The 57671-nt window shown below is 38.6% G+C and carries 54 protein-coding genes and 6 pseudogenes (2 of these 60 cut by a window edge); 46 read left to right on the forward strand and 14 right to left on the reverse strand.

Features of this window, described 5'->3' with window-relative positions; translation table 11 throughout:
* The 7 genes from HMPREF1654_RS04910 to pheT all read left to right on the forward strand — a co-directional run.
* Nucleotides 1–62 carry the end of a DegV family protein gene (locus HMPREF1654_RS04910; RefSeq protein WP_003076459.1) on the forward strand. The gene continues 787 nt to the left of window position 1, outside the view, so the window shows 62 of its 849 coding nt (coding positions 788–849); the start codon falls outside the window, past its left edge; it ends in the stop codon at nucleotides 60–62.
* 10 nt (nucleotides 63–72) lie between these two features.
* A complete protein-coding gene (gene dapB, locus HMPREF1654_RS04915) occupies nucleotides 73–840 on the forward strand; it encodes a 4-hydroxy-tetrahydrodipicolinate reductase (protein ID WP_003076624.1) in 768 nt (255 codons plus the stop codon).
* Nucleotides 837–2036 (forward strand): CCA tRNA nucleotidyltransferase, encoded by a 1200-nt coding sequence (locus tag HMPREF1654_RS04920; RefSeq protein ID WP_014829737.1) that lies wholly within the window; start codon nucleotides 837–839, stop codon nucleotides 2034–2036. Before dapB ends, HMPREF1654_RS04920 begins: the two co-directional genes overlap by 4 nt.
* Nucleotides 2033–3898 carry an ABC-F family ATP-binding cassette domain-containing protein gene (locus tag HMPREF1654_RS04925; protein ID WP_003076503.1) on the forward strand — a complete coding sequence of 622 codons (1866 nt, stop codon included), beginning with the start codon at nucleotides 2033–2035 and terminating at the stop codon, nucleotides 3896–3898. The genes HMPREF1654_RS04920 and HMPREF1654_RS04925 overlap by 4 nt, the downstream gene beginning before the upstream one ends.
* 305 nt (nucleotides 3899–4203) lie before the next feature.
* Nucleotides 4204–5250: a phenylalanine--tRNA ligase subunit alpha gene (pheS, locus tag HMPREF1654_RS04930; protein WP_003076552.1), complete on the forward strand. Its 1047-nt coding sequence runs from the start codon at nucleotides 4204–4206 to the stop codon at nucleotides 5248–5250.
* A gap of 4 nt (nucleotides 5251–5254) precedes the next feature.
* Complete coding sequence (locus tag HMPREF1654_RS04935; RefSeq protein ID WP_003076746.1) at nucleotides 5255–5782, forward strand: GNAT family N-acetyltransferase; 528 nt, start codon at nucleotides 5255–5257, stop codon at nucleotides 5780–5782.
* Nucleotides 5783–5918: 136 nt separating this feature from the next.
* On the forward strand, nucleotides 5919–8324 hold the full coding sequence (pheT, locus tag HMPREF1654_RS04940) for a phenylalanine--tRNA ligase subunit beta (protein WP_003077015.1): 2406 nt from the start codon (nucleotides 5919–5921) through the stop codon (nucleotides 8322–8324).
* A gap of 512 nt (nucleotides 8325–8836) precedes the next feature.
* Here pheT and HMPREF1654_RS04945 read toward each other — a convergent pair.
* From HMPREF1654_RS04945 to HMPREF1654_RS09785, 3 genes are all read right to left on the reverse strand, one after another.
* Nucleotides 8837–9373, reverse strand: a complete 537-nt coding sequence (locus HMPREF1654_RS04945; protein ID WP_003076349.1) for a biotin transporter BioY — start codon at nucleotides 9371–9373, stop codon at nucleotides 8837–8839.
* A gap of 439 nt (nucleotides 9374–9812) precedes the next feature.
* Nucleotides 9813–11162 carry a glutathione-disulfide reductase gene (gene gorA, locus HMPREF1654_RS04950; RefSeq protein WP_003076452.1) on the reverse strand — a complete coding sequence of 450 codons (1350 nt, stop codon included), beginning with the start codon at nucleotides 11160–11162 and terminating at the stop codon, nucleotides 9813–9815.
* A gap of 588 nt (nucleotides 11163–11750) precedes the next feature.
* Nucleotides 11751–11921, reverse strand: a complete 171-nt coding sequence (locus tag HMPREF1654_RS09785) for a DUF3042 family protein (protein ID WP_003024081.1) — start codon at nucleotides 11919–11921, stop codon at nucleotides 11751–11753.
* A 77-nt stretch (nucleotides 11922–11998) separates the two neighbouring features.
* On the opposite strand from HMPREF1654_RS09785, the gene miaA reads away from it, so the two are divergent.
* From miaA to recJ, 9 genes and pseudogenes are all read left to right on the forward strand, one after another.
* Nucleotides 11999–12883, forward strand: a complete 885-nt coding sequence (gene miaA, locus HMPREF1654_RS04960) for a tRNA (adenosine(37)-N6)-dimethylallyltransferase MiaA (RefSeq protein WP_003076663.1) — start codon at nucleotides 11999–12001, stop codon at nucleotides 12881–12883.
* Nucleotides 12876–14114: a GTPase HflX gene (gene hflX / locus HMPREF1654_RS04965; RefSeq protein ID WP_003076929.1), complete on the forward strand. Its 1239-nt coding sequence runs from the start codon at nucleotides 12876–12878 to the stop codon at nucleotides 14112–14114. Before miaA ends, hflX begins: the two co-directional genes overlap by 8 nt.
* Nucleotides 14107–14736 carry a hypothetical protein gene (locus tag HMPREF1654_RS04970; protein WP_003076627.1) on the forward strand — a complete coding sequence of 210 codons (630 nt, stop codon included), beginning with the start codon at nucleotides 14107–14109 and terminating at the stop codon, nucleotides 14734–14736. Before hflX ends, HMPREF1654_RS04970 begins: the two co-directional genes overlap by 8 nt.
* Before the next feature lie 10 nt (nucleotides 14737–14746).
* Nucleotides 14747–15676, forward strand: coding sequence for a ribonuclease Z (gene rnz, locus HMPREF1654_RS04975; protein WP_003076343.1), 930 nt, complete (start codon nucleotides 14747–14749; stop codon nucleotides 15674–15676).
* A gap of 45 nt (nucleotides 15677–15721) precedes the next feature.
* Nucleotides 15722–16330 carry a histidine phosphatase family protein gene (locus HMPREF1654_RS04980; RefSeq protein ID WP_003077038.1) on the forward strand — a complete coding sequence of 203 codons (609 nt, stop codon included), beginning with the start codon at nucleotides 15722–15724 and terminating at the stop codon, nucleotides 16328–16330.
* A gap of 9 nt (nucleotides 16331–16339) precedes the next feature.
* Nucleotides 16340–17095, forward strand: coding sequence for an SDR family NAD(P)-dependent oxidoreductase (locus HMPREF1654_RS04985; RefSeq protein ID WP_003076807.1), 756 nt, complete (start codon nucleotides 16340–16342; stop codon nucleotides 17093–17095).
* A gap of 9 nt (nucleotides 17096–17104) precedes the next feature.
* Nucleotides 17105–17839: pseudogene (locus HMPREF1654_RS09790) on the forward strand (methyltransferase domain-containing protein).
* Nucleotides 17823–18230, forward strand: coding sequence for a GNAT family N-acetyltransferase (locus HMPREF1654_RS05000; protein WP_003076533.1), 408 nt, complete (start codon nucleotides 17823–17825; stop codon nucleotides 18228–18230). Before HMPREF1654_RS09790 ends, HMPREF1654_RS05000 begins: the two are co-directional and overlap by 17 nt.
* A 98-nt stretch (nucleotides 18231–18328) precedes the next feature.
* On the forward strand, nucleotides 18329–20563 hold the full coding sequence (gene recJ, locus HMPREF1654_RS05005) for a single-stranded-DNA-specific exonuclease RecJ (protein WP_003076244.1): 2235 nt from the start codon (nucleotides 18329–18331) through the stop codon (nucleotides 20561–20563).
* Between the two features lie 136 nt (nucleotides 20564–20699).
* On the opposite strand, the pseudogene HMPREF1654_RS10120 reads toward recJ, so the two are convergent.
* Both HMPREF1654_RS10120 and HMPREF1654_RS10125 read right to left on the reverse strand, forming a co-directional pair.
* A pseudogene (locus tag HMPREF1654_RS10120) lies at nucleotides 20700–21022 on the reverse strand (ATP-binding cassette domain-containing protein); the annotation flags it as partial.
* Nucleotides 21023–21034: 12 nt separating this feature from the next.
* Nucleotides 21035–21270: pseudogene (locus HMPREF1654_RS10125) on the reverse strand (GntR family transcriptional regulator); the annotation flags it as partial.
* Nucleotides 21271–21401: 131 nt separating this feature from the next.
* On the opposite strand from HMPREF1654_RS10125, the gene HMPREF1654_RS05020 reads away from it, so the two are divergent.
* From HMPREF1654_RS05020 to HMPREF1654_RS10360, 5 genes are all read left to right on the forward strand, one after another.
* Nucleotides 21402–24503 carry a DNA polymerase III subunit alpha gene (locus HMPREF1654_RS05020; protein ID WP_003076844.1) on the forward strand — a complete coding sequence of 1034 codons (3102 nt, stop codon included), beginning with the start codon at nucleotides 21402–21404 and terminating at the stop codon, nucleotides 24501–24503.
* 82 nt (nucleotides 24504–24585) lie between these two features.
* Nucleotides 24586–25596 carry a 6-phosphofructokinase gene (pfkA, locus tag HMPREF1654_RS05025; protein WP_003032502.1) on the forward strand — a complete coding sequence of 337 codons (1011 nt, stop codon included), beginning with the start codon at nucleotides 24586–24588 and terminating at the stop codon, nucleotides 25594–25596.
* A 58-nt stretch (nucleotides 25597–25654) separates the two neighbouring features.
* Nucleotides 25655–27157: a pyruvate kinase gene (gene pyk, locus HMPREF1654_RS05030; RefSeq protein ID WP_003077019.1), complete on the forward strand. Its 1503-nt coding sequence runs from the start codon at nucleotides 25655–25657 to the stop codon at nucleotides 27155–27157.
* A gap of 162 nt (nucleotides 27158–27319) precedes the next feature.
* Entirely contained in the window at nucleotides 27320–27877 is a 558-nt protein-coding gene (lepB, locus tag HMPREF1654_RS05035) for a signal peptidase I (RefSeq protein WP_003076358.1), read from the forward strand.
* A gap of 244 nt (nucleotides 27878–28121) precedes the next feature.
* Nucleotides 28122–28253, forward strand: a complete 132-nt coding sequence (locus HMPREF1654_RS10360) for a hypothetical protein (protein WP_003076670.1) — start codon at nucleotides 28122–28124, stop codon at nucleotides 28251–28253.
* 292 nt (nucleotides 28254–28545) lie between these two features.
* On the opposite strand, the gene HMPREF1654_RS05045 is transcribed toward HMPREF1654_RS10360, so the two are convergent.
* A complete protein-coding gene (locus tag HMPREF1654_RS05045) occupies nucleotides 28546–29745 on the reverse strand; it encodes a cation diffusion facilitator family transporter (RefSeq protein ID WP_003076904.1) in 1200 nt (399 codons plus the stop codon).
* 149 nt (nucleotides 29746–29894) lie between these two features.
* Here HMPREF1654_RS05045 and pcrA point away from each other — a divergent pair, with 149 nt between their 5' ends.
* Together pcrA and HMPREF1654_RS05055 are read left to right on the forward strand one after the other, a co-directional pair.
* Nucleotides 29895–32177: a DNA helicase PcrA gene (gene pcrA, locus HMPREF1654_RS05050; RefSeq protein ID WP_003076948.1), complete on the forward strand. Its 2283-nt coding sequence runs from the start codon at nucleotides 29895–29897 to the stop codon at nucleotides 32175–32177.
* Between the two features lie 25 nt (nucleotides 32178–32202).
* Complete coding sequence (locus HMPREF1654_RS05055; protein WP_003076530.1) at nucleotides 32203–32604, forward strand: NUDIX hydrolase; 402 nt, start codon at nucleotides 32203–32205, stop codon at nucleotides 32602–32604.
* A 183-nt stretch (nucleotides 32605–32787) separates the two neighbouring features.
* On the opposite strand, the pseudogene HMPREF1654_RS10365 reads toward HMPREF1654_RS05055, so the two are convergent.
* Together HMPREF1654_RS10365 and HMPREF1654_RS10370 are read right to left on the reverse strand one after the other, a co-directional pair.
* Nucleotides 32788–32961: pseudogene (locus HMPREF1654_RS10365) on the reverse strand (ISL3 family transposase); the annotation flags it as partial.
* Between the two features lie 141 nt (nucleotides 32962–33102).
* Nucleotides 33103–33247: pseudogene (locus HMPREF1654_RS10370) on the reverse strand (ISL3 family transposase); the annotation flags it as partial.
* A gap of 221 nt (nucleotides 33248–33468) precedes the next feature.
* On the opposite strand from HMPREF1654_RS10370, the gene HMPREF1654_RS05060 reads away from it, so the two are divergent.
* From HMPREF1654_RS05060 to radC, 22 genes are all read left to right on the forward strand, one after another.
* Nucleotides 33469–34080, forward strand: a complete 612-nt coding sequence (locus HMPREF1654_RS05060) for a TetR/AcrR family transcriptional regulator (protein WP_003076500.1) — start codon at nucleotides 33469–33471, stop codon at nucleotides 34078–34080.
* 18 nt (nucleotides 34081–34098) lie between these two features.
* Nucleotides 34099–35865, forward strand: a complete 1767-nt coding sequence (locus HMPREF1654_RS05065; RefSeq protein ID WP_003076711.1) for an ABC transporter ATP-binding protein — start codon at nucleotides 34099–34101, stop codon at nucleotides 35863–35865.
* Nucleotides 35858–37603 (forward strand): ABC transporter ATP-binding protein, encoded by a 1746-nt coding sequence (locus tag HMPREF1654_RS05070; protein WP_003076983.1) that lies wholly within the window; start codon nucleotides 35858–35860, stop codon nucleotides 37601–37603. The genes HMPREF1654_RS05065 and HMPREF1654_RS05070 overlap by 8 nt, the downstream gene beginning before the upstream one ends.
* 109 nt (nucleotides 37604–37712) lie before the next feature.
* The gene (locus HMPREF1654_RS05075; protein ID WP_003076468.1) at nucleotides 37713–38201 is read left to right on the forward strand and encodes a GbsR/MarR family transcriptional regulator; all 489 of its coding nucleotides are present in this window, start codon (nucleotides 37713–37715) and stop codon (nucleotides 38199–38201) included.
* A gap of 5 nt (nucleotides 38202–38206) precedes the next feature.
* Entirely contained in the window at nucleotides 38207–39220 is a 1014-nt protein-coding gene (locus HMPREF1654_RS05080; protein ID WP_003076585.1) for an alpha/beta fold hydrolase, read from the forward strand.
* 190 nt (nucleotides 39221–39410) lie between these two features.
* On the forward strand, nucleotides 39411–40679 hold the full coding sequence (locus HMPREF1654_RS05085) for a DUF2130 domain-containing protein (protein WP_003076793.1): 1269 nt from the start codon (nucleotides 39411–39413) through the stop codon (nucleotides 40677–40679).
* Nucleotides 40680–40684: 5 nt separating this feature from the next.
* Nucleotides 40685–41071, forward strand: a complete 387-nt coding sequence (locus HMPREF1654_RS05090) for a hypothetical protein (protein WP_003076898.1) — start codon at nucleotides 40685–40687, stop codon at nucleotides 41069–41071.
* Nucleotides 41068–41220 (forward strand): hypothetical protein, encoded by a 153-nt coding sequence (locus HMPREF1654_RS10025; protein WP_003076345.1) that lies wholly within the window; start codon nucleotides 41068–41070, stop codon nucleotides 41218–41220. The genes HMPREF1654_RS05090 and HMPREF1654_RS10025 overlap by 4 nt, the downstream gene beginning before the upstream one ends.
* Nucleotides 41221–41222: 2 nt before the next feature.
* The gene (locus HMPREF1654_RS05095; protein ID WP_003076337.1) at nucleotides 41223–42029 is read left to right on the forward strand and encodes an alpha/beta fold hydrolase; all 807 of its coding nucleotides are present in this window, start codon (nucleotides 41223–41225) and stop codon (nucleotides 42027–42029) included.
* Between the two features lie 3 nt (nucleotides 42030–42032).
* Complete coding sequence (truB, locus tag HMPREF1654_RS05100) at nucleotides 42033–42911, forward strand: tRNA pseudouridine(55) synthase TruB (RefSeq protein WP_003076764.1); 879 nt, start codon at nucleotides 42033–42035, stop codon at nucleotides 42909–42911.
* Between the two features lie 25 nt (nucleotides 42912–42936).
* On the forward strand, nucleotides 42937–43869 hold the full coding sequence (locus HMPREF1654_RS05105; protein ID WP_003076713.1) for a bifunctional riboflavin kinase/FAD synthetase: 933 nt from the start codon (nucleotides 42937–42939) through the stop codon (nucleotides 43867–43869).
* Between the two features lie 120 nt (nucleotides 43870–43989).
* The gene (locus HMPREF1654_RS05110; protein ID WP_003072266.1) at nucleotides 43990–44391 is read left to right on the forward strand and encodes a Spx/MgsR family RNA polymerase-binding regulatory protein; all 402 of its coding nucleotides are present in this window, start codon (nucleotides 43990–43992) and stop codon (nucleotides 44389–44391) included.
* A gap of 1 nt (nucleotide 44392) precedes the next feature.
* Nucleotides 44393–44677 (forward strand): UPF0223 family protein, encoded by a 285-nt coding sequence (locus HMPREF1654_RS05115; protein ID WP_016670394.1) that lies wholly within the window; start codon nucleotides 44393–44395, stop codon nucleotides 44675–44677.
* Nucleotides 44661–45425: an inositol monophosphatase family protein gene (locus tag HMPREF1654_RS05120; protein WP_003076801.1), complete on the forward strand. Its 765-nt coding sequence runs from the start codon at nucleotides 44661–44663 to the stop codon at nucleotides 45423–45425. Before HMPREF1654_RS05115 ends, HMPREF1654_RS05120 begins: the two co-directional genes overlap by 17 nt.
* A 9-nt stretch (nucleotides 45426–45434) precedes the next feature.
* Nucleotides 45435–46739: an RsmF rRNA methyltransferase first C-terminal domain-containing protein gene (locus tag HMPREF1654_RS05125; RefSeq protein WP_003076634.1), complete on the forward strand. Its 1305-nt coding sequence runs from the start codon at nucleotides 45435–45437 to the stop codon at nucleotides 46737–46739.
* Between the two features lie 106 nt (nucleotides 46740–46845).
* Nucleotides 46846–47712 (forward strand): phosphate ABC transporter substrate-binding protein PstS family protein, encoded by an 867-nt coding sequence (locus tag HMPREF1654_RS05130; RefSeq protein WP_003076360.1) that lies wholly within the window; start codon nucleotides 46846–46848, stop codon nucleotides 47710–47712.
* A 20-nt stretch (nucleotides 47713–47732) separates the two neighbouring features.
* Nucleotides 47733–48644: a phosphate ABC transporter permease subunit PstC gene (gene pstC, locus HMPREF1654_RS05135; RefSeq protein WP_003076298.1), complete on the forward strand. Its 912-nt coding sequence runs from the start codon at nucleotides 47733–47735 to the stop codon at nucleotides 48642–48644.
* Nucleotides 48634–49518, forward strand: coding sequence for a phosphate ABC transporter permease PstA (gene pstA, locus HMPREF1654_RS05140; RefSeq protein WP_003076526.1), 885 nt, complete (start codon nucleotides 48634–48636; stop codon nucleotides 49516–49518). Before pstC ends, pstA begins: the two co-directional genes overlap by 11 nt.
* 11 nt (nucleotides 49519–49529) lie before the next feature.
* Entirely contained in the window at nucleotides 49530–50333 is an 804-nt protein-coding gene (pstB, locus tag HMPREF1654_RS05145; protein WP_003069507.1) for a phosphate ABC transporter ATP-binding protein PstB, read from the forward strand.
* A 39-nt stretch (nucleotides 50334–50372) separates the two neighbouring features.
* Nucleotides 50373–51131, forward strand: a complete 759-nt coding sequence (gene pstB / locus HMPREF1654_RS05150; protein WP_003076735.1) for a phosphate ABC transporter ATP-binding protein PstB — start codon at nucleotides 50373–50375, stop codon at nucleotides 51129–51131.
* Between the two features lie 80 nt (nucleotides 51132–51211).
* Nucleotides 51212–51865, forward strand: coding sequence for a phosphate signaling complex protein PhoU (gene phoU, locus HMPREF1654_RS05155; protein ID WP_003076541.1), 654 nt, complete (start codon nucleotides 51212–51214; stop codon nucleotides 51863–51865).
* An 85-nt stretch (nucleotides 51866–51950) separates the two neighbouring features.
* Nucleotides 51951–52631 (forward strand): RadC family protein, encoded by a 681-nt coding sequence (radC, locus tag HMPREF1654_RS05160; RefSeq protein ID WP_003072284.1) that lies wholly within the window; start codon nucleotides 51951–51953, stop codon nucleotides 52629–52631.
* Here radC and HMPREF1654_RS10330 read toward each other — a convergent pair.
* The 6 genes and pseudogenes from HMPREF1654_RS10330 to HMPREF1654_RS05190 form a co-directional block, all read right to left on the reverse strand.
* Nucleotides 52628–53264, reverse strand: a pseudogene (locus tag HMPREF1654_RS10330) (gamma-glutamyl-gamma-aminobutyrate hydrolase family protein). The gene radC and the pseudogene HMPREF1654_RS10330 sit on opposite strands and share 4 nt — an antisense overlap.
* A 17-nt stretch (nucleotides 53265–53281) precedes the next feature.
* Nucleotides 53282–53926 (reverse strand): redox-sensing transcriptional repressor Rex, encoded by a 645-nt coding sequence (locus HMPREF1654_RS05170; protein ID WP_003076985.1) that lies wholly within the window; start codon nucleotides 53924–53926, stop codon nucleotides 53282–53284.
* A 180-nt stretch (nucleotides 53927–54106) separates the two neighbouring features.
* Complete coding sequence (locus HMPREF1654_RS05175) at nucleotides 54107–54454, reverse strand: DUF1831 domain-containing protein (protein ID WP_003072290.1); 348 nt, start codon at nucleotides 54452–54454, stop codon at nucleotides 54107–54109.
* A gap of 4 nt (nucleotides 54455–54458) precedes the next feature.
* Nucleotides 54459–55574, reverse strand: coding sequence for a cysteine desulfurase family protein (locus HMPREF1654_RS05180; protein WP_003076970.1), 1116 nt, complete (start codon nucleotides 55572–55574; stop codon nucleotides 54459–54461).
* A gap of 9 nt (nucleotides 55575–55583) precedes the next feature.
* Entirely contained in the window at nucleotides 55584–56543 is a 960-nt protein-coding gene (locus HMPREF1654_RS05185; RefSeq protein WP_100207837.1) for a ribose-phosphate diphosphokinase, read from the reverse strand.
* An 83-nt stretch (nucleotides 56544–56626) separates the two neighbouring features.
* On the reverse strand, nucleotides 56627–57187 hold the full coding sequence (locus HMPREF1654_RS05190; RefSeq protein ID WP_014829726.1) for a CYTH domain-containing protein: 561 nt from the start codon (nucleotides 57185–57187) through the stop codon (nucleotides 56627–56629).
* Nucleotides 57188–57282: 95 nt separating this feature from the next.
* On the opposite strand from HMPREF1654_RS05190, the gene yjbM reads away from it, so the two are divergent.
* A protein-coding gene (gene yjbM, locus HMPREF1654_RS05195) for a GTP diphosphokinase (RefSeq protein ID WP_003076848.1) crosses the window boundary here: on the forward strand, nucleotides 57283–57671 show its 5' portion. It continues 283 nt past the right edge of the window; only the first 389 of its 672 coding nucleotides appear in the window; its start codon is at nucleotides 57283–57285; its stop codon lies beyond the right edge, outside the window.

Genomic DNA, 57671 nt, shown 5'->3' on the forward strand with positions numbered 1-57671 from the left:
GTGTGATTGGAACTCACTTGGGATCTGGAAGTATTGCTTTGGCTTACATTCCGATTGTTTAAGGAGAATTCCATGAGTATAAAAGTCATTATTGCTGGTTTCAAAGGAAAAATGGGACAAGCGGCTTATAAAATGGTGACAGAAGATAACGCACTAGAGGTCGTCGGTCTTCTGGATCTACTCACTTCGCAAAAAGAAGTGGCTGGTGTTCCTGTTTTTAATCAGAAGGAAGATTTGATTGGCTTGGAAGCAGATGTATGGGTTGATTTCACAACTCCTAAAGTGGCGTATGAGCATACTCGTTTTGCATTAGAACATGGCTTTGCTCCTGTGGTCGGAACGACTGGATTCACATCTGATGAAATTGAAGAGTTAATTGAACTGTCACGGAAAAGAGAACTAGGAGGCTTGATAGCGCCTAATTTTGCTGTGGGGGCGGTTCTCTTAATGCAATTTGCAGCTCAAGCAGCAAAATACTTTCCAAATGTGGAAATTATTGAATTACACCATGATCAGAAAAAGGATGCGCCGAGCGGTACTGCGATTAAAACAGCTGAACTGATCAGCAAAGTTCGCCCACAAAAACCTCAGGGGGCAGTGGATGAAAAAGAAGTATTGCTAGGAGCGCGTGGTGCAGAATTGGATGGTATGCGCATTCATTCAGTTCGCCTACCAGGTTTGGTAGCTCATCAAGGAGTTATCTTTGGTGGTCAAGGTGAGGGACTGACACTTCGCCATGATTCATATGATCGTCAATCTTTTATGACGGGGGTGAATTTAGGTATTAAGGAAGTGGTCAATAAAAAAGAACTTGTCTACGGATTGGAATATTTGTTATGAGATTAGAGAATATGCCTTCTGAATTTCAGGAGGCTTTACCAGTATTAAAGAAAATTAAAAATGCCGGTTTTGATGCGTATTTTGTTGGCGGATCGGTCCGCGATGCTTTATTGGAACGACCCATTCATGATGTGGATATAGCGAGTTCTAGTTATCCAGAAGAAACAAAACATATTTTTGAACGAACGATTGATGTCGGTATTGAACATGGGACAGTTTTGGTATTAGAAGATAATCATGAGTACGAAGTGACGACTTTTCGGACAGAGGATCTCTATGTGGATTATCGCAGACCTAGCCATGTTACTTTTGTTCGTTCTCTTAAAGAAGATCTAAAGCGACGGGATTTTACAATCAATGCGTTAGCTTTGGATGAAGCTGGGAATGTGATTGATTTATTTGAAGGATTAGATGATCTGAAACATCAGATTTTACGTGCTGTAGGAATACCTTCGGAACGATTTAATGAAGACGCCTTGCGTATCATGCGAGGCTTTCGTTTTCAGGCATCCTTAGGCTTTACGTTAGATGCAGACACATTTGATGCCATGAAAGGCTGTGTTCCACTATTGGAAAAAATTTCTGTAGAGCGAACTTTCATTGAATTTGACAAATTACTGACATCATTTTATTGGCGTAAGGGATTGAAAAGTCTGATTGCCAGTGGAGCAATGGACTATTTGCCTGATATGCGCAATCATCAATCGCAATTGGAGACCTTATTTAATTTTCAAGTAGATTTTCAATTTACGAGTTCAGAGCAAGCTTGGGCTGCTCTTTTAATGGCTCTTCAAATAAAAAATATCAAAAGATTCCTCAAGCATTGGAAGACCTCAAATGAATTTCAAAAGCGCGTAGAGCAAATTGTTATGATTTTTAATCTTCGTCAAACGCATTTTTTGGATAAAGAAGAATGTTACCGCTTTGAATTGGACTTGATAATACAAGCTGAGGAAATCAGACAAGCACAGGGCTTAGCGATTGATTTTGAAAGAATTTATTCTACTTATGATTCTTTAACAATTCATGATAAACATGAGATTGTCGTCAATGGTGGCCTGTTAATCAAAGAGTTTGGTTTTAAGCCTGGACCTGCTTTAGGCCAACTCTTGACTGAGATTGAGATGGCTATTGTGAATGGCGTTTTGGATAATCGTCTTGAGGCTATTTTAGCTTTTGTAGAGGAGAGAAAATGAATGACTTTATTGTTGAAAAGTTAACTAAGACAGTAGGGGATAAGACAGTTTTTAAAAATATTTCTTTTATTATTCATGACTTGGATCGTATTGGATTGATTGGGGTTAATGGTACTGGAAAAACGACTCTTTTAAACGTTCTGTCCGAGAAATCTGGTTTTGATGGAGATATTAACCCTTTTTCTGCTCATTCAGACTATAAAATCGGTTACTTAACACAAGATCCGCACTTTGATGACGATAGGTCAGTGCTTGATACAGTCTTGTCTAGTACTCTGCGAGAAATTCAGCTTATTCGTGAATATGAGCTACTACTATCTAACTATGATGAAAATAATCAGTCTCGTTTAGAGAAAGTAATGGCTGAAATGGATGCTCTCCAAGCTTGGGAAATCGAAAGTCAAGTCAAGACTGTTTTATCTAAGTTGGGGTTGGACGAGTTATCTGCTAAGGTTGGCGATTTGTCAGGAGGTTTGCGACGTCGCGTTCAATTGGCGCAAGTCTTGTTAGGAGATGATGACTTATTGCTCCTTGATGAACCAACCAACCATTTGGATATTGATAGTATTGAATGGTTGACGAATTTTTTGAAGAATTCCAAAAAGACAGTTCTTTTTATTACCCATGATCGTTATTTTTTAGATTCTGTTTCAACTCGAATTTTTGAGTTAGACAGTGGTAGTTTAGTTGAATATCAAGGAAATTATCAGGATTATGTCCGTTTGAAGGCAGAACAAGACGAGCGTGATGCTGCTCTTTTACATAAAAAGCAGCAACTGTATAAGCAAGAGTTGTCATGGATGCGCCGTCAGCCACAGGCCAGAGCAACCAAGCAGCAAGCACGAATCAATCGTTTCCATGACCTTAAGAAAGATTTAGCGGGTCAGGCAACTGACAGTAGTTTGGAAATGAATTTCGAAACCAGTCGTATTGGTAAGAAAGTGATTGAATTTAAAGATGTTGACTTTGCTTATGGTGACAAGAAAATTCTTTCTCATTTTAACTTATTGATTCAAAATAAAGATCGGCTTGGGATTGTGGGTGATAACGGTGTTGGAAAATCGACCTTGCTCAATTTGATTGCTAGAAAATTAGTACCTCAGTCTGGTGAACTTGTCATTGGCGAGACAGTTCGTGTGGCTTATTTTTCACAGCAAATTGAAGGATTAGATGGATCTAAACGCGTTATCAATTTCTTGCAAGAAGTGGCTGAGGAGGTTAAAATAGGCAATGGAACAACATCAATTGCGGAACTATTGGAGCAATTCCTCTTTCCGCGCTCTACTCATGGTACTTTGATTGAAAAGCTTTCTGGTGGAGAGAAAAAGCGTCTTTATCTACTGAAACTTCTCTTGGAAAAACCGAATGTCTTGCTTCTTGATGAGCCAACCAATGATTTAGACATTGCAACTCTGACGGTATTGGAGAATTTTCTGCAAGGTTTTGCTGGACCAGTCATTACAGTCAGCCACGATCGCTATTTCCTTGATAAAGTAGCAGATAAGATTTTAGCTTTTGAAGTGGGAACTATCAGAGAGTACTTCGGGAATTACACGGATTATTTAGATGAAAAAGCTTTTCTGGCTGAGAGTTCGGCCATTTCTAAAAAGACTGGAAAGGAAAAGACAGTGAAGGTGCGTGAGGAGAAGAAGCGCATGAGCTATTTTGAAAAGCAGGAGTGGGATACCATTGAGGGGGATATTGAGGTACTGGAAAAGCGGATTTCTGAGATTGAATCCACTATGCAGGAGAATGGAGCCGACTTTGTCCGCCTATCTGAACTTCAGAAAGAATTGGATGAGCAGAACGAAAAATTACTGGAAAAATATGAACGCTATGAATACTTGAGTACATTAGTATAGAGTTAACAACTACATATATGTATTACGAGCATCTTTACATTTTTAAACAAGGTCTATTTACAAATCCTATAAAATTTGGTATAATGCCAATTAATTAAATAAGAATCCGCAAGACTAGTAGCTTAGGGGAAGTTTGACAGGGAGAAGAACCAGAGACTGAGAGTTCTTTAGATGAAAACTAGGTAAATTCACTTGCAAAGGGATTTAGAATTAAGGTCTGGAAAACCAGATGAAAACGGATGGTACCGCGTGTCAACGCTCCGCTTATGGAGTCTGACAAGCGGTTTTTTATATTTGGAGGAATTATGTCAACCATTGAAGAACAATTAAATAAGCTTAGAGAAGAAACTCTGGCGTCGCTGAAAAAAATTTCAACTGAAAATGAAAAAGAAATGCAGAATCTGCGTGTTTCTGTCCTTGGAAAGAAAGGCTCTTTAACAGAAATTTTAAAAGGTATGAAAGATGTCTCTGCTGATATGCGTCCGATTATCGGGAAACATGTCAATGAAGCACGAGATGTGTTGACTGCTGCTTTTGAAGAATCTGCAAAATTATTGGAAGAACAAAAAGTTGCCAATCAGTTGGTTAGGGAGTCAATAGATGTAACGCTTCCGGGCCGGAAAATTCTTGCTGGGAATCGTCATGTTCTTAGCCAGACAAGTGAAGAAATTGAAGATATTTTTATTGGGATGGGTTATCAAGTTGTAGATGGTTTTGAAGTCGAAACAGACTATTACAACTTTGAGCGGATGAATTTACCCAAAGACCACCCAGCGCGTGATATGCAGGATACTTTCTATATTACAGAAGAAATTTTACTGCGGACTCACACTAGTCCGGTTCAAGCTCGAGCGATGGATGCACATGATTTTTCTAAAGGACCTTTGAAAATGATTTCGCCAGGGCGTGTGTTCCGACGAGATACGGATGATGCAACGCATTCTCATCAATTTCATCAAATTGAAGGTTTAGTTGTCGGAAAAAATATTTCTATGGCAGACCTTCAAGGGACATTGGAGCTCATTGTGCAAAAGATGTTTGGGGAAGACCGTAGCATTCGTTTGCGTCCGTCTTATTTTCCATTTACAGAGCCGTCTGTTGAAGTGGATGTTTCCTGCTTCAAATGCGGTGGTCAAGGGTGCAATGTTTGCAAAAAGACTGGTTGGATTGAAATTATGGGAGCCGGGATGGTGCACCCTCGTGTTCTTGAAATGAGTGGCATTGATCCGGATGTTTATTCTGGTTTTGCCTTTGGCCTTGGGCAAGAACGTGTGGCTATGTTGCGCTACGGAATCAATGACATTCGCGGATTTTATCAAGGAGATGTTCGGTTCTCAGAACAATTTAAATAAATGTATGTTAATAAAAGTAAAAGAAGAACAGGCTGAAGTTCTAAGAACACTAGAAGTGCAGACTTATTTAGAAACCTTTGGCCCTTATATCAAGACAGAAGACATGCAAGATTATTTTGCGCATGAGCTCTCACTTGAGCGGATTCAGAAGGATTTGGCACTGGTAGAGTCAGAGACTTATTTTGCATTAGATGAAACAGAGAAGATTGTTGGTTTTATCAAATTTAACTGGGGGCAGGAACAGACTGAGCCAGTAGAGGCAGACTATTCAATGAGGAATGCTTTTGAGGTGCATCGTATCTATGTTTTGAAACCGTATCAAGGACAAGGTTTTGGCAAGGAAATGTTTGAATTTGCCCTGCAGGAAGCCATGAAACGAAAATGTTCATGGGTGTGGCTAGGCGTTTGGGAAAAGAATTTTAAGGCCCAAAACTTTTACTTTAAATATGGTTTTGAGCGTTTTAGTGAGCATGAATATGTGACAGGTGAAACGGTTGACATTGATTGGCTCATACGGAAAAAATTAAAATAATCGAGAAAACGTTGAGTACTGCTTTCGTGTTCTCAATAGCTCTGCGAATTAAAAGAAAGGAAATAAATATGAGGTGGAATGTTTGAGAAAAAGCAAAAAATTCTCAAAGATTTTGATGTACTCATATAGATGAATTATGCTAGTAAGTTATAAATGGTTAAAAGAACTGGTTGATGTAGATGTGCTAAGTGAAGAATTAGCTGAAAAAATGTCAACAACAGGAATAGAAGTAGAAGGGGTTAGTTCACCTGCTGAGGGATTGTCAAATATTGTCGTTGGTGAAGTGGTCAGTTGTGAAGATGTGCCTGAGACACACTTGCATGTATGTCAAGTGAATGTGGGTGAAGAAGTGCTTCGCCAAATTGTTTGCGGCGCTCCGAATGTACGAGCAGGGATCAAGGTTATAGTGGCGCTTCCCGGAGCTCGTATTGCGGATAATTACAAGATTAAAAAAGGAAAAATCCGCGGTTTAGAATCTCTTGGAATGATTTGTTCTCTTGAAGAATTAGGTATCTCTGACTCGATTGTTCCAAAAGAATTTTCTGAAGGGATTCAAATTTTGCCAGAAGAAGCTGTCCCAGGGGATTTGGTTTTCCCTTATCTTGACTTGGATGATGAAATTATTGAACTTTCTATCACACCGAACCGTGCGGATGCTCTTTCAATGCGTGGGGTAGCATATGAGGTGGCAGCGATTTATGACAAACCAGTTCATTTTCAAGATTTTCCTTTACTAGAGACAGGTAGGCAAGCAGCAGAACAACTATCTGTTGCCATTGAAACAGAAAAGGCGCCTTTTTATGCAGTGCGTATTTTAGAGAATGTTACCATTACTCCAAGTCCGCAGTGGCTTCAAAATCTACTTATGAATGAGGGAATTCGTCCAATCAATAATGTAGTAGATGTGACAAATTATATGTTGCTATATTTTGGTCAACCAATGCATGCCTTTGATTTAGATACTTTCGAAGATAATCAAATTGTCGTACGTGAAGCGCGTGCAGGTGAAAAGTTAGTAACTCTTGATGATGAAGAGCGTGATTTAGAAACGAGTGATCTTGTTATTACCGTAGCAGATAAGCCTGTAGCATTGGCTGGTATTATGGGTGGAAGTGAAACGGAAATCTCCCCTAAATCAAGGCGTGTAGTGCTTGAGGCAGCAGTTTTTGATGGAACTTCCATTCGTCAGACGAGTGGGCGTCTCAATCTTCGCTCAGAATCATCCTCTCGTTTTGAAAAAGGAATTAATCTAGCAACAGTAACGGAAGCCCTCGATGCGGCAGCTAGCATGATTGCAGATCTTGCAAGAGCAAATGTACAAGCTGGCATCGTTTCAGCAGGTCAAGTAGACACATCGGATGTTGAAGTTGCTTCAACATTGGTAGACGTCAACCGTGTGCTTGGAACAGAATTGACTTATACTGATATTGAAGATGTTTTTCGCCGTCTTGGTTTTGGTCTTACTGGTAATGCAGAGAAATTCACAGTGAGTGTGCCACCTCGTCGTTGGGATATTCATATTGAAGCTGACCTTTATGAAGAAATTGCACGTATTTATGGTTATGATAGATTGCCGGCAACATTGCCTAAAGATGATGGAACTGCTGGCGAATTAACAGAAACCCAAAAACTTCGTCGCAAAGTTCGTACTATTGCAGAAGGTGCTGGTCTGACGGAAGTCATCAGCTACGCCCTAACCACTCCTGAAAAAGCTATGCAATTTAGTATGAAGCCAAGTAACTTAACAGAATTGATGTGGCCAATGACAGTAGAACGCAGTGTTCTTCGGCAAAATATGGTAGCTGGTATTTTGGATACTGTTGCTTATAATATTGCACGGAAAAATAAAGATTTAGCACTGTACGAAATCGGAAAAATCTTCGAGCAAGCTGGAAATCCAAAAGCAGAATTGCCAACTGAAATCAATAGCTTTGCCTTTGCTTTGACAGGTTTGGTAGTTGAAAAAGATTTTCAAACTTCTGCTGTACCAGTTGATTTCTTTTATGCAAAAGGAGTTCTGGAAGTACTGTTTGACCGCCTAGGACTGAAAGTAGAATACACAGTGACGCAAGCATTAGCCAGCATGCATCCGGGACGTACAGCAGCCATTTTGCTGGACGGACAAGTCATTGGCTTTGTTGGTCAAGTTCATCCAGTAACTGCTAAGGATTATAATATCCCAGAAACGTATGTAGCAGAAATCAACCTAACAGCTATTGAAAAAGCGATTCAACCAGCAAAACCATTTGTAGAAGTTACTAAATTCCCAGCTGTAACACGTGATATTGCTTTGCTCCTTAAAGCAGAAATCAGCCACAAAGAGGTGGTTGCAGCTATTGAAGCTGCTCGTGTGAAGCGTTTGACAGATATTAAATTATTTGATGTTTTCTCAGGCGAAAAACTTGGGCTTGGTATGAAGTCCATGGCCTACACTTTGACTTTCCAAAATCCAGAGGATACTTTGGAAGATGAAGAAGTGGCTCGCTACATGGAAAAAATCCAAAAATCCCTTGAAGAAACGATTGGTGCAGAAATGCGGTAATACTAGAACTAGGAGTGAGACAGAACTAAAAATTTTAGTTCTTAGTCTCACCCCTATTTTTATCTTGTAAATCTTTCTTCTTTTTTGACCACGAGCATTTTCAGTGATACGAAGGTCTTCAATGAAAAGTGTTTTGATCAGCATCAACACAAGATTTGTGGCTCTTTCATGATACAAAAAGTGTCCTAAGATTTTACCTTTTATTTTCATAAACAAAGATAAGTGGATGGTCCTGAGACATCCATATTTTGAATTATTCATCATTGAATTTATGACCAGACTGTTTGGTCGGACTTTATGGTGAACAAGCAAGACTTACTCTAAAAGATGATTTAGTATTGAAATATCGCTTTGGACTGATTTTCTGCTGGAGCGTATTGAGCCTCCTGTTATAATTATTGAGGATTTTTATATGAAACAGTAGATGATGGTTAGTCATTTGTGTTAAGAAAACAAGATACAAAAAGAATCCGCAATATGCGAATTCTCATAATGGGAGCAGAATAGTCTCATCAATTTTTAAAATAAGGATGATTTTTTAAATTTTTAAAAATAGGAATAGTAACAAGACAAATTACGATAAGTTTTATGAGATCTGGTAGGATAAAAGGAATAATTCCAACAGTGATAGCTTTATCCAAACTAAATCTTGCTAATAACATTAAACCAAGTACTCCGCCGATAAAAACCAAAGCATCTCCAAGTATATTTGCTAAGAATATCGTCAAAAAGCTGCTATTTTTTGATGTTAGACTGGCAGTTACCAGAGCATAAAACAAATAAAACCAGAGATAACCTGCATTTGGGCCGACAAGTGCTTGTAATCCGCCGCTTCCGCCTGCAAAAACAGGGAGTCCAATAGCACCTAAAAGAAGATAAAGTGTAACTGCTAATAGAGCTTCTTTTCGATGAAAAATGGTGGCTACTAAGCCAACTGCCATATTTTGCAGAGCAAAAGGAACTGGACCGATAGGAATTGTAATTTGAGCAAGGACGGCTATTAAAGCTGCACCAACAGCTGGTAAAATAACAGTAAATGATTTTTTCATTATTGTAACCCTTTGTTTTATAATATGGTAACTATTATAAAGTAAATATAAAAAATGTCAAGTAATAAATAAAAAGGTGAAAGCATAAACTGAATTCACCTTTTGTCGAAGGAGTTATTTTTTGCGGTATATTACTTTTCCTCTATTTTTGCTGCGAAAGTATAGTATCAAAAATGCAATTAGTCCAAAGATATTTAAAAAGATAAGTAAGGTAGTTACAAGAACTATTTTTACTTTTTGCATAGGAAAACCTCCTAAAATAGGTTTGATATGATCAGAACAAAGATTTACATCTTTATCGCCTAAAAAATCAAAGGAAAAGGGAGCCTTACAAAATGTGGAGTTAGCGGATAAACTAAAGTCTATCTGCAATTCTGGCTATTGAAATAAGATTGGAAAAATTCTAAGAGCAAGACATTTATGGGAATTATTTCCACTCTCAGCGCATGGTAACAAATTCTTCTGATCCAGTAGGATGGATGGCAACGGTCGCATCAAAATCTGCTTTGGTCGCTCCCATTTTAATAGCAACTGCAAACCCTTGAATCATTTCATCAACACCGTAGCCAATTCCGTGAAGCCCAATGACTTTCTCTTCTGTTCCTGTTGTAATCAGTTTGAACTTAGCTTGTTGTCTGTGTTGGGTGACAGCTGAATACATGGAAGTAAAACCAGAGGTATAAATATGGAGATTTTCTGCTCCATATTGTTGGATTGCCTGTTCTTCAGTCAAGCCAACGGTTCCAATCGCTGGATGAGAGAAGACAACAGTTGGAATGATAGAGTAATCCATTTTAGCTTCAGTTTTTCCATTAAATAAGCGCTCTGCTAAGGTACGCCCCGCCTTGATAGCAACAGGGGTTAATTCTTTTTCTCCTGTAACATCTCCTAGAGCATAAATACCTTGTGTTGCTGTATTTTGAAATTCATCAACTGAGATAAAACCACGAGGATTTAAAGTGAGGCCGGTCGCTTCTAAATTTAATCCTTTGGTGTTGGCAGTCCGCCCTGTTGCCCAGATGATATGCTGAGCGATATGACTCGTTCCGTCCTCAAAAGTAATGCGAATCAAACCATTTTCATATCTTTCAAGTTTTTCTGGTATTTTGTGGATATGTAGAGTAGGACCTGATTTTTTCATTTCTTCTACAAGCCCCTCAACGATATATGAATCAAAATTGCGGAGAGGACGATCCCGACGAACAAAAAGATCTGTTTTTACGCCTAAAGCATGCAGAAGTCCAGCTAGTTCAACTGCGATATAGCCTGCACCAAGAATGGCAACGGATTGCGGGAGTTCTTCCCATGCAAAGACATCGTCAGAAGTTTCACCTAATTCTGCTCCAGGGATTGCTGGAATATGAGGGTGGGCACCAGTTGCGATAACAATATGTTTAGCTTGAATGATCTCGCCATTTACTTCAACTGTATTGCGGTCTATGAATTTGGCACGACCTTTAATCACCTCAACTCCATTCCGAGTGAAACTATTATGGTAAGAATGGCGTGCACGGTCAATATATGCTTCGCGATTCTTTCGAAGTGTCCTAAAATCAAATTGCTGATTATCTGAAGTAAATCCATAATCTGGTCCATAGTCTTGAATAGCTTCGGCAATTTGTGCACCATACCACATGATTTTTTTTGGAACGCAACCGACGTTGACACAGGTGCCTCCTAATTTCTTTTCTTCAATAACGGCAGCTTTTGCCCCATGTTCTCCAGCACGGTTCATGGTTGCTATTCCTCCGCTACCGCCACCAATGGCAATGATATCAAATGTTCTCATACGAGTCTCCTTTTTATCTGTAGTATGAAATTATTGTAACGTTTTTAGAAAATGATTGCAAAAATCTGCTACAAAACGTGATAGAAAACTTGCTTATTCCATTGTATCACATGGTTAATACAGACGAAGTAATGAAAAAGGGAGACAAATGTTAAAAGAGTCAGATATTTCTTGGAACGACTATCTTGTTTTAAAATTATATGTTATAACAAAAAGAAGAAATCGTTTTCATTAGGAGGAAAAAGAGCTGAAAAGATTGAAGAAGTAGTTGTTTAGCCTGATTGGTGTGACTTCAATCTGCTTTTTGAAATGCCTGCTGGGATAACGCCTCTTGTTGCTGGCATTGGGGTTATGAATAGTATGGTAGAGCGGGTTTGTGAAATTGGTTTTCGAAAAGCATTTGGAGCAACTCGTGGAAATATTTGGATGCAATTTGTCATAGAATAGATAGTATTGACAGCAATTGAATTCTTGTTTTATAGATAAAAAGCTGTCTTTTATAGTATGGAAAAGGAAGGAAAAAACTCCAACAGCTACTCATCTTTTAGTGAGTTACTCGTTGGAGTTTTTATAATATTATAAGCTAGTTTAGTGTGACACACGTTTACGAGCCGCTTTTTTACGATTTTCTTCAATAAAAGCTGCTTTCTTTTCTTCAGGTTCGATTACTTTTTTCTTAAATGTATAAACTGCACCTGCAACAGCAGCAACAGTACCAGCAACCCCAGTAACAACCCCTTTAACAAATCCTTTAGCCATTAGATTTCTCCTTTTTTGAACTTTATTTATGTTATAATATATAGTAACGAAAAATTAAATTTTTTTCAAGGGAAAAGATGAAAACAAAGGTAATTGTGATTATAGGCCCTACAGCAGTAGGAAAGACATCTCTTAGTATAGAAATTGCAAAACGTTTTAATGGTGAGATTATTAGCGGTGATAGTCAGCAAGTCTATAAAAAACTGGATATAGGAACGGCTAAAATCACTCCAGAAGAGCAAGAGGGGATTCCTCATTATTTGATAGATGTGCGAGAAGTGAGTGAAGCTTATTCAGCTTTTGATTTTGTAAAGGAGGCAGAAACTGCTATTAAAACGATTGTAGCAAAAGGAAAAATCCCTATCATTGTGGGAGGAACAGGGCTTTATATTCAAAGTCTACTGGAAGGCTATCATTTGGGTGGTTCAGCTTCTCATGAGGATATTTTAGCCTATCGATCAGAGTTAGATAGTTTAACGGATGAGGAATTGTTTAGCAAAATAGCAAAGCTAGGATTGACTATTCCCCAGATGAACCGTAGGAGAGCTATACGAACATTAGAAATTGCTCATTTGGGGAAGGACCTTGAAAACAAACAGTCTGATTATGATGCCCTGCTAATTTGTCTAGATGATGCCCGAGAAGTTCTCTATGAGCGTATTAATCAGCGGGTGGATCTAATGCTGAAGGCTGGGCTTTTAGAAGAGGCAAAGTGGCTTTATGATTATTATCCGCATGTTCAAGCTAGTAAGGGAATTGGCTACAAGGAACTTTTCCCTTACTTTGCTGGGGAGCTGACCTTGGAGGAAGCTACAGATAAAATAAAGCAACATACTCGTCGCTTTGCCAAACGCCAGCTAACTTGGTTTCGCAACCGCATGAATGCAGCCTTTTATCAGGTTTCAAAACCGAAGGACAAAGAGCGGATGATGCAGGATATAAAGGAATTTATGAATGATTGAAACAGAAAAACAGCAGGAACGAGTCATCCTCATCGGAGTAGAATTGCAGGGAATAGATAATTTCTCCCTGTCTATGGAAGAATTGGCCAGTCTAGCCAGAACTGCTGGTGCTCAAGTGGTGTCCTCTTACATTCAGAAACGAGAAAAGTATGATAGCAAGACTTTTATTGGTGCTGGAAAATTAGAAGAAATAAAACACATGGTAGAGGTAGATGAGATCTCCACCGTAATTGTCAACAATCGTTTGACACCTCGTCAGAATATCAATTTGGAAGAGATTCTAGGGGTCAAGGTTATTGATCGTATGCAGTTAATTTTGGATATTTTTGCTATGCGAGCTAGGAGTCATGAAGGGAAGCTTCAAGTGCATTTGGCTCAGCTAAAGTACTTATTGCCGCGACTGGTTGGACAGGGTATTATGCTTAGCCGTCAGGCTGGGGGAATTGGTTCTCGTGGCCCCGGTGAAAGTCAGTTAGAACTCAATCGTCGTAGTGTTCGTAATCAGATTCATGATATTGAGCGACAACTCAAAATTGTAGAAAAAAATCGAGCAACTGTGCGGGAAAAACGTTTGGATTCTAGTGTTTTTAAAATCGGTCTGATTGGTTATACTAATGCTGGAAAGTCCACGATTATGAATGCCTTGACGAACAAGAATCAATATGAGGCAGACGAACTTTTTGCCACTTTAGATGCGACAACTAAAGGTGCTAATCTGACGGGGAGGCTGAATGTAACATTGACGGATACGGTCGGTTTTATTCAGGATTTGCCGACTGAGTTAATATCTAGCTTCAAATCGACCTTAGAAGAGAGCAAAAATGTGGATCTTTTGGTTCATGTGATTGATGCCAGTGATCCGAATCACGAGGAACATGAAAAAACGGTCTTGGCAATTATGAAAGACTTGGATATGCTAGATATTCCTCGCTTGACTCTTTATAATAAAGCTGACAAAGCAGGAAATTTTCTTCCAACTTTAACTCCCTATGTCTTGATTTCGGCAAAGATGGAAAATAGCAGAGCAGTCTTACAAGAAGCTCTGTTGGATAAGATGCGAGAATTATTTGTTCCTTTTTGTATCAAGGTTGGCTCTAGCAAGGCCTATAAGTTGTATGAATTGGAAAGTCTAGCAATTATCGATAAGAGAGAGTATGTGGAAGAAAGTGAAGTGATTTCTGGCTATATAGCAGAAAAAAATAAATGGAGACTAGAAGAATTTTATGACTGATTATATCAATTTAGCGCTTAAATACGGTGGCTTTACGAGTTTAGATCGTATTTATCTAGAAAAAGTTTTGGATAAGCTGTCCAATTCGCAAAAGTTGACTTTTATCACACCGCCACCTAGTGTAATCAATGCGTATTTTTCTGAACTCTACCAAAAAAAGAGTCCAGAGGCAGCAACGGATTATTTTTTAGAATTGAGTAAGGAATTATTGCTTTTTAACAGCTCTCCTAATTTTGAGGAGGAAAAGCCTTTTATCCGACTGAATCTTTCAGGTAAATCTTATGGTTTTTGTTTTGAAAACGAAGATGGAATTGGATTAATTTTTCCAGAAATTCCAGAGGTGATTGAGCCGGATTTACTCTTTGACATTGCTCAACTTTTCCCTCAGTATCTAGTTTATGAAGATGGAAAAGTTATTCGGATGATACCGGCTGCTCCTGAAGAAATTGTGCAAAAGCAGGCGCTTTCCGCTCTAACTGACTGCTATGAATTGGCGGATGGGCGGATAAAACTGGAAGGCTATAATCAGGAAGAGTTAAGTCAGCTGGCTCAAACCTATTCCGGTCAGCTTTATTATCGCTCTCAGAATCGCTCTGCGATGATTTATATTAAGAAAAAATAGAAAGAAAAAGATGCAACTACAATTTTTAGGTACAGGAGCTGGTCAGCCTTCTAAGGCTCGGAATGTTTCTAGTCTGGTTTTGAAACTATTGGATGAAATCAATGAAATTTGGATGTTTGATTGTGGTGAAGGAACCCAGAATCGCATTTTAGAGACGACGATTCGTCCCAGAAAGATTAGAAAGATTTTTATCACTCATTTGCATGGGGATCATATTTTTGGTCTACCGGGCTTTTTATCCACTCGATCATTTCAAGCTAATGAAGAGCAAACAGATATTGAAATATATGGACCGATTGGCATTAAAAATTTTGTCATGACGAGTCTGCGAGTGTCGGGTTCGCGCCTGCCTTATCGGATTCATTTTCACGAATTTGACGAAAAACACTTAGGGAAAATTTTAGAAACCGATAAATTTACAGTTTATGCAGAGAAACTAGACCATAGCATTTTTTGTGTGGGTTACCGCATTATGCAGAAAGATTTGGAAGGTACGTTGGATGCTGAGAGTCTGAAAGCTGCTGGTCTTCCTTTTGGCCCTCTTTTTGGTAAGGTAAAAAACGGGGAAGATGTAGTGCTAGCAGACGGAACGAAAATTATAGCAGCAGATTATATTTCAGCTCCGAGACCCGGTAAGGTTATCACCATTCTGGGTGATACACGTAAAACGCATGCTAGTGTAAGACTTGCTATCAATGCGGATGTATTGGTTCACGAATCCACTTATGGTAAAGGAGATGAAATAATTGCCAAAAATCATGGCCACTCTACCAATCTACAAGCAGCAGAAGTCGCTAAAGAGGCGGGTGCTAAGCGTCTCTTGCTTAATCATATTAGCGCACGTTTTCTCTCAAAAGATATTGGTAAAATGCGTAGCGATGCTAGTTCCATTTTTAAAAATGTCCACTTAGTAAAAGATTTAGAAGAGGTGGAATTATAAAATTCTGCCAAGATAGCTCTTGAAATTTGCAAGAAAGAGGAAATGATGAATCTATTATTTGTTAGACATGGAAAAGATTCTGACCAACATAGAGGAGGATGGAGTCAGCTTGATCTTCTTCCTGAGGGAAAAAGGGAAGCAGAAACATTGGCAAATTACTTAGCTCAGCACAAAGAAAATTATTACTTTACGAAAGTGATTACGAGTGATTTGAAAAGAGCTGAGACGACTGCAATGATTTTAGCAGAGAAGCTTCAGCTGCCATTGGAGAAAGTAAGAGACTTACGCGAAACAAATAATGGCGATTTGGCAGGAATGTTAAATAGCGAGGCTGATCAAAAATTTCCTCATCTTTATTTTAGAAGTCTTGCAATGGACGAGCATTATCCAAATGGAGAAAGCCCGATAGAATTTTATCAACGGATAAAAACTTGGTTTGAACTTTTTTTGAAGGAAAATCATAACTCAGATGAGACACAAATTGTGGTTACACATGGTGGAGTACTCAACATTATTTATCATTTGGTGAACCAGATAGAATGGACGAATAAAAGCAATTTATTTCACGCCAAGCATTGCAGCATTAGTTTAGTGAATACAGAAACGTTTAGATTTGAGATCGAAAACCAGACAGATTTTCTAAAAGAAAAATAAGGAGAGTATATGCGAACAATCGTTATCACAGGAGCCAGTGGCGGTGTGGCTCAAGAAATGGTGAAGTTGTTGCCAAATGATCAGCTGATTTTAGTAGGACGCAGTCGGGAAAAATTAGTAAAGCTTTATTCAAATCATGCACATTGCGAATTCGTTGAGTTGGATATTACGAATGACCAATCTTTAGAAACCTTTACTAAAGAACTATACAGTAAGTATGCACAGGTAGATGTTCTCGTTAACAATGCTGGTTATGGGATTTTTGAAGAATTTGACAAGATTAGCAACGAGGACACTCATGCTATGTTTGAGGTGAATACCTTTGCTCTTATGAATCTATCTCGTCTCTTTGGGGAGAGAATGAAGCAAGCGGGACGTGGGCATATTGTCAATATTGTTAGTACAGCTGGGTTGATTGCTAGTGCTAAATCTAGTCTCTACTCAGCTACTAAGTTTGCTGGAATTGGATTTTCCAATGCTTTGCGTTTAGAGTTGATGCCTTACAATGTCTATGTGACGACGGTTAATCCAGGACCGATTAAGACGGCTTTCTTTGACAAAGCTGACCCCGATGGTAGTTATGTTAAGGCGGTTGATAAATACATTTTAGAAGCAGATACTGTTGCTAAGCAGATTGTGAACAATTTTGGGAAAAAGAAGCGAGAGTTGATCATGCCTTTCACACTGAAGGCGGCTCACAAGCTCTATACGCTTTTTCCCAACCTTGGTGACAAACTAGCCAGTAAAATGTTCAATTATAAGTAGGAGACGTTTATGGACGTGGCAGTTTACAAGGAATTTTTAAATCAACCATGGGGGAAGCTTTATTATGAGATTCTATTTGCTCAGTTAGCACATATAAAAAATAAAAAGGTACTAGATTTTGGGAGTGGTTTTGGTTTGGTGGCGGATTTTTTGGCACAAAACAATCAGGTAATAGCTATAGAACCAAATGACGAGATGATTGTAGAACGTCAGCAGAATTTCCATTATCAGCAACTACAAGGCAGTCTAGAAATGTTGAAAGATATTCCAAGTGCTCATTTTGACCTCATTGTCTGCCATAATGTTCTGGAGTATGTGGATATTCCAGCTCTTTATCTAGCTGAATTTAGCAGATTGTTGAAAAAGGCGGACAAATTTCGCTTGTTAAGCACAATGAAGTGGGGCGAATTATGCAGACAGTAGTGTTTGCAAATGATACAAATTTAGTGTTGGATTTATTATCAGGGCAGTCTTATCAATCGCATACAATGGGGCAAGCAACCTATTATGATTTAGCAGACTTATTACAAAAGGTCACGTCTGAATTAACTGTTCAGAATTATCAAGGAATTCGAATTTTTTATGGCTTGCAAGACAATGCAGTTAAAACAGCAGTCGCTTGGCGGGAAAAGATGTTGAAAATAGAACTTGCAGTTTGCCAACAGTCCCCTTATCGAGATATTGCTGCTTTTCAGCATATTTGGTTGCAAACAAAAAGGAGATAAGAATGATTCATTATATTGAAAATAAACAAATGGTTGTTGAGGACTTACTTCCGCTTTATCAATCTGTTGGTTGGAGTAACTATACGGATTATCCAGAGCGACTAGAGCGAGCCTTTCAAAATTCTCTTTACACTGTAGCAGCGTATGACAATGACTGTCTTGTCGGTCTTCTTAGAGCAGTAGGAGATGGAGCTTCTGTTCTTTTTATCCAAGACCTATTGGTTCTACCAAATTATCAAATACAAGGCATCGGACGTAAACTCTTACAGACTACTTTGGAAGAATGGTCAGATGTTTATCAGATTGAGTTAGTGACAGATCAATCTGATAAGACGCTATCTTTTTATCAAGGCCTCGGATTTCGAAAACTGTCTGATTCGAATTGTACAGGTTTGATTTATGTAGGATAACCTAAAATGCTATATGTACAAAATTAGAAGTTCAGACTAGTGAAAGCTAGTCTTTTCGTGTTATAATAAAAGTTATATTGTAAAAGAAAGATGATTTCATGATTACATCAAAATATGATTGGCAAATTGCTACAAATTTTTCAGATGAGGGCTTTATCAAACAAGCTCAAAAACTCGGATTGGAACCTTCGGTAGCCAATTTGGTATACCAGAGAGGGATTCAGACAGAAGAAGCACTGCGAGACTTTCTAGAAGCTAGTTTAGACAAGCTACACGATCCTTATGAACTTCATGATATGGAGAAGGCGGTAGTACGCATTCGTCAAGCGATTGAAAACTATGAGCAGATTTTGATCTATGGCGATTATGATGCAGATGGGATGACTTCAGCTTCTATTGTTAAAGAAGCGTTAGAACAATTGGGAGCGGAGTGTCAAGTCTATTTACCCAATCGATTTACAGATGGTTATGGACCTAATGCTAGTGTTTACAAGTATTTTATTGAAAATCAAGAAGTCTCACTCATTATTACAGTGGACAATGGTGTTGCAGGACATGAAGCAATTGAGTTAGCCCAGTCCATGGGAGTGGATGTCATCGTAACAGATCACCACTCTATGCCTGAGGAGCTGCCAAAGGCCTATGCTATCGTCCATCCGGAACATAGCGGAGCAGATTACCCTTTCAAGCATCTGGCTGGCTGTGGGGTGGCTTTTAAGTTAGCGACTGCCCTTTTAGAGGAAATGCAGATTGAGTTGTTGGATCTAGTCGCTATCGGCACTATTGCGGATATGGTCAGCTTGACAGGTGAGAATCGGATTTTGGTCAAATATGGCTTATCTATTTTGAAAAACACTCAGCGCATCGGCTTGCAAGAACTTTTTAAGATTTCGGGCATTCAGGAAGATGAAGTAGATGAAGAAATAGTTGGTTTTCAGATAACTCCTAGACTCAATGCTCTAGGTCGATTGGATGATCCAAATCCTGCTATTGAACTTCTGACTGGTTTTGATGAAGAAGAAGCACGTGACATCGCCCTGATGATTAATCAAAAAAATGACGAACGTAAGGAGATGGTGCAGCATATCTATGATGAAGCTAAGTTTATGATTGATCCTAAGAAGCCTGTTCAGGTTCTAGCTGGCAAGGGTTGGAATCCAGGTGTTTTGGGAATTGTAGCAGGGCGACTTTTAGAAGAGTTGCATCAGCCGATCATCGTGCTGAATATTGAAAATGGTTTAGCAAAAGGTAGTGCTCGCAGTATTGAAGCAGTTGATATTTTTGAAGCTCTAGATCCTCACCGAGAGTTATTTGTAGCTTTTGGTGGGCATGCTGGGGCAGCTGGCATGACTCTTGACGCCAGTCGATTAGAAGAACTCAGTCAGGTTTTGACGGCCTATATTGAAAATAATCAGCTGGATTTGTCTACTAAGAATGAACTTTTTTTGGATGAAGAACTAGCTTTGCCAGATCTGACGCTGGAAACTCTTAAAAACTTTGAAAAACTTGCTCCTTTTGGTATGGATAATAAAAAACCTGTTTTCTATTTAAAAGATTTTAAAGTTGAAAATGCTCGTACTATGGGGGCAGGAAATGCTCACCTGAAACTAAAAATTTCTCAGGCTGATGTTGCTTTTGATGTAATAGCTTTTGGACAAGGCGAACTTGCCACAGAATTTTCTCAAACTAAAAATTTAGAGTTAGCAGTGACTCTGTCGGTCAACAAATGGAATGGTCAGACTAGTCTGCAACTTATGTTGGTAGACGCTCGAGTCAACGGAATTCAGCTCTTTAATATTCGAGGTAAAAATGCTCGCTTACCTGAAAATGTACCTATTCTGCGTTTTTCAGAAGAAATACCTGATTTGGGAAACAGTAGATCAGTTGTGGTCTATGACGTCCCCAATCAACTAGAACAACTAAAAATGATTATTCAACAAGGACATTTTGAAGCCATTTACTTTAAAAATGAGATTGCTCACCCCTATTATCTGACAGGTTTTGGAACGAGAGCCCAATTTGCCAAACTCTATAAAACGATTTATCAGTTTCCGGAGTTTGATATACGTTATAAACTAAAAAAGTTGGCTGCTTATCTCAACATTGATTCAATTCTACTCATAAAGATGATTCAAATTTTTGAAGAACTGGGTTTTGTAACGGTTCAAGATGGAGTGATGCGAGTTAACAAGGAAGCAGAAAAAAAGGCTATTGAGAGTAGCCATATTTATCAAGAACTTAAAAAAATGGTCAAGGAGCAGGAGCTGATGGCTCTAGGAACTGTTCAAGAAATTTATGATTATCTGATGGAAAAGGATGAATGTTCAAACTAGATGATCGATAGATTCTTTATGGTAAAGAACATGTCTTTGTAGCTAATACTTGAAATGAGCTATGAAGCTTTGAATAATGAAAAAGTCATGAGCAAGATGAAGTTCATGACTTTCTTTTATTAAGTTGTCACTATTGAATTGTTTGAGTTATTGCAAAATCACTTTTGAATAATTTTCTGATTGTTATATTTTCATCAATGTGAAGATCTTGTAACAATGCTTGAGCACGCTCCATCTTAAAATCTACCTAAAAAGATTTAAAATACTGCAATGCATCTTTGACTTTCATGTTTTCATTTAGGTAAGTTGTATCTGGTAAATAAAATACATTTTTTTAGCTTCTGGTGATGGTTGGAATCCATTGATGAGAACGCTTCCATCATTTGACTGGAGCAGCCCATTGCTGAGTTTAATCATCGTTGTCTTTCCAGATCCATTTGGACCGAGTAAGCCAATAATTCCCAGTTTCGATTTCAAATCCTCTTCAGATAATTTTTGTCTAGATTTCGAAATCAAGTCATAACATTTGTAACAAAGTGTCCTGCTGTGCATTGAGAGTAGACAAATCCTTCTTGTTCCAAGTCAGATAAAGCCCGTTGGATTGCATTCGGATTGACTCTGGCTTCAGCAGCTAATTCTCTGGCAGCAGGTAATTTTTCTTCAGCTTGTAATTGACTAGAGATGATTTGTAATTTTATTCTGTTCATGATTTGTAAATAAATGGGCAGATTATTATGAAAAGCTCAACTCATGATTCTTCCTTTCTGTATTTTTTTCTTTAGCAAGCAAAATAGAAATTTAGTATAATAGAAAAAGAGAAGAATCAAAGGAGAAGACCATGATTGCTCAGTTAGATACCAAAACGGTTTATACCTTTATGGATAGTTTAATTTCGATAAAGAAATATGTAAAAACAGCCAAAAATTTAGGATATCAAGCTCTAGGGATGATGGACATTGACAATCTCTATGGAGCTTATCATTTTATGGAAATTGCGACTGAGCAAGGAATTCAGCCGCTTTTAGGTGTGGAAATGACCTTGGAGTATGTTGATGTTCCTCTGAATCTTCGTTTTTTAGCTCTCGATAGTCAAGGTTATCGCAATTTAATGAAACTGTCCACATTGAAAATGATAGGAAAAAGAAAGTGGGAAGAATTTCAATATTTATTAGAAGGAGTAGCCATTATTGTGCCTGTGTTTGAAGGTATCGAGGCTTTAGACTTGGGACGGGAATTTTATATTGGCGTATTTCCTGATACTCCAAAGCAAGTGTTCCACCATACAACTTTACCTTTGCATACTGTTCGCTATTTTGATACAGGGGATTTAGAGACTTTACAAATGCTGTGTGCTATTCGGGAAAATAGCAGTTTGCGGGAAGTTAGAAATTTACCCACTCACGAGTATTTCTTATCATTAGAGCAATTCACACAGGCCTTTCAAGAAAATTTCCCAGAAAGTTTAGATAATTTGGAACAGTTAGTTTCAAACATTCATTATGAAATTAATACAGAGCTAAAATTACCACGCTTTAATCCAGAACGTTTAGCAGTAGAAGAGTTACGAGAAAAGGCAGAAACAGGGTTAGAGAGAAAAGGTTTGGGAACCTCCATTTATAAAGAACGCTTGGAGCAAGAGCTATCTGTCATCCACCAAATGGGCTTTGATGATTACTTTTTGATTGTGTGGGATTTACTGCGTTTTGGTCGTAGCCAAGGCTACTATATGGGCATGGGACGTGGATCTGCTGTTGGAAGTTTAGTTGCCTATGCACTAGATATTACAGGAATTGATCCTGTCGAAAAAAATCTCCTTTTTGAGCGCTTTTTAAATGTAGAACGTTATACAATGCCTGATATTGATATTGATATTCCTGACGTCTATCGACCAGAGTTTATCCGTTATGTTCGTGATCGGTATGGAACCATGCATGCGGCTCAAATCGTGACATATTCGACTTTTGGGGCCAAGCAAGCAATTCGTGATGTTTTTAAGCGTTACGGTGTTCCAGAGTATGAATTGACTAATATCACCCGTAAAATTAGTTTTCGAGATAGCTTGACATTGGCTTATGAAAAAAATATTTCTTTTCGACAGATTATCAACAGCAAATTAGAATATCAAAAAGCCTTTGAAATTGCGAAAAAAATTGAAGGAAATCCGCGCCAGACCTCTATTCACGCAGCAGGTGTGGTAATGAGTGATAATGACCTGACAGATCACATCCCGCTTAAATATGGGGAAGATATGTACATCACACAATACGATGCGCATGGTGTTGAAAGTAATGGTTTGCTCAAAATGGACTTTCTTGGCTTGCGCAACCTGACCTTTGTTCAACGAATGAAAGAAGCAGTTTTGGAGAAGTACGGTGTCGCTATTAACATTGCAAAGATTGACCTGGAGGATACTATAACCTTGCAGCTTTTTGCAGCGGGTAGAACCAAGGGTATTTTTCAATTTGAGCAAGCAGGCGCTATTAACCTTTTGAAGCGTGTTCAGCCTGTGCAATTTGAAGAAATCGTCGCCACTACATCACTCAACCGTCCGGGAGCTAGTGATTATATAGATAATTTTGTAAAAAGGAAGCATGGCCAAGAAAAGGTAGAAATGCTGGATCCAACTTTGGAGGATATTTTACTACCAACCTATGGTATTATGCTTTATCAAGAGCAGGTAATGCAAGTAGCACAACGATTTGGAGGTTTTTCTCTTGGGAAAGCTGATGTTTTACGTCGTGCTATGGGTAAAAAAAATGCTGCCGAAATGCACAAAATGGAAGCAGAGTTTATCGCGGGTGCTCGAAAGTTTGGCCATTCTGAAACCAAAGCAAAAGAAGTGTTTGCAGTTATGGAAAAGTTTGCAGGTTATGGTTTCAATCGCAGTCATGCCTATGCCTACTCTGCACTTGCTTTTCAGTTGGCTTATTTCAAGGCACACTATCCAGATATTTTCTTTGATATTATGCTGAATTATTCAAGTAGTGACTATATTACAGATGCTTTAGAATTCGGCTTTCAAATTGCTTCTTTAAATATCAATAACATTCCTTATAGAGATAAATTTCAAGACAAGCATATTTATTTAGGACTAAAAAATATTAAAGGTCTGCCACGCGATGTTGCTTATTGGATTATTGAAAATCGTCCATTTTCAAATGTAGAAGACTTCATCTTGAAATTACCAACACAGTATCATAAGGTCCAGCTGCTAACTCCTTTAGTAGAAGTTGGTTTATTTGATATATTTGAAAAAAATCGCCAAAAAATCTTGCAAAATCTTCCGAACCTGTTTGTCTTTGCCAATGAACTGGGCAGCCTGTTTGCAGATACGAGTTATAGCTGGATAGACGGAGAAGATTACACAGAAGCAGAGAAATTCGAACTAGAAAAGAAAATTATTGGAGTTGGTTTGAGTGAACATCCTTTGGTAAAGTTTACAAAAACTGCTGATCACGCCTTTATACCAATTCAAGACTTGGTTGAAAACAGTTTGGCAACGATTTTAGTAGAGATTTTATCTATCCGTACCATTCGCACCAAAACAGGTGAGAATATGGCATTCTTGCAAGTGAGTGATGCTAAAAGAAAAATGGAAGTGACAGTCTTTCCAGACGTTTTTAAACAGTTCAGCAAAGGTTTGCACGAAAAAGGCTTTTATTATCTGACTGGTCGAGTTAAAAAACGTGAGGATCGTTTACAGATGATTTTAAATGGTTTGCAGGAAGTTGTCACAGAACGCTTTTGGATACAAGTAGAAAATCACGGATATGATGCAGCAATATCTGATATTTTACAGCAATTTCGAGGAGATATTCCAGTCGTTATCCGTTATGAAAATGAAAGAAAGACAGTGGCAATTCCTCAATATCGTGTTCAAAAATCAGAGAAATTACAAGAAGAATTGAAGAAAATAACCATGAAAACGATTTATCAATAAAAAATTAGGAAAAAAGAAGAATTTTGATTTTGATTGTGGTATAATCAAGGGTGAATGTAAAAAGAAAAAGGAGCACAAACGAATGAAACGTATTGCTGTTTTGACTAGTGGTGGTGATGCCCCTGGTATGAACGCTGCTATCCGTGCAGTTGTTCGCAAAGCAATTTCAGAAGGAATGGAAGTTTATGGCATCTATGACGGCTATGCTGGTATGGTTGCTGGTGAAATTTATCCACTTGATGCTGCATCGGTTGGGGATATTATTTCACGTGGTGGTACTTTCCTTCACTCGGCTCGTTATCCAGAGTTTGCCCAATTAGAAGGACAATTAAAGGGAATTGAGCAACTAAAAAAACATGGCATTGAAGGAGTTGTGGTTATCGGTGGTGACGGTTCTTATCATGGTGCTATGCGTTTGACAGAACATGGCTTCCCTGCTGTTGGATTACCAGGTACGATTGATAATGACATTGTTGGTACAGATTTCACAATTGGTTTTGATACTGCTGTAACGACTGCAATGGATGCAATTGACAAGATTCGTGATACATCATCTAGTCATCGTCGTACTTTTGTTGTTGAAGTAATGGGACGTAATGCTGGAGATATTGCTCTCTGGGCTGGTATTGCTACAGGTGCTGATGAAATCATCGTTCCTGAAGAAGACTTCAAAATCGAAGATATTGTAGCTAGTATTAAACGTGGCTATGAAGAAGGAAAGAAACACAACATTATCGTTCTTGCAGAAGGTGTCATGTCTGCTGATGAATTTGGTAAAAAGTTGAAAGAAGCTGGTGATGTAAGTGATCTTCGTGTAACGGAACTTGGACATATTCAACGTGGTGGTTCACCAACTGCCCGTGACCGTGTTCTTGCTTCACGTATGGGAGCACATGCTGTTAGTTTGCTTAAAAAAGGGATTGGCGGTGTTGCAGTTGGTATTCGCAACGAACAAATGGTTGAAAATCCAATTTTAGGCACAGCAGAAGAAGGTGCTTTGTTTAGTTTAACAGAAGACGGTAAGATTATTGTTAATAATCCACATAAAGCTGATCTTGATCTTGCTAAATTAAACCGTAGCATTTCAATGTAATTTTAATTTGTTATTCTGGTCATAAAGACCATTAAATATAAAGGAGTTTTCATATATCATGAATAAACGTGTAAAAATCGTTGCAACTTTAGGTCCTGCGGTAGAAATCCGTGGTGGTAAAAAATTTGGTGAAGATGGATATTGGAGTGAAAAACTTGATGTTGAATCATCTGCACAAAATATCGCTAAATTGATTGAGGCCGGAGCAAACACTTTCCGTTTCAACTTCTCACATGGTGACCACGCAGAACAAGGTGACCGTATGGCTACTGTTCATCGTGCCGAAGAAATTGCTGGTCAAAAAGTTGGTTATCTTCTTGACACAAAAGGTCCTGAAATTCGTACAGAATTATTTGAAAGCGACGCTAAAGAATACTCTTACAAAACGGGTGAAAAGATTCGTGTTGCAACTAAACAAGGTATTAAATCCACTCGCGAAGTTATCGCTTTGAATGTTGCAGGTGGGCTTGATATTTATGACGATGTTGAAGTTGGAAAACAAGTTCTTGTTGACGATGGAAAACTTGGCCTTCGTGTTATTGCAAAAGATCCTGCTACACGTGAATTTGAAGTAGAAGTTGAAAACGACGGTGTTATCGCTAAACAAAAAGGTGTTAATATTCCAAATACAAAAATTCCTTTCCCAGCACTTGCTGAACGTGATAATGACGATATTCGCTTTGGTTTAGAACAAGGAATCAACTTCATTGCTATTTCATTTGTACGTACTGCAAAGGATGTCAATGAAGTTCGTGCAATCTGTGAAGAAACTGGTAATGGACATGTGAAATTGTTTGCTAAAATCGAAAATCAACAAGGTATCGAAAACTTGGATGAGATCATCGAAGCTGCTGATGGTATTATGATTGCTCGTGGTGACATGGGTATCGAAGTACCATTTGAAATGGTTCCAGTTTACCAAAAAATGATTATCACAAAAGTCAATGCTGCTGGTAAAATTGCTATTACAGCAACAAATATGCTTGAAACAATGACTGAAAAACCACGTGCTACTCGTTCAGAAGTATCAGATGTGTTCAATGCTGTTATTGATGGAACAGATGCGACAATGCTTTCAGGTGAATCTGCAAATGGTAAATATCCACTTGAATCTGTAACGACAATGGCAACAATTGATAAAAATGCTCAAACTCTCTTGAATGAATATGGACGTTTGTCATCAGTTGACTATGCTCGTAGCTCTAAGACAGAGGTTGTTGCTTCAGCTGTTAAAGATGCTACAAACTCAATGGACATCAAATTGGTTGTGACAATTACTGAAACAGGTAACACTGCACGTTTGATTTCTAAGTATCGTCCTGATACTGATATTTTAGCAGTAACATTTGATGAATTGACTCAACGTTCATTGATGTTGAATTGGGGTGTCATTCCAGTTGTAACTGAAAAACCTGCATCAACTGATGATATGTTTGAAGTTGCTGAAAAAGTTGCTCTTGCAAGTGGTCTTGTGGAATCTGGCGACAATATTGTGATTGTGGCTGGTGTACCAGTTGGAACTGGTGGAACAAACACTATGCGTATTCGTACAGTACGTTAATTTGTCTTATTATAAAGAAAAGAACCTTATCAGTCAACGGTTTTATCGCTTGATTGATAAGGCTTTTTACTTGTAAATAAAAAACAGGAATAGGAATTAACTTTTTCCACCTTTGTTTATTTTCTGAAAACATGATATAATGATAAAAGGAGAGGAGAGAGAATGGTAAAGAGAGATTTAATTAGAAATGTTATTTTTTTATCTGTCATCGCAATAACGATCGTTTGTCTGCGAATTTTTATTTTTACACCGTATAGCATTACTACAAAAGATGCGAATCATTTTTTACAAGAGAAAGATGTTGTCATTGCTAATAAAAATGAGCAGATAAAAAGAGATGACTTTGTATTATACGAGGTGAAGGGGAAAAAGCATGTCGGACGTGTTATTGGCGTAGGAAATGATTCTGTCGTCTACATGGATGATGTACTTTACTTGAATAATAAAATCAAGTCAGAAGATTATTTAACAAAAGATAAGGAAAAATACTTAGCAAAAGCTAATAATACTGGTTATTTTACTCATGATTTTACTATCCAGACGTTGACCAAATCGAATACAAATAAAATTCCAATGCAGTCTTATTTGATTTTAAATGATAATCGACAAAATATGGAAGATAGTCGAAAGTTTGGTTTGATTTCTAAGAAACAGATCAAAGGAGTTATCTCATTTAGAGTACTTCCGCTTCAAGAATTTGGATTTATAAAAACAAAATAGTTTTTTCTATTTTGTTTTTTTTATTCTTTAGAACATACACTTTTTGTGAGAATCATTGATTTCTATGTATATATTTGCAATATAATATTGACGATATAAAAAATTGATATAATAATAAATATTTATTTAGGGGGTGTATGCATACATTATATTTTTGAAGTTTACATCATTTCAAACGATATGGTTTATTATTTTGCCTTAAGTTATCAAGGTGGTTCTTCCAAGTATCTTGAACGAAGTACTGATGTTCGTAAAAGATAGGTCTCTTGTTTATGCTCTTGGTATTTCTGACTTTATCTTAGCTAGTCGGACTGTAGCCAATCGTGATGCAAGTTTAGCACTGATGTTTATGGCAGGGGCTATTACCTTATCTTGATTGGTTTTATGAAGATATTGCAATCGCTGAAGTCAAAAATGAGAGAGTACTTGATTTAATGTGCAAATCACCTACAGAAAAATGAAAGCAATAATGAGAGCCTATTCTAGGAATACTGTTTTAGTGAGGGAATTGTGACTGTTAATTTGTTGATTATGAGAATAGAGTGATAAATTAGTTCATTTTATTGATAATTTCCTCAATAAAATCGACTAGGATACTATTTTCCCAGTCGATTTGGTTAAGTATAGTACCGCATCAATCTAGCAGAGCGAGATAATATAAACAGATTCTATTTTTGTTTGTTCTCTTTTTTTCGTGTTTCTTGGTGAAAAATATTTTGCCATGTTTCATGACGGCGCCAAAGACTTGTGTGGATAATTCCATTTTCTTCATAACAAATGAGTTTGGTTTTTTGGCTGATAGAAGTTAGTTGGAAATTTTTAATAGGAGATTGCTTTCCTTTTTCGATTTGAAATTCTTCTTTATTTAGTTGGCTGCCGTCTTCAGAAATGTAAATAAATTCGGATGCAAGTAAATCTTCTAATTGGCTTCCCTGCTCCACCAATTGTTCTCTCATAAATAGTTTTTGATAAACATTGTCTAATATTTCATCTTCAGGAATAGGAGCGGGCTCAATGTGGATATCGATATCAAAAACTCCAAAGCGTTCTTTAAGCACGTTTTCAACCTGATCAGCGATCTCGTGGCTTTCATAGACAGATAAGTCAGGGCTCATCTCTAAAATGAGATCAAGGTAGATATTGCTGCCGTAGGTACGCCCTCTTTGTGATTTGACACGAGAGATTTTCGGAATTTCTAAAATGGCTTCTTTATATTCTTTTAAAAGATTTTCATCAAAACCGTCTGACAAACTAAAAGAAGATTCCATAAAAATTTCGTAAGCTGTTTTAAGAATGAAGAAAGTGATAATGATGGCAACCAACTGATCTACAATTGGAAAATGCAAAGCGTTTGCGATGATTGCAATTGTTGTGCCAAGTGAGGTAATAGCATCAGATAAATTGTCTTTTGCAGCAGCATCAAGCGCTTTAGAATGTGCTTTTTTTGCTAAGGATTTGTTGTAAAAATACACTCCTAGCATCATCAAAGCAGAGATAATCCCAACCATAGCTCCTAAAGGATCAATGGTTGTTTCTTGTCGTGAAATAATCTTTTGAACAGTATCAATTAAAACATCAAATCCAACAAAAAACATAATAAGAGATGTGACAAGACTTGCAAGATCCTCCATTTTCCAGTGACCAAATTTATGATCAGTGTCAGCTGGCTTGCGTGCCATACGTAGTCCAATCAAGACGGCAATATTAGCCACAATATCTGAAACATTGTTAAAACCATCGGCTGTCAAACTGGAGGATTGTAAGGTAGAGCCAGCAATAATTTTAGCAATTGATAAGACGATGTAGGTTACAATAGCTAAAATAGCACCGCGCTCTGCGAGTTTAAGATTTTTTGCTGGATTATTCATAAGTTTTCCTTTCAGAAAGTTTATTATAACGCTTTTTACGTGATTTTTCAAACTTTTATAAACCGAGAAATAAAGCAATGTTCTTTCTAGTTTAGCTTATGAGTGATTTTTGTTATAATAGAATCATTGACTTTGAAAGAGGAAAAAAGATGAATCCCTTATTAACTGGTATGAATGATCGGCAGGCGGAGGCAGTTCAAACGACAGACGGGCCTTTGCTGATTATGGCGGGGGCTGGTTCGGGTAAGACTCGGGTACTGACCCACCGTATTGCTTATTTGATTGATGAAAAATTAGTTAACCCCTGGAATATTTTGGCGATTACCTTTACCAATAAAGCAGCTAGGGAAATGAAGGAGCGGGCATTTTCTTTAAATCCAGCAACTGAGGATTGCTTGATTGCGACCTTTCACTCGATGTGTGTGCGCATCCTGCGGCGGGAAGCAGATCATATTGGTTACAATCGCAATTTTACCATTGTTGATCCGGGAGAGCAGCGGACCTTGATGAAGCGGATTCTCAAAAATCTCAATCTCGATCCTAAGAAGTGGAATGAGCGCGCTATTCTGGGAACCATTTCCAATGCCAAGAACGACCTGATTGATGAGGTGGCCTATGAGAATATGGCTGGTGATATGTATACAGAAATTGTGGCTAAGTGCTATACAGCCTATCAAAAGGAACTGCGCCAGTCAGAGGCTATGGACTTTGATGATTTGATTATGCTGACCCTGCGGCTTTTTGACCAAAATCCTGATGTCCTGACCTACTACCAGCAACGTTATCAGTATGTTCATGTCGATGAGTATCAGGATACTAACCACGCCCAGTACCAGCTGGTCAAGCTCTTGGCTTCTCGTTTTAAGAATATCTGTGTGGTTGGAGATGCCGACCAGTCTATCTATGGCTGGCGGGGAGCCGACATGCAAAATATCTTGGATTTTGAAAAAGATTATCCTGAAGCTAAAGTCGTTCTTCTAGAAGAAAACTATCGCTCTACCAAGACCATCCTTCAGGCAGCTAATGAGGTTATTCGAAATAACCGCAATCGCCGTCCTAAAAATCTCTGGACTCAGAATGAAGATGGCGAAGAAATTGTCTACTATCGAGCTAATGACGAGCAGGATGAAGCTCTCTTTGTCGCTCGAACCATTGATCAGCTGACCCGAGAAGGCTACAGTCATAAGGATTTTGCAGTTCTTTACCGGACCAATGCTCAATCACGGACAGTGGAAGAAGCCCTCCTTAAGGCCAATATTCCTTATACCATGGTGGGGGGCACCAAATTCTATAGCCGTAAGGAAATACGGGATGTCATTAGCTATCTAAATCTCATTGCCAACCCTAGTGATAACATCAGCTATGAGCGGGTGGTGAATGAGCCCAAGCGTGGTGTTGGTCCGGGAACAGTAGAGAAGATTCGGAATTTTGCAGCCAGTCAAAACGTATCTCTTTTAGAAGCCTCCTCACAGATTATGCTTTCACTTGTCAAAGGGAAAGCTGCTCAGTCAGTTTTTGACTTTGCCAATCTCATTTTGAATCTTCGTGAGCGACTAGATGAGTTGACGGTGACAGAATTGGTGGAAATAGTTCTTGAAAAGACGGGTTATACTGAACAATTAGTAGCTCAAGGGACGCTGGAAAGTCAGGCTCGAATTGAAAATATTGAAGAATTCTTATCGGTTACCAAAAATTTTGATGAACATTCTGAAAATGATACAGAAGAAACGGGGCTTGATAAGTTAAGCCGTTTCCTTAATGATCTGGCTTTGGTTGCGGACACAGATGACGCTGGCACTCAGGAAAGCTCAGAAGTGACACTTATGACGCTACATGCTGCCAAGGGGTTAGAATTTCCAGTGGTTTTCATTATCGGTATGGAAGAAAATGTCTTCCCACTTAGTCGGGCAACTGAAGAGGAAGACGAATTAGAGGAAGAGCGCCGATTAGCCTATGTTGGAATTACTCGTGCTGAAAAAGTCTTGTTTCTGACCAATGCTAACTCGCGTTTGCTGTATGGGAAAACTAATTATAATCGACCAACTCGTTTTCTCAATGAAATTAGTTCGGATTTATTGAATTACCAAGGATTAGCTCGACCGGCCAATACATCTTTTAAAGCTTCCTATGTAAATGGAAAAAACGTCCAGTTTGGTCAAGGGACAAGTCTCGCTCAAGCATTACAAGAACGCAAACGGCAAGTTGGACCAAGTAGTATTTCCTCAAGTCAGTTGCCATTTGGCAAGAATATAGAGGCTACTCAACCAGATTTGAATTGGGCTATCGGTGATATTGCGCACCATAAAAAATGGGGAGATGGAACTGTATTGGAGGTGTCAGGTAGCGGTAGTAGCCTAGAACTAAAAATTAATTTTCCAGAGGTTGGATTAAAGAAATTGTTAGCAAGTGTTGCACCAATTGAGAAAAAATAACATCTAAATGTAAGAAGGAGTTGTTATGATAAAATATTCCATCGAAGTTTGGATTTATAATCCGATTATTAGGGAAATGTTACTCTTAAAAGTTAAAACGGATCAATTTTCTTTTTGGCAACCGATTACTGGTGGTATTGAGAATGGTGAAATTCCTGAAGTTGCCTGTATTCGGGAGATTTTTGAAGAAACTGGACTGAAAACTACTCTAACAAAACTTTTGAAAATCGGACATCATACAGTTATTATGAATGAAGACTTATCCATTTTTAAAACACTTTTTCTGATGGAAACGAAGCAGAAGGATATTCGTATTTCTGATGAACACGTTGATTTTATGTGGACAAAAGTTAAAACTGTTCCTGATATATTGTATTGGCAGAGTAATCAAGAGACGTTTCAAATGGTAGTAAAAAAATTAAGCTAGGAGAGCAATGAAAGAAAGTAGTCGTGGGCAGAGAACGTTACTGTCTCTTTCTTTGTTGATGTTGAAAGTAATACAGACACCCTTTTTAAAGCTTGAGAAGTTTCGATATCCAAATCCCTGATGTTTGATGTCTTTGCTAAGCATTCTTTGTATCTTCAAGTTTGATGGGAGTTAGTAATATGGTTTGACACTATTTCTAGCTTCTTTGAAATACTTGAAGAAGTTTCGTATGGTTGTTTGTCTTTTACTATAAAGGCTTGTAATGGGTTTCTGAGTTTCATAATTCTGAGCAATAAAAGTTAACTTGGATTTCTGATAATAGAATTCATTCTAGAAGAGAACTTCAGGTAAAATAGGCTGCTTCTCTTTAAACTGAATGTGGTTGAGTTTATGATAACAGCAGACGTTGAAAGGGGCGATGCCTTTAGTAAGAACTGATAAATCGCCAATTTCGATTAAAGAAATCTTAGAAGGCTTTTGGTAATCGTATTTTATCTATTTATCCTTGTAGTGTTTATGTTTAGAGGGTATAGTCTAGGTAGGTGATTACCTCAATATGAGTTTTATACTTAAAAGCTTTATTTCAAGTGATATTCCTGTCTCTAATTCTAATCAATTCTGTCATATTATGGAGTTGTTCCATGTGATGCTTTTCGTTATAAGCCATATGGAACTTTTTCATGCATTCAAAAGGCTTTGTAATTTCCAAAATGGATTTCTCCACTACAGATGTTATAGAGCCCAAATCTTTTTGTGAAGGAATCGTAACTTGTCCGATTCCTTTTTTATTACCTCTTGACATTAGAATTGTCAGAATTTATAATAAAGGTAGAAAGGCGATAACGGTGTTATCAAATTAAAATCATGAAAAAAGAAACTGATGAGTTAAACAAAAAAATCTTGGAGAGCGCAAGGAGTGAGTTCTTAGCTTATGGCTATCAGGATGCTTCACTGCGGAGAATTTGTCGCGCTGCTGGCTTGACGACTGGGGCTTTTTATAAGCGCTATGAGAGTAAGAACAGTCTCTTTGCTGCCCTGCTTGAGCCTACTCTGGATGCGCTAGACTGGTATGGGCAGGAGCAGAAGCGACGTGACTATGCTTTGCTAGAAGAAGGACATCTGTCTGATATGTGGGCCCATCGTTTAGAGGATCTCCAGTCTCTGATGTGTATTCTCTATGAGCATAAGGATAACATGCAACTGCTGCTGTTTAAATCTCAGGGTTCTTCGCAGGCAGACTTCAGGATTCATCTGCCTCATTTGGCTACAGATGAGACTTATTGCTATTTGGAGCTGGCTTATAAAGAGGGGAAAATCAATCATTTGGTCAAACACGAGTTTCTGCGATCGTGCATGACAGCTTATTACACAGCTGTATTTGAGCCTTTGGCGCAAGACTGGACCCAAGAGCAGGCGCTGGAATTTTGCCATTCCATCATGGATTTGTTTAATTGGGGAGGTTTGCTAGGTTTTTGATAGAAAGAAGGAAATTCTATGAAGAAAAAATCTGTTCTTGCTTGGATCTGGGACTTTGTTTCCCTTCATAAGCTATATTTTGTACTCAGTCTGATCTTTGCCCTTGCCTCTGTGATTTCAGGATTTCTGCCTTATTTCTTTATTGGTGGAATGATTAATCAGCTCTTGGCGGGCAATAAAAACTGGGATTTCTACCTGCAGCAGTCAGCTTGGGCAGGTCTAGCCTGGATTGGCTACTGGGGCTTCCACGGTATTTCCACTATGCTGTCGCATACGGCTACTTTTAAGATTTTAGCGGAAATGCGGCGCCGCCTGACAGACAAGCTGGCTAGGCTGCCTCTTGGTACAGTGCTTAGTCAGTCATCAGGGAGCTATAAAAACATTATCGTTGAGCGGGTGGATGCGACCGAAACGACCTTGGCTCACCTAATTCCAGAGTTTACTGCTGGGATTTTTGGTCCGATTATTGTTCTCATTGCCATGCTGGTTGTCGATTGGCGCCTGACCTTGCTGTCTCTCCTGACTATTCCCATTGTGGGGCTGGCCTATATGCGGATGGTTGCCAATAGCGAAGCTGACTATCAAAATACTCTGGTCAAGACCAAAAAGCTCAATGATACAGCGGTGGAATACATCAATGGGATTGAAGTTATCAAGGTCTTTGGCAAAGAAAAGTTTTCTTACGATAAGTTTGTGACGGCTGCTAGAGAAGGAGCAGACTGCTTTATTGAGTGGATGCGCAAGTTCAATCTGGAGATGGGCATTGTGACTGCTTTTCTGCCATCAGGCTTGCTCTTTCTGCTGCCGGCTGGCTGTTATTTCTATCTGCAAGGCAGTTTGACTGCCGGCAATTTCATTCTAATGATTATTCTGTCGCTTAGTCTTCTGACTCCTCTGATTTTAGTGGCAAGTTACATGGACGATTTACGGAAAATCGGGACTATTTTTGGTCAAGTGATCGATATTTTGGAAAAGCCTGATTTGAAAAGGCCTCAGGAGCTGATAGAACTTCCAAAAGGAACAGATCTGGTCATGACGGATGTCAGATTTGGCTATACAGATGAAGCGGAAGTACTGCATGGAATTTCGCTAGATATTAAGGCTGGCAGCATCAATGCTTTAGTTGGGCCATCAGGCTCAGGTAAGTCTACAATTGCCAAGCTTCTAGCTTCTTTCTGGGATGTCACTTCTGGCCAGATTACTTACGGTGGCTTGGACATTCGCCAGCTTCCGCTAGACTATTACAGTCGGCAGGTTGCTTATGTGACCCAGGATAACTATCTCTTTGATGAGACTATTATGGAAAATATCCGGATGGGAAATCCAGCAGCATCTGACGAAGTGGTCATCGAAATTGCCCGTCGTTGTGGCTGTTATGACTTTATCATGAACTTAGAAAACGGATTTGAGACTCAGGTAGGCTCTGGCGGCGGTCATCTATCTGGTGGGGAGCGTCAGCGGATTGCCATCGCCCGTGCCATGCTTAAGGATGCGCCGATTCTTATCTTGGATGAAGCGACTGCTTATACAGATCCGGAAAATGAAGCACGGATTCAGTCCAGTCTAGCTCGTTTGATTGAAGGACGGACCTTGATTGTCATTGCCCACCGATTGTCTACGATTATGAGCGCAGACCAGATAGTTCTAGTCAATGATGGCCGAATCGAAGCTAGAGGTCGGCATGAAGAGTTGCTGGCAGCCAGTCCGCTTTATGCTTCCATGTGGCAGGTCCATATTGCTACCAGGGATAGTGGTGAGATGGAAGGAGGGCTGACACATGCTTAATATACTGAAGAAATTCTTTGATTTCTGTACAACAGAGGACCGTAGGAAATTTTATCAATCCATTTATCTGGGTATCATCAAGTCCTTTATCATCGCTCTGCGTATCCCAGCAATCGGCCTAGTCGTTATGGGACTGATTGAGAAGAATCTCTCTATGCAGACCTTCTGGCTGGCTCTGGGTATCATGTTGGCATCCACTGTGCTAAACGTCTGGATTACACTGAAAATTACCATGCTACAGACGGAAGCGGGCTATCATACCTGTGCTCAGAAGCGGATTGAAATTGCCGAGCACATGCGCTATCTGCCCATGGGTTACTTTAATCAAAATAGCTTGGGCAAGATTACCAGTGTTACGACCAATACGCTGGAAGGACTGTCTGATGTAGCTACCAGAGTGGTTATGATGACTGTGCAGGGCTTTCTGACGACTGGCCTCATCACTATGTTGGTCTTTCTCTATGACTGGCGGGTTGGTCTGGTTCTCTTGGTTGGTCTCGTCCTCTTTCTCCTGCCAAATACCCTTATGCGTTGGCAAGTTGGCAAGGTTTCTGATGACAAGTATCAGGCGGATACGGACCTGATAGCCGTTGTTTTGGAATATAGCCAAGGGATTGCAGAAGTAAAGAACTATAATCTGGTTAACCGTTCTGCCAAGAAGCTGTCCAAAGCTATTGAACGCAAAAGTCAGCTAGATACCAAAATGACACTCGTGACCTCACCTTACATTGCCCTCCAAGGCATAGTGACCAAGCTGACTGGTCTCTTTATGGGGCTTTTCTCTATCTACTTTTATCTCAATGGTGGTATGGAGCTGCTGGTAACCATTATGATGATTGTCAGTGGTTTTATGATTTATGAAAATCTAGACGGCGTTGGCTCTTTCTCTTCTCTCCTGCGCATTGTTGATTTGTCGGTTGATATGGTCAATCAAGTCTTGGCTATCCAGCCTATGGACATCATCGGTCAGGATATTGAGCCTAAGAGCAGTCGGATTGAGCTGAGAGATGTTAGCTTCTCTTATGGAAATAAGAAAATCATTGACCGAGTTTCCCTCACCATTCCAGAAAAAACGACGACTGCCTTGGTCGGACCTTCTGGATCAGGCAAGACAACGCTCTGCAATCTCATTGCCCGCTTCTGGGATGTGGACCATGGAAGTATTAGTTTGGACGGGCATGATGTCAGGGATTACAGCTATGACAGCCTGATTCGCAATTTCAGCTTTGTCTTCCAAAGCGTCTACCTCTTTGAGGATACCATTGCCAATAACATTCGTTTTGGCAAGCCGGAGGCCAGTCAGGAAGAAGTGATAGAGGCTGCCAAGAAAGCCGCCTGTCATGATTTTATCCTCTCGCTACCTGATGGCTATGATACCAAGATTGGTGAAGGGGGTGCCAGTCTTTCTGGAGGTGAGCGTCAGCGCATTTCCATCGCGCGGGCTATTATCAAGGATGCGCCTATTATCATTCTGGATGAAGCAACAGCCAATGTTGATCCAGAGAATGAAGAAGCCCTCATGCAGGCTATTCAGGCTCTGACTCGCGATAAGACCATTATCATGATTGCCCACCGACTCAAGACAGTTGAGCATGCAGACCAGATTTTGGTGTTAGATCAAGGCCGTATTGTCGAGCAAGGCAAACACCAAGACTTACTTGCAAAACAAGGTATCTATAGTAAGTTTATCCAAGAAAGAAAAACAGCTGCCAGCTGGCGGATTGAGATGGGGGAGTGATAGTATTTAAACCGTTGTAAATCAGCGGTTTTTTTACGTTTGTTTTCATTTGTTTCAGTCTTGACTGAAATGAGTGAAAGAGGTATACTATAGGTAAGAGGTAACAGATATGAATCAGAAAAAGAAGATTAGTTTAAAGCCAGAGTTACAAAAGTTTATTGAGAATATTGCTGCCATTTATGAAGGTTATGGTATTCCACGAATCGGGGGTAGGATTTTCGGTTTGAGTCTTGTTTATGGAGAACCTTTGTCAGCAGAAGATATGTCGGCTCTCCTTCAAGCAAGCAGGAGCAGTATTTCTACCAATATTCGAGCATTGATGCTCAATGGCTGGATAGAAAAGGTTACCTTTCCTGGAGATAGGATTGACTATTTTAGATTTTCCCCCCAGGCTTGGGAACGAGTTCTAGAACATCGAAAAGAAGCTTTATTTCCAATCAAGCAGATTGTTGAAAGGGGACAGCAGGAACTGGCTGAAGATTCGCTCGAGCACCAGCAGTTAGAAGACATGAAAGCATGGCTGGATATCCAGACTCATTATCAGGAGGAAATGTTGAAGGCTTGGCAGAAACATATCAGAGACAAGCAAAGAAGGTGACGAAGATGTATGAAAATCCTTATCAATATTTATCAGGAAATATTGGAGACAAAAAACTCATTCGGGCGGGTTTTGAAGAAAAGCTCTATGATACAGGACAGGTTAAACTGAATTATGTTGTGGGACCGGACAATGGACCCAATCTTCTGCTTATTCCAGCTCAAATGGGAACTTGGGAATCTTATGGCAAAGTCCTGATTCCTCTTTCTCAGCAGTTCAAGGTATATGCTATTGATATTCGGGGGCATGGCAAGTCCAGTTGGACACCAGGAGATTATTCTTGGTCTACAATCGGTCAGGATATGCGTTCCTTTATTGACAATGTCGTCCAAGGGAAAGTAATCATTTCGGGAAATTCTTCAGGAGGTATTATCGCTCTTTGGTGTGCAGCCAATTTGGGTTCAGAAGTAGCAGGAATTGTCATTGAGGATGCTCCTGTCTTTTCTGCAGAGATGCCTCGTTTTAAGGAGAGGGACCGTTTTGTCTACAATGGTCTCAAGCATATGGTAGAAAAAATAGGGGATTTGGACAATCGTGATTTGGCGGATTATTTTTCAGGTCAGGAGATGCCTGTCTCGGAGAATCGGGTTAAAAAAATGCCTGACTGGATGATTCGTTTATTATCAAAGCGTATCAAGAAATTTCAAACCAATCACCCCAATCAGCCACTGGAAGTTGGTTTTCCATCTGCTTTGAAGCTGCTTCTGAAATCACTGTCCATGTTTGATCCAGATTTTGCTCGCGCTTTTGTGGATGGCCGATTTTATCAAGGTATTCATCATGCTGAAGCCCTGAAAGCAAGCACTTGTCCAATACTATTTCTCCATGCTAACTGGAAAAGATATGAGAAGTACGGTCTAGTTGGGGCTCTAGATGACCAGGATGTTCAGCATATTCTGGAACTGGCGCCACAGACTATTTACAAAAAAATTCCAGCCAACCATGTCATCCATGCATTTAAACCTCGTTGCTATATCCAAGCTTTGCTGGAGTTTAAAGACACAATTCAGAACAGCTAAAGCAAGCCAATGGCTTGCTATTTTTCATTTATTGGTAGGAATGGTATAATAGTTGATAGTCGTGAGAAGTAGATTAGTGAATTTGGGATAATGATGAAAAATAGAGTTAGAAATAATAAATGATAGCGATATAATCTATCAACTTGGAAAAAAAGAATAAAATGTTTAATTTTAGATGAAGAGGTACCCCATGAACGAAATCAAATGCCCTAACTGTGGGGAGGTTTTTACAGTCAATGAGAGCCAGTACAGTGAGCTTTTGTCGCAGGTTCGAACTGCAGAGTTTGACAAGGAAATTCATGCTCGGATTGAGCAGGAGCTGGCTTTAGCAGAGCAAAAATCCCAGAATATCCAACAAGCTCTCTTATCGCAGAAAGAGCAGGAAATTAGCAATCTTCAAAGTCAAATTGCTCAGTTTGAGACCCAGCAGGAATTGGCAAAGAAAGAGGCAGAGCAGGCAGCTAGTCTTCAGTTACAAGAAAAAGACAAGGAAGTTCAGCAATTGGAAAGTCAGCTGACAACCCTGCGCTTGGAGCATGAAAATCAATTGCAAAAGACCTTGTCTGCGCTGGAAAAAGAGCGAGACGAGGTTAAGAACCAGCTAGTCTTGCAAGAAAAGGAAGCAGCGCTGGCTCAGACCTCGCTCAAAGAGCGCTATGAGGTAGAGCTGCGGCAGAAAGATGAGACCATAGAGTTCTACAAGGATTTTAAGGCCAAGCAGTCTACTAAGATGATTGGCGAGAGTTTGGAACAGCACTGCGAGTACGAGTTTAACAAGAACCGTATGGCCATGTTTCCACGAGCGGAGTTTGGCAAGGACAATGATGCCAGAACCGGCAGCAAGGGTGACTACATTTACCGTGAGGTGGATGAAAATGGTGTAGAAATTCTCTCCATCATGTTTGAGATGAAAAATGAAGGCGATGAGACAGCGACCAAGAAGAAAAACGAACATTTCTTCAAAGAGCTTGATAAAGATCGACATGAGAAAGGCTGTGAATATGCTATTCTTGTGACACTTCTTGAGGCTGACAGCGAGCTCTACAATTCAGGTATTGTCGATGTATCTTATGCCTATGAGAAGATGTACGTTATTCGGCCTCAGTTCTTCCTACCCATGATTACCCTCTTGCGTAATGCTGCCCTCAATTCGCTCCAGTACAAGCAGGAACTGGCCTTGGTGCGGGAGCAGAATATTGATATTACGCATTTTGAGGAAGATTTGGATGCCTTTAAAGTAGCTTTCGCTAAGAACTATCAGTCTGCTTCGACAAACTTTGGCAAGGCAATCGAAGAGATTGACAAGGCCATCCGCCGTATGGAAGAAATCAAGAAATTCCTGACGACCTCTGAAAACCAGCTGCGCTTAGCAAATAACAAACTGGAGGATGTCTCTGTCAAAAAACTGACACGCAAAAATCCTACTATGAAAGCTAAGTTTGAAGCTTTGAAGGAGTGAGAAAATTGGACTTAACAACCCGTTGGATACAATCAACCAAATTTGCTGAGATTGATCGAATTATAGAAAGGCTGCTACAAGAAGGGAAGGAAACTTTTAATCAGCAATGGCAGGCTGCTTCTTCAGAATTACGTAAAGAAATATGGATTGAACGAGGCAAACAAGTACTGTTAGCTAATGTAGTTTATTTTTTATTACTTTGCTATTTAGTCTTTTTTCAAGGGATACCCTTATCTGTTAAGAATTTACCTTATCTTGGACTAGGTTTGTTAGTTTTTTCAGGGATTGGATTTATGGACGATGAAGAGGCGACTGACTTGGTTATTAAGAAAAAACGTCAGATAGCGGTAACTATTTATAAGCAGTATTTTGAAAGAAAAATAGAAAAATGATAGATCAATTGACTGTTCAAGAATATCAGAAAGAAGACGCAGAAGTTCTGCCGCCCCTGTATAAAGTATTGGGCTATTCAGCAGAAAAAGATGAATTGCAAAGTAGACTCAGGGATATTTTTGTAAGTAAACTTTTGAGAGGATTCTGAATATGGTCTATCGTGCAAAAAATCATATCCTGCATTTTAACGAAAAAAGCATGGACTATGCGACCTTTGGAAAAGGTAAGAAGCCGCTGCTCATCATTCCAGGTCTAGGGGATGGTTTGGCGACTGTTAAGGGAATGGCGCAAATGCTTGCCCTAGCTTATAGAGGTTTCACAACAGCTTACCAGGTCTACGTTTTTAGCCGAATCAATGAATTACCAGAAAATTATACAACACGAAATATGGCGACTGATATAGCTGAAGCTATGGATGTTTTAGGTCTGAAAACGATTGCTGTCCTAGGAATTTCCCAAGGCGGTATGATTGCCCAGTGGTTGGCAGCAGATTTCCCGGAAAGAGTTGAAAAATTGATTTTGACAGTTACAATTGCGAAACTGAATAATCTTGGTAGGGAGAGGATTACTCGCTGGCTTGAGTTGAGTCAGACTGGAGCCTATAAAGAACTGATATTTGATATTGCAAGTCACTCTTATACGGCTAAATCTTTTGGAAAATTCAAATACCTTTATCGGATAATGGGAATCTTTGGTCGCATTAAAGATAAACAGCGGATTGCTATTCAGGCCATCTCATGCTTAAGACATGATAGTCTGGCTGTTTTGGGAAAGATCAAGTGCCCTACGCTAATCATTGGAGCAGAAGAAGATGATGTTCTAGGTGTGGGAGCTTCGCTCGAATTGCATCAACATATCAAAGATAGCCAGCTGACTATTTTGCCAGACTGTGGCCACGCACTCTATGAACAGCATAAGGATTTCCAAAAGAGAGTTTTAGTATTTTTAGAAAGTTAACCAATGAACGGAATTATCAACCTAAGAAAAGAAGCGGGCATGACCTCGCATGATGCGGTATTTAAGCTGCGCAAGATTTTAAAAACCAAGAAAATCGGTCATGGGGGCACCTTGGATCCAGATGTGGTAGGGGTGCTTCCGATTGCTGTGGGCAAGGCGACACGTTTGGTCGAGTTCATGCAGGAGGAAGGCAAGGTCTACGAGGGGGAGATTACTCTGGGTTGCTCAACAACGACAGAGGATGCCAGCGGAGACATCCTAGAGTGGACGCCAGTGACGGAACTTTTAGAAGAAGCCCTTATCGATGAAGCTATGGAGTCCATGATTGGTGAGATTTGCCAGATTCCGCCTATGTACTCAGCAGTCAAGGTCAATGGCCGCAAGCTTTATGAGTATGCTCGTGCGGGTCAAGAAGTGGAGCGGCCAGAGCGGCAGGTGACTATCTATAGCTTTGAGCGCACCAGTCCGATTTCCTACGAAGATGAGGAAGCCCGCTTTCGTTTTCGAGTGAAATGCAGCAAGGGGACCTATGTCCGAACCCTGTCTGTTGATTTGGGAGCCAAGCTTGGCTTTGCCAGTCACATGTCCAAGCTGACACGGACTTCCTCTGCAGGTATGAGCTTAGATGATGCTTTGACCCTGGATGAAATAGCAGAGCGAGTAGAAGTGGAAGATTTCTCCTTTCTCCAACCACTCGAATTGGGTATAGGGGATTTGGTTAAGATAGACCTTACAAAAGATCAGGCAGAGGATGTGCGATTTGGTCGATTTATTGATGTGAATTCTAATGAAACTCAAGTAGCTGGATTTTTCCAGGGGAAATTGCTTGCTATTCTAGAAAAGCGTGACGAAGAATATAAACCTAGAAAAGTGTTTCTTTAACATTTTGTGATAAAATAGATAAGTGATGAAAACGATTAGAATTAAAAACGAACAAGACATTCAGCAAATTGAACATACAGTATTAGTGCTAGGGTATTTTGACGGACTGCATAAGGGGCATCAAGTATTGTTTGCTGAGGCGAGAAAGATTGCATCAGATAAGGATTTGAAAATTGCAGTGCTGACTTTCCCAGAGTCTCCTAAATTGACTTTTGTACGTTACCAGCCTTCATTGATGCTTCATTTGACAAGCTTAGAAGATCGCTTGCAGCAATTAGAAAATCTTGGTGTAGATTATCTCTATTTGATTGACTTTACCAGTCAATTTGCTCGCAATACGGCCAAGCAATTTGTTGAAAAATACATCTCGCGTTTGAAAGCAAAGGCAGTCGTTGCAGGTTTTGATTATCATTGTGGTTCTGATCGACGCAGTGCAGAAGATTTGGAAACACTGTTTGACGGACAAGTTATCGTGGTTCCCTCTGTAAATTTGAATGGTTCTAAAATTAGTTCAACTCGTATTCGAGAGACAATACTAGCCGGAAATGTAGCGGAAAGCAATCAATTGCTAGGTTATTCGCTATCCACCTGTGGCATAGTCGTTCATGGTAATGCAAGAGGGCGAACGATTGGCTATCCAACGGCAAATCTTGCTCCACTAGATCGAGTTATTCTACCAGCAGATGGTGTTTATGTGGTCGATGTAGAGCATGACGGTCAGATTTATCGAGGAATGGCTAGCGTCGGAAAAAATGTTACTTTTGAAGGCGATGAACTTCGTTTTGAAGTCAATTTTTTGGATTTTTCACAAGATATTTATGGTGATACTATTCGTATTTTTTGGTTAGAAAAAATACGAGATATGGTAAAATTCGATAATGTAGCTGAGCTAGTCAAACAATTACAGGTAGATGAGAAAATCGCAAGATATTGGACTCCTAAAAATGGGAACCACTAAATCATGTAGTAAGCTTCTTATTTTTCCTAAAAAATAGGAGAAAATTTGTAAAAATACCTAGTAATCTTACATAAAATTTAGTATAATGATAACAGTTACAAATAATAAGAAGAGAAATGCATGGTTACACTATTTTTATCACCGAGTTGTACAAGTTGTCGCAAGGCGCGTGCATGGCTATCTAATCATGAAGTTCCTTTTGAGGAACACAATATCATGACGAGTCCTCTATCTGCATCAGAATTGCAACATATCCTTTCTCTCACGGAGAATGGAACAGATGACATCATTTCAACTCGCTCCAAAATATTTCAAAAATTAAATTTAGATGTTGAAAGTTTATCAATTTCTGAGTTATTACGCTTAATTGAAGAAAATCCAAGTCTTTTACGTCGTCCGATTATTTTAGAGGGAAAACGAATGCAAATTGGATTTAATGAAGATGAGATTCGTGCGTTTTTGCCTCGCGGATATCGAAAACAAGAATTGCGTGCTGCAACCCTGAGAGCTGAGATTGAGTAATATGAATAAAAACTATCGTTACCCACTAGACATGTCGTGGAGCACTGAAGAGCTTGCTTCAGTGCTTTCTTTTTTGAATGATGTAGAGCGGGCTTATGAAGAAAAAATAACAGCAGAAGAGATACTATTATCTTACAAACTCTTCAAAAAAATTGTTCCAAGCAAAGCTGAAGAAAAGCGGATTGGACGTGAATTTGAAATAGCGAGTGGCTATTCCTTATATCGAGCTGTTCAAACTGCAAAACAAAAGGAGAAAGGAATGTTTTCTCTTGGAAAAGAAATTTAATTTTGCTAAACAAATTGTTCTGAATGTAGCTTCCTATATTAAGGAGCATCTAAATGATCAATTGGAAATCGAAACTAAGTCCAGTCCGACTGATTTAGTAACTCAAATGGACAAGGAAGTTCAGGATAATTTAGTTACCTGGATTTTAGAAGCTTACCCTGCTGATCATATTTTAGCTGAGGAAAATGGCCTCCGTCATTCTATTTCGGATGGGAATGTTTGGGTTATTGATCCTATTGATGGTACAAATAATTTTGTAGCACAAAAAGCTGATTTTGCGGTTGTATTGGCTTATTTTGAAAATGGGATTGGTCAATTTGGTGTCATTTATGATGTGATAGGAGACAAGTTATACCATGGTGGTGGTCAATTTGATGTATATTGTAATGAGCAGAAATTACCTTCTTACCAAGATCGCTCCTTAAATCAATTTTTAATGGCTTCAAATGCTGGTATTTTTGAGCGCAATGATTGGGGAATTGCTGACTTGGCGAAAGAAACCTTAGGGGTTAGAGTATACGGGAGTGCTGCGATTAGCTTTAGCAAGGTATTATCCGGTCAACTTTTGACTTATATTTCCTATATTTGGCCTTGGGATTATGCTGCAGCTTCCATTATGGGCGATAAGTTGGGCTATACTACTTTGACATTTGCTGGTGAGCAACCTGATTTTAAAAGCCGTCAGGGGATCATGATGATTCCAACTATGAAATTGGACGAAATTAAAAAATACATATATCGAAAGTGAGAGGATTAGATGCATTTTCCAAAAGGATTTAAAGAAAAATACTACAATCTTTTGGGAGAGGAGGCTCCCTCTTTTTTTCTAACTTTTGATGAGGAGCCGGTTTCCGCTTTTCGAGTAAATCCACTAAAAGAACATCAAAAACATTTTCTAAATCCTATCTCCAACACGAACTGGGGTTATTATGGCAAGATTTCTGGAAAATCAATAGAGCATGTCACAGGCTTGGTGTATTCTCAAGAACCTGCTGCGCAAATGGTTGCTCAAATTGCAGCACCGCGTCAGGATATGAAAGTGCTTGATTTGGCTGCAGCGCCGGGTGGGAAATCCACTCATTTGTTGTCATACTTGAATAATACAGGTGTGCTTGTTTCCAATGAAATCAATTCAAAGCGTTCGAAGGTTTTAGTAGAAAATATTGAGCGTTTTGGAGCGAGAAATGTAGTGGTGACTAATGAATCTGCTGATAGGTTAAGCCAAGTTTTTCAAGGTTATTTTGATTTGATTGTCTTAGATGCACCTTGCTCTGGTGAAGGAATGTTTAGAAAGCAGCCGGAAGCAATGGAATATTGGAATGAATCTTATCCGCCTCAGTGTGCACAGGTTCAGCGTGAGATATTGGAAAATACGGTAAAAATGTTGGCGACGAATGGCGAACTCATTTATTCCACTTGTACTTGGTCACCAGAGGAAAACGAACAAATAGTGGATTGGTTGCTAGAAAATTATCCGCTTGAATTAGTCGAAATTCCTAAAATCAATGGGATGATTGCAGGTATTAACTTTCCAGAAACTGCACGTATGTATCCTCACCATTTCAAAGGTGAAGGTCAATTTGTTGCGAAATTTCGCCTTTGTAGTAAGCAGTCAGCAAAAAAATTAAAAGTAAGAAAGAGCCATCTGACATCTGAGCAGAAGATGTTGTGGCAAAAGTTTCAAAGAGAACATCTAGCTATAGATCTGACTGGAGAATTACAGACTTTTGGTGATCATTTGTATTTGTTGCCATTAGGGCTACCAGATATGTCGAAATTGAAAATTGCTAGAAATGGCTTATATCTAGGAGTCTTTAAGAAAAAACGTTTTGAACCAAGTTTTGCTTTGGGCCTTGCTTTAAAACCAAACGAGGTGAAGCGAGTAATTGAAATTGATGAGGAGCAATTTAAAAAATATGTTGCTGGTGAAATAGTAAATCTCAATCAAAAATATGGAAATGGTTGGTACCAGATAATTGTTCAAGGCAATGGTCTAGGATTTGCAAAAGTAACTGGAAATGTTCTAAAAAATTATTTTCCAAAAGGCCTCAGATTTCAATAAAAAATCTTTCCAAAATCATCTATATATGTTATAGTGAGATGAGATGCAAAGAAGTTAGAAAAATCATAGATCAACAAGCGTTTTCATATCTTAAAAGGAGATTATTTTGGTAAAGCATAAAAAAATACTTTTGTTTATTACTCTTATGTTTTGTAGTATCAATTTGTCAGCTTGTGCTTCCTGGATTAACCGTGGTGAATCAATAACAGCTGTAGGCTCAACTGCTTTGCAGCCTTTGATTGAAGCAGTTGTAGACAAATATACTGAAGAAAACCCGAAAAAAATTGTCAATGTGCAAGGTGGTGGATCAGGTACGGGATTATCACAAGTTCAATCAGGTGCAGTAGATATTGGAAATAGTGATTTGTTTGCAGAAGAAAAAGACGGAATCAAGGCTAAAACTTTAGTGGATCACCAAGTTGCTGTAGCGGGTACGGCGATTATTGCAAATAAAGGAATTAAGGTAAATAATTTATCAACAGATCAACTACGCAAAATTTTTACTGGTGAATATACGAACTGGAAACAAGTTGGCGGGCAGGATTTGGACATTACAATTATCAATCGTGCGGTCGGTTCTGGTAGCCGTGCTGTTTTTGATAGTATTATTATGAAGGGCAAGGAAGCCAAGCAGGCGCAGGAGCAAGATTCTAACGGAATGGTCAAAATGATTGTGTCGCAGACTCCAGGTGCTATTTCTTACTTAGCTTTTTCTTATGTGGATACGAGTGTAAAAAGTTTAAATTTGAATGGTTATAAGCCCACAAAGAAAAATGTAACACTTAATAATTGGCCACTTTGGTCTTACGAACATATGTACACTAAGGGAGAACCCAATAAACTTACTAAGAAATTTCTGGATTATATAATGACAGCAGAAGTACAAAATAATATTGTGGGAAAAATGGGCTATATTCCTATCAATGATATGAAAGTGACTCGTAGTCTTGATGGAACAATTAGCTCAAAGTAACAGAAAGAGTATAGTATAACATGAACGAAGTAGCAAAAAAAATGCTGACAAAGTCAAAGAATTCTCGTTTGGAATCTTTTGGAAAAACCATTACCTTTCTTTGTATGAGTTTAATTATCTTTGTCGTTGCAATGATTTTATTGTTTGTAGCAGAGAAAGGTCTTTCGACTTTTTTTGTTAATAAAGTAAATATCTTCAGTTTTCTTTTCGGAGCAACATGGAATCCATCTGGTAAGGAATTTGGTGCTCTACCGATGATTCTCGGCTCTTTCCTCGTAACTCTTCTATCAGCGTTATTGGCGACACCATTTGCAATTGGAGCGGCTGTTTTTATGACGGAGGTTTCTCCTAAAGGTTCAAAAATTCTCCAACCGGCTATTGAACTTTTAGTCGGAATCCCATCAGTTGTATATGGTTTTATTGGCTTACAGGTTGTCGTCCCCTTTGTTCGTAGTATGTTTGGCGGGACAGGTTTTGGAATTTTATCAGGGATTTTTGTTCTCTTTGTCATGATTTTACCGACGGTGACTTTTATGACAACAGATAGTTTACGGGCTGTACCGCGCCATTATCGAGAAGCCAGTATGGCGATGGGAGCTACTCGCTGGCAAACTATTTGGCGCGTGACGTTAAAAGCAGCTCGATCCGGTATTTTTACAGCTATTGTCTTTGGAATGGCTCGTGCTTTTGGTGAGGCGTTGGCGATTCAAATGGTTGTAGGAAATTCAGCCGTTATCCCAACCTCTTTGACGATACCTGCTGCAACTTTGACTTCTATCTTAACAATGGGAATTGGCAATACTGTTATGGGAACCGTTAATAACAATGTCCTTTGGTCACTCGCTCTGGTTTTACTTTTGATGAGCTTAGCTTTCAATACTGTGATTAAGTTGATTACAAAGGAAAGAGGTAAGAAGAACTATGCACGCTAAAAAAATAGATAAATTGGCTACAGGTGTCCTCTATACCATTGCAGGAATCATTGTGAGCATTCTTGCCTCTTTAATTCTTTACATTCTAGTAAGAGGATTACCTCATGTCTCTTGGAAATTCTTGACTGGACAATCGTCTTCCTATCAAGCGGGTGGAGGAATTGGAATTCAGCTTTATAATTCGTTATTTCTGTTAGTTATTACTTTAATTATTTCCATTCCGTTATCAATGGGAGCAGGAATTTACTTATCTGAATATGCGAAGAAAGGCCTGGTAACAGATTTTGTCAGAACTTGTATTGAAATTTTATCATCTTTGCCTTCCGTTGTTGTCGGTCTCTTTGGATATTTGATTTTTGTTATTCAATTCCAATATGGTTTTTCAATCATTTCTGGTGCTCTGGCTTTAACTGTATTTAATTTACCACAAATGACACGTAGTGTGGAAGATAGCTTACAGCATGTGCATCATACACAGCGTGAAGCGGGACTTGCTCTTGGCATGTCTCGTTGGGAAACGATTATTCATGTTGTAGTTCCAGAAGCATTACCAAGTATTGTGACAGGAATCGTATTAGCTTCTGGACGAATTTTTGGTGAAGCAGCTGCACTTATCTATACAGCAGGTCAGTCCGCCCCAGCACTTGACTGGTCAAATTGGAACATTTTTAGTGTAACCAGTCCAATCTCTGTTTTTCGTCAGGCTGAAACATTAGCTGTTCACATTTGGAAAGTCAATAGTGAAGGAACGATTCCTGATGCTGTAGAAGTGTCAGCTGGATCAGCAGCGGTACTTCTCATCTTTATTTTAATTTTCAACCTCGGTGCTCGTAAACTTGGAAGTTACCTGCATAGAAAATTAACATCTGCATAAAAGGAGAAGAAATGACAGAATATAACTGGAATGAAAAACATATTGTTACTTTTCCTGAGGAAGAAGTTGTGTTATCAACAAAAAATTTGCATGTTTACTATGGTAAAAATGAATCCATTAAAGGAGTTGATATGCAGTTTCAGAAAAATAAAATTACAGCTCTTATAGGACCTTCGGGTTCTGGGAAATCAACCTATCTTCGTAGCTTGAATCGAATGAATGATACGATTGACATCGCCAAAGTTACTGGTGAAATCTGGTATGAAGGGATTGATATCAATCGCTCAGACATCAATGTTTATGAAATGCGTAAGCATATCGGAATGGTTTTTCAAAGACCAAATCCATTTGCTAAGTCCATTTATCGTAATATTACTTTTGCGCATGAACGTGCTGGTGTCAAAGATAGGAAGATTTTAGATGAAATTGTTGAAACATCTCTAAAACAGGCAGCTCTTTGGGAACAGGTAAAGGATGATCTTCATAAATCTGCTTTGATGTTATCAGGCGGTCAGCAGCAACGTCTCTGTATTGCTCGCGCTATTTCCGTGAAGCCAGAAATACTGTTAATGGATGAACCTGCTTCTGCGCTCGATCCAATTGCAACAGCGCAGTTAGAAGAAACAATGTTAGAGTTGAAGAAGAACTATACGATTATCATAGTAACTCACAGTATGCAGCAGGCGGCACGTGCTAGTGACTATACTGGCTTCTTCTATCTTGGTGATTTAATCGAATATGATGAAACTGCCAAGATTTTCCAAAATGCTAAGTTGCAGTCTACCAATGATTATGTTTCTGGCCATTTTGGATAAGAAACTGTGTGAATTTAGAATTTATTAAAGGATTATCAGATGACAGAACCTATTTTACAAATTAAGGACTTGTCGGTTTATTATAACAAAAAGAAAGCCCTCAATAGTGTATCATTAGATGTATTGCCTCATGAGATTACAGCTTTGATTGGTCCTTCTGGATCGGGAAAGTCAACTCTTTTAAAAGCAATCAATCGGATGGGAGATTTGAATCCAGAGGTTACAACGACAGGTACTGTAATTTACAATGGACACAATATTTATAGTCCGAGGACAGATACGGTAGAACTTCGAAAAGAAATTGGAATGGTTTTTCAACAGCCCAATCCATTTCCAATGACGATTTATGAAAATGTTGTCTATGGTCTGCGAATCAATGGTGTTAGAGACAAAGAGGTGTTAGACGAAGTTGTTGAATCTTCACTCAAGAGTGCATCTATTTGGGATGAGGTGAAAGATCGCTTATATGATTCAGCTATTGGCTTGTCAGGTGGTCAGCAGCAACGTGTCTGTGTGGCGCGTGTTTTGGCAACGAGTCCAAAAATTATTCTTTTAGATGAGCCGACATCAGCACTTGATCCCATTTCAGCAGGAAAAATTGAAGAAACACTTCATGGCTTGAAAGATAAATATACGATGTTACTGGTGACGCGCTCGATGCAGCAAGCTAGCCGTATTTCAGACAAGACAGCGTTCTTCCTGGGTGGAGATTTAATTGAATTTAATACTACAAAAGAAATGTTTCTCAGTCCAATTCATAAAGAAACAGAAGATTACATTACAGGAAAATTTGGCTAGAAAGATGGATGCTACTTTTTGTTAGTTCAGCCAATCACGAGGATTATTAATCCTATTTATATCTGACGAAAGGAAATTTTATGCTTAGAGTACAATTTGAAGAAGATTTAGCAAAACTCCATAACCAATTCTATGCGATGGGAAATGAAGTGTTATCACAGATTAACCGCACAGTTCGTGCATTTGTGACCCACGATCGTGAATTGGCAAAAGAGGTTATTGAAAAAGATGCAGAAGTAAATGAATATGAAGTAAAGTTGGAGAAAAAGTCTTTAGAAATCATTGCTTTGCAGCAGCCTGTTTCACAAGATTTACGAACTGTTATTACAGTTTTGAAGGCAAGTAGTGATGTGGAAAGAATGGGGGATCATGCCGTTTCCATTGCACAAGCAACGATTCGCATGAAAGGAGAAGTTCGTATTCAATCTGTCGAAGAAGAAATCAGTAAGATGGGACGTGACGTCAAAAATTTTGTGGAAGCAGCACTTGAACTTTACCTTAATGGTGACGTGGATAAGGCTTATGAAGTTGCAGCTATGGATGAGAAAATTAATCAGTATTTTGATGATATTCGAGATCTAGCAACGCAAGAAATTAAGGCTAATCCTGATTTGATCGTCACGGGTCGTGATTACTTCCAAGTAATTTCGTTTTTAGAACGTATTGGTGATTATGCCAAAAATATTTGTGAATGGGTTGTTTATTTTGAAACAGGCAAAATTGTTGAAATGTAAAAGCTAAAATAAAAAATTTGAGATGCTTTCTCAAATTTTTTATTTTAGTCTTCTTTTTCCGAATAAGGATATGAGGAGGTTTTTTATGTATAGTATTTCATTTCAGGAAGATTCTTTATTACCAAGAGAACGCTTGGTAGCAGAAGGTGCAGAACAATTGAGTAATCAAGAATTATTATCTATTCTTCTCCGAACAGGTAATAAAAAAGAAACTGTTTTTCAAGTTTCCCAACGAATTTTATCGACTATTTCTAGTTTAAATGAGTTACGTAATATGACGCTACAAGAACTACAATCAATCTCTGGAATTGGTCGTATCAAAGCTATTGAGTTGCAAGCTATGGTTGAATTAGGGCAACGAATCAGCAAGGCAAAATTGATTATGCAAGAGCAGATTTTAAGTAGCCAAAAATTAGCGAAAAAAATGCAACAGGAATTAGGACATAAAAAACAGGAACATCTTGTTGCTTTATATCTAGACACTCAAAATAAAATAATTCATCAACAGACTATTTTTATCGGCAGTGTGTCACGCAGTATAGCAGAACCACGTGAAATTTTGCACTATGCTGTGAAACATATGGCGACATCTATTATATTAGTACATAATCATCCCTCAGGAGCGGTACTACCTAGCAAAAACGACGATGAAGTGACCAAACATGTAAGAGAAGCATGTGAGCTAATGGGCTTCATCTTACTGGATCATCTCATCGTCGCTGAGAAAGATTATTATAGTTATCGAGAAGAAACAGAATTGATTTAAAGTTTATTACCAACATAGTCAAAAAGAAGCCGATCTTTAGGACGTGTTTTAAATAAATATTCGAGATACCACTGAACTCCTAGATAAGCGATTTTATCAGTTGTTGCAATAGCTTCAATAGCGTTGTCTTTTGAATCCCGTATTATGACTTCAATCTTCTTTGCTGAATCTTTGATACTTTTCTAAAATAGAGCCGGATTTAGTGACCGATTTTGGATAGTATACTCAGCAGAAGTGTCTTGCTAGTAATGTTCAATATCTTGATAAAGAGTTCTCCCATTGTGACTTGAAATAATTGTGTATCACGATAAACAGTAAAAATTGGTTTATCCTGCTGGATATCTTCATGAATTAGGGTTAATTCAAATACATCATGTTCTAAGTGCTATCATCCCTATCAATCGTTTTTCTTCGCCATAAAATTGCAGAGCTACATTTTGCCCATCCGTTAGAATAAGTTTATCAATCATCTGGATGTAGTGGGTGTGCCATATCTGCATCCCAAATTGTTAAAATAACAAGGCCTCCACCAATTTCTTTAATACCCTTTACAAATTCTTTTGCAGTATAGCTCATCATTGCAAAAGGATTTGGTCTTTCATTTTCTGTAGCTCCGATAATGGGTTTCTTCATGAGTAGTGGTACGCTTTTTAATGTTCTTTTTTCATAAAGTAGAGTAATGTCTGTAGCTCACTGGTCAAATCAACATATTGAACGACAACATCTTTTGGAACAGTTAAGTGGACAGGTGAAAAACTGAGAATACCTTTTATACCAGCTTCCACAAGAGTAGTTGCAACTTCTTGAGCTTTTGTGCTTGGAACTGTTAAAATAGCTGTTTGTACATTTACGTCTCTTAGTTTATTGTTGATTTGTGAAATACCATAAATAGGAATCCCGTCATTTGTAGTGGTTCCAACTTCAGGATGCTCGTCAATGTCAAATGCCATGACAATCTTCATTTTATTACGTTCATGGAAGCGGTAGTGGAGTAAGGCATGTCCCATATTACCGATACCAACCAACATCACATTGGTAATCGAATGATCATGAAGTAAATCAGCAAAAAAATTCATGAGCTTTTTTACATCATAACCATATCCACGACGCCCCAATTCCCCGAAGTAAGAAAAATCTCGACGGACAGTTGCTGAATCAATTCCGATAGCATCTGCGATTTGCTTTGAATTTGCCTTTTCGATTTTTTCAGAATTAAATCGTTTAAAAATCCGATAATAAAGAGAGAGTCTTTTAGCAGTTGCACGTGGAATAACTGTACTTTTTTCAGATTTCACAAAACCACATCCTTTCAATGACTATTTTATAGAAAGTTTGTGAAAAAATCAACTTATTTGATAAAAATAGAAAAAGAGTAGGATAAAATGCAGAAAATTTTTGATTCTGCATTTTATCCTACTCTTACTTTATTACTTCGCTGATAGTTTAAAAATAAGACTTTAAACTAGGTCATTTTCCTATTGATCTTTCTTGATGAAAATGCCACGTTCTACCAAACTATTCATTAGGAAATAAAATTTTTCCTGAATAATATGATTAGCCTCTGATTTAAAAATATTGACCAAACGAAGTCCTGATTTGTCTGTAATATTGATTTTTACACCCGAAAGCTCTTTATTGATAATGATTTTTAATAGGAAACCATCACCACTATTGGGAACATTTTCTAATAAGCGTGACAATTCATAATTTCCAACTTTTGTTTCAGCGAAAGTGTTATCACGCAAAGTAAATTTTTTTACGTTTTCTCCAAGAGAGTAGCTGTATGGGCAATCTTTTAAGTGAATAGTGGTCTCAAAAGCCATCTATTTATCCTCCTAAAATTTCTTTTAATATTGTGGTAAATTGGTGAACTTCTTCTGAAGTATTTTGTTCTGAAAAGCTAATGCGGATAGATTCCTTTAAACGATTTGAATCACTACCATAAAAAGCTTCAAGAACGTGACTTGGTTCAACTGTACCTGCTGTACAAGCAGATCCGGTTGAAATAGAAATTCCTGCCAAGTCTAAACGCATTAGTAATAAGTCATTAGCCTGTGTAGGAAAGCCAAGATTTACAACATAGGGGAATGTATGAGAAATATTGTTGATATAATAGTCTGTCTCATCCAACTCCGTGAGCAGTTGTGTTTTTAAACTGTCAACATGGTGAATATTTGCTTGATAAGAACTGAGATTTTCTTTTAAAGCTGCAATCATTCCAGCGATAGCTGCTAAATTTTCAGTACCTGCACGTCTTTTATCTTCTTGATCTCCGCCATGTAAAAATTTATCAAATTTCATCTGATTGGCATACAAGAAACCAATGCCTTTAGGACCATGAAATTTATGAGCTGATGCACTCATAAAATCAATTCCTAGTTTTTCAGGATACACAGGTAATTTGCCCATAATTTGTACTGCATCCACATGATAAGCGGTAGGATGATGTTTCAAAACTTCAGCAATTTCTTTGATTGGAAGCAGGTAGCCAGTTTCATTGTTGGCATACATAGTGGAGACAAGTATAGTATCCTCTCTAAGAGCTTCTTTTATCTGCTGAGCTGTGATTTCTCCATTTTGAGGTTGGATATAAGTCGCTTCAAAGCCAAACTTATCTACCAGATATTCAATAGTTGCAAGCACAGAATGATGTTCGATAGCAGTGGTGATAATGTGCTTTCCTTGATCTTGATGGGCTAAGGCATACCCTTTTATGGCTGTATTGTTACTTTCTGTCCCACCTGATGTAAAGATGATATATTGACTTTTAGTATGAAGTAGGTCAGCAAGTTCTTGTCGTTCTTTGCGAAGAATTTTGTTAGCAGCTCTGCCGTGGTTATGGATACTAGATGGATTACCAAAGGTATTTTCCATAACCTGTGTCATAGCAGTCATAGCAGTCTTTGACATGGGGGTTGTTGCTGCATTATCGAAATAAATCAAGATTTCTCCTTATTTCTTTTTATTATAAGCAAATAGAGGACTAACGGGTTTTCTTTTATGGATACGAACGATTGCGTCTCCAATTAGCTCGCTTGCAGTAATGTATTGAACATTTTTCGGAGTTTTTTCTTTCGTTGCAACTGAGTCAGTAACCAGAATTTCTTTGATGGGAGAGTTGTCTAACTTTTCAGCGGCTCCCTCAACAAATAAACCATGACTAGAAACTGCATAAATCTCTGTTGCACCTTCGCGTTCAACAATTTTGGAAGCTTCAGCAAATGTACGACCAGTATTTAAAATATCATCAATAAGGATAGTTTTTTTCCCAGCTACATCTCCGATAATATAGCCTTCGTTACGGTGGGTATCGTCTTGAGCGTAGTCGATAATCGCAATCGGAGCATCTAAATGCTCTGCTAAACTTCTAGCACGTTTAACACCAGAATTTTTTGGACTAACCACAACAACATCTTCACCAGACAAGCCCTTTTCACAGTAATGTTTGGCGAAGAGAGGGACAGTGTAAAGGTTATCAACAGGAATATCAAAGAAACCTTGAACTTGAACGGCATGCAAATCAAGGGTCAGAACACGATCAACTCCTGCCTTTACCAACATATTTGCTACCAGTTTTGCCGTAATTGGTTCACGAGGAGCAGCTGTACGGTCTTGACGAGCATAGCCAAAATATGGCATAACGACATTAACAGAATTAGCGCTGGCACGATTGCAAGCATCCACCATGATGAGAAGTTCCATTAAATGATTATTGACAGGGAAACTCGTTGACTGAATGATAAATACATCAAAACCACGTACACTTTCCTCAATGTTAACTTGAATTTCTCCATCTGAGAATTGACGTGAGGATAATTTTCCAAGGGGAACACCAGCAGCTTTAGCAATTTTTTCGGCTATATCGTGATTGGAATTTAGTGCAAATAACTTCATCTGTGTTTTATCCGTCAGTATATCCATCATAACTTATTAAGTCTCCTTTTGATTTCTACACTCCATTTTATCAAAAAATAAGTAAAATTTCAGCTTTTTATTCATAAGTTTTGAGCAAATCTTGCAACTTTAGGTTTTGCATATTTATAATGGATATGATGAGCTTGTAAAAAGTGGTCGAATTGTTTTTTTCCAATTTTAGCATCTGTTACTTCGAGTTCCAATTCGTAATCTATTGTATTAAAGAAATGGTTTTCGTCAAGTGCTATTAAGCCGATGCTGCTTTCTTTTTCGTAACGAGTGGTTGTCAAACTCCCTAGAAGTTGTAGTTCATTGAGTTTGATAGGAGTGTGGATTAGTAGGGTGTGTATTTCTCCTTTTGGTAGCACACATTCATTGATGAAGAGATGACTTTCTGCTAAAGTAAGTGATTGATTGTATTCCATATTACCGACCTGCTGAGGAATTTTCAATGTTAACTCAGCACGATTTTCAAAAGTACGAATCCGAAGTGCCATTTTTGCATCTCGAATTGAAAAGTCAGGTGTATCAATATAGTAGTTTGTCTGCTTAATAGGTTTTACATCAGCAAATAGTGGCAATAGTTGTTGGTACTCATTTTTTGTCAAAAGTGTTTTGTATTCAATTTCCAAATGATTCATTTTCCAATCCTTTTCTTTTGTTTGAAAGCGATTTATGTTATAATAAGTATTGTGTTTATTTTATAAAAAAAAGAGTAAAATGACAAGGTGAGTGTATGCAATTAGAGTGGGAAGAGTTTCTGGATCCTTATATTCAAGCGGTGGGCGAATTGAAAATTAAGCTGCGTGGGATTCGTAAACAGTATAGAAAACAAAAACAGCATTCTCCGATTGAGTTTGTAACGGGGCGCGTGAAACCAATAGAAAGCATTAAAGAAAAAATGGTTTTGCGTGGAATTAGAGAGGAAAATCTAGCGCAAGATATGCAGGATATAGCAGGTTTGCGCGTGATGGTCCAATTTGTGGATGATGTAGAAGAAGTTTTGGATGTTTTGCGAAAACGTCATGATATGCGGATTATCCAAGAGAGAGACTATATTAAAAATCGTAAAGCTAGTGGTTATCGCAGTTACCATGTTATTATTGAATACCCCGTTGATACCAT

The organism is Streptococcus intermedius SK54 = ATCC 27335 (assembly GCF_000413475.1).
Taxonomy (GTDB): domain Bacteria; phylum Bacillota; class Bacilli; order Lactobacillales; family Streptococcaceae; genus Streptococcus; species Streptococcus intermedius.

Bases quoted from the DNA above. Each gene is read 5' to 3' on its own strand.
- pstC (WP_003076298.1), top strand. From the start codon at position 47,733: ATGAACGAAGTAGCAAAAAAAATGCTGACAAAGTCAAAGAATTCTCGT.
- HMPREF1654_RS10025 (WP_003076345.1), top strand. From the start codon at position 41,068: ATGATAGATCAATTGACTGTTCAAGAATATCAGAAAGAAGACGCAGAA.
- phoU (WP_003076541.1), top strand. From the start codon at position 51,212: ATGCTTAGAGTACAATTTGAAGAAGATTTAGCAAAACTCCATAACCAA.
- pheS (WP_003076552.1), top strand. From the start codon at position 4,204: ATGTCAACCATTGAAGAACAATTAAATAAGCTTAGAGAAGAAACTCTG.
- HMPREF1654_RS05175 (WP_003072290.1), bottom strand. From the start codon at position 54,454: ATGGCTTTTGAGACCACTATTCACTTAAAAGATTGCCCATACAGCTAC.
- hflX (WP_003076929.1), top strand. From the start codon at position 12,876: ATGATTGAAACAGAAAAACAGCAGGAACGAGTCATCCTCATCGGAGTA.
- HMPREF1654_RS05105 (WP_003076713.1), top strand. From the start codon at position 42,937: ATGAAAACGATTAGAATTAAAAACGAACAAGACATTCAGCAAATTGAA.
- HMPREF1654_RS04935 (WP_003076746.1), top strand. From the start codon at position 5,255: ATGTTAATAAAAGTAAAAGAAGAACAGGCTGAAGTTCTAAGAACACTA.
- recJ (WP_003076244.1), top strand. From the start codon at position 18,329: ATGATTACATCAAAATATGATTGGCAAATTGCTACAAATTTTTCAGAT.
- HMPREF1654_RS10360 (WP_003076670.1), top strand. From the start codon at position 28,122: ATGTTCGTAAAAGATAGGTCTCTTGTTTATGCTCTTGGTATTTCTGAC.
- HMPREF1654_RS04980 (WP_003077038.1), top strand. From the start codon at position 15,722: ATGAATCTATTATTTGTTAGACATGGAAAAGATTCTGACCAACATAGA.
- HMPREF1654_RS05080 (WP_003076585.1), top strand. From the start codon at position 38,207: ATGTATGAAAATCCTTATCAATATTTATCAGGAAATATTGGAGACAAA.
- HMPREF1654_RS05065 (WP_003076711.1), top strand. From the start codon at position 34,099: ATGAAGAAAAAATCTGTTCTTGCTTGGATCTGGGACTTTGTTTCCCTT.
- HMPREF1654_RS05075 (WP_003076468.1), top strand. From the start codon at position 37,713: ATGAATCAGAAAAAGAAGATTAGTTTAAAGCCAGAGTTACAAAAGTTT.
- HMPREF1654_RS04925 (WP_003076503.1), top strand. From the start codon at position 2,033: ATGAATGACTTTATTGTTGAAAAGTTAACTAAGACAGTAGGGGATAAG.
- HMPREF1654_RS05020 (WP_003076844.1), top strand. From the start codon at position 21,402: ATGATTGCTCAGTTAGATACCAAAACGGTTTATACCTTTATGGATAGT.
- radC (WP_003072284.1), top strand. From the start codon at position 51,951: ATGTATAGTATTTCATTTCAGGAAGATTCTTTATTACCAAGAGAACGC.
- HMPREF1654_RS05125 (WP_003076634.1), top strand. From the start codon at position 45,435: ATGCATTTTCCAAAAGGATTTAAAGAAAAATACTACAATCTTTTGGGA.
- pcrA (WP_003076948.1), top strand. From the start codon at position 29,895: ATGAATCCCTTATTAACTGGTATGAATGATCGGCAGGCGGAGGCAGTT.
- dapB (WP_003076624.1), top strand. From the start codon at position 73: ATGAGTATAAAAGTCATTATTGCTGGTTTCAAAGGAAAAATGGGACAA.
- miaA (WP_003076663.1), top strand. From the start codon at position 11,999: ATGAAAACAAAGGTAATTGTGATTATAGGCCCTACAGCAGTAGGAAAG.
- HMPREF1654_RS05115 (WP_016670394.1), top strand. From the start codon at position 44,393: ATGAATAAAAACTATCGTTACCCACTAGACATGTCGTGGAGCACTGAA.
- HMPREF1654_RS04920 (WP_014829737.1), top strand. From the start codon at position 837: ATGAGATTAGAGAATATGCCTTCTGAATTTCAGGAGGCTTTACCAGTA.
- pyk (WP_003077019.1), top strand. From the start codon at position 25,655: ATGAATAAACGTGTAAAAATCGTTGCAACTTTAGGTCCTGCGGTAGAA.
- pheT (WP_003077015.1), top strand. From the start codon at position 5,919: ATGCTAGTAAGTTATAAATGGTTAAAAGAACTGGTTGATGTAGATGTG.
- rnz (WP_003076343.1), top strand. From the start codon at position 14,747: ATGCAACTACAATTTTTAGGTACAGGAGCTGGTCAGCCTTCTAAGGCT.
- HMPREF1654_RS05000 (WP_003076533.1), top strand. From the start codon at position 17,823: ATGATTCATTATATTGAAAATAAACAAATGGTTGTTGAGGACTTACTT.
- HMPREF1654_RS05070 (WP_003076983.1), top strand. From the start codon at position 35,858: ATGCTTAATATACTGAAGAAATTCTTTGATTTCTGTACAACAGAGGAC.
- lepB (WP_003076358.1), top strand. From the start codon at position 27,320: ATGGTAAAGAGAGATTTAATTAGAAATGTTATTTTTTTATCTGTCATC.
- HMPREF1654_RS05085 (WP_003076793.1), top strand. From the start codon at position 39,411: ATGAACGAAATCAAATGCCCTAACTGTGGGGAGGTTTTTACAGTCAAT.
- HMPREF1654_RS09785 (WP_003024081.1), bottom strand. From the start codon at position 11,921: ATGGCTAAAGGATTTGTTAAAGGGGTTGTTACTGGGGTTGCTGGTACT.
- pstB (WP_003076735.1), top strand. From the start codon at position 50,373: ATGACAGAACCTATTTTACAAATTAAGGACTTGTCGGTTTATTATAAC.
- HMPREF1654_RS04970 (WP_003076627.1), top strand. From the start codon at position 14,107: ATGACTGATTATATCAATTTAGCGCTTAAATACGGTGGCTTTACGAGT.
- HMPREF1654_RS05060 (WP_003076500.1), top strand. From the start codon at position 33,469: ATGAAAAAAGAAACTGATGAGTTAAACAAAAAAATCTTGGAGAGCGCA.
- HMPREF1654_RS04945 (WP_003076349.1), bottom strand. From the start codon at position 9,373: ATGAAAAAATCATTTACTGTTATTTTACCAGCTGTTGGTGCAGCTTTA.
- HMPREF1654_RS05095 (WP_003076337.1), top strand. From the start codon at position 41,223: ATGGTCTATCGTGCAAAAAATCATATCCTGCATTTTAACGAAAAAAGC.
- HMPREF1654_RS04985 (WP_003076807.1), top strand. From the start codon at position 16,340: ATGCGAACAATCGTTATCACAGGAGCCAGTGGCGGTGTGGCTCAAGAA.
- HMPREF1654_RS05045 (WP_003076904.1), bottom strand. From the start codon at position 29,745: ATGAATAATCCAGCAAAAAATCTTAAACTCGCAGAGCGCGGTGCTATT.
- truB (WP_003076764.1), top strand. From the start codon at position 42,033: ATGAACGGAATTATCAACCTAAGAAAAGAAGCGGGCATGACCTCGCAT.
- pfkA (WP_003032502.1), top strand. From the start codon at position 24,586: ATGAAACGTATTGCTGTTTTGACTAGTGGTGGTGATGCCCCTGGTATG.
- HMPREF1654_RS05055 (WP_003076530.1), top strand. From the start codon at position 32,203: ATGATAAAATATTCCATCGAAGTTTGGATTTATAATCCGATTATTAGG.
- HMPREF1654_RS05190 (WP_014829726.1), bottom strand. From the start codon at position 57,187: ATGAATCATTTGGAAATTGAATACAAAACACTTTTGACAAAAAATGAG.
- gorA (WP_003076452.1), bottom strand. From the start codon at position 11,162: ATGAGAACATTTGATATCATTGCCATTGGTGGCGGTAGCGGAGGAATA.
- HMPREF1654_RS05110 (WP_003072266.1), top strand. From the start codon at position 43,990: ATGGTTACACTATTTTTATCACCGAGTTGTACAAGTTGTCGCAAGGCG.
- pstA (WP_003076526.1), top strand. From the start codon at position 48,634: ATGCACGCTAAAAAAATAGATAAATTGGCTACAGGTGTCCTCTATACC.
- pstB (WP_003069507.1), top strand. From the start codon at position 49,530: ATGACAGAATATAACTGGAATGAAAAACATATTGTTACTTTTCCTGAG.